Here is a 55,326-nt window from a genome sequence, read left to right as displayed (position 1 = left end):
TTAGAGGCGCGCAGCCTGACGGCTCAGCTGAACGCGGAGCAGCGGGAGTCATCGTCGCCGTCATGATGCTGGTTCTAGTAGGGGCGGGTGCCGTAGCCGTAGACGTGGGCCAGATCTACGCGGAACGTGCTCAGCTTCAGAACGGTGCTGACGCAGGAGCCCTCGCAGTAGCCCTCAGTTGCAAGCAGGGCGCCTGCAATTCCGCTTTGGCGGACGGCCTGGCGAACTCAAATTCGAACGATGCCGCGAGCACGGCCTCAGTTGACCTCAGCGTCGCCAGCCAGGTAACCGTCACGACCTCGACCAAGAACGGGTCATCGAGTTTTCTGACGAACCTGTTTGCGAATGCACTAAATGCAGGCCCGGTAACGGTCGGGGCCCAGGCAACTGCTGGCCCACTCATTCCTGGAAGCGGGTCCGGTTTTCCCCTCGCGCTGTCGGACAACTGCTACAACCTAGCCTCAGGAAGCCAAACAGCCGAGGTCCAGAAAATCTCATACAAGCCGGGCGGGACCTGCACAGGTCCGTCTGGAACAGAGATCCCCGGCGGGTGGGGCTGGCTGGACGAGAGCTCTCCATGCAACGCGACGACGAACGTCGGCACGAACGGTATGGACTCAGATCCCGGAAATAATCCTCCCAGCGGATGTTCGGCCATCCTTGACGCCTGGAAGGCAACTTTGCTGGCAGGTGGCGAAGTCAAAGTCCCATTTCCAGTCTTCGATACAGCAACGGGCACAGGCAATACGGGAACGTTCAACATCATCGGTTACGCCACATTCAAGATCTGGGGCTGGAAGTTCGGCAATAACCACCAATACGAATTCCGCAACACCAGCACCGATCCTGGCATGACGAGTGCTCTTGCCTGCGCTGGCGGCAACGATCGCTGCATCATCGGACAGTTCGTCAAGTTCACCGCCATTGGCTCCGGAACCGTTGTTCCCGGCGGCGTGGACCTCGGTACATCGGAAATCCGACTCATCAAGTAATTCCACTTAAGGGGAAGTAGAAATGAAAACTCGCCTACTGGGAGGCATCGCCGCACTCGTTGTGGCAGTAATCGGAACCATCATTCTCTTCAATTATGTGCAGGGCGCCGACAAACGGGCCCTGGCCAATACGGAGACTGTGGACGTCCTCGTCGTCAAACAAGACGTGGCTGCCGGCACACCCGCCGACAAACTCGGCGACTATGTCGTCACTAAGTCCGTACCGGTCGCCGCGGTGGCAGAAGACCGGGTCGCCGACCTGGCTTCTCTGGGGAACAAGGTCACATCGGTTGCGCTGATGCCGGGCGAGCAGCTCCTGAACAGCAGGCTCGTTGAGGCCAACGCCTATCTGGGGCCAGCACGCGTCAAAGTGCCGGCAGGTCTCCAGGAAATCACATTCCGCCTCGGCATTGACCGCGTCGTCGGAGGACGAGTCGAAGCTGGCGACACGGTTGGTGTCTTCATCTCCATGGGCGATGCAGCAGCAGAAGGCGCAGCTGGTGCCGGCGGCAACGCAACTCAACTGACATTCCACAAGGTCCTGGTTACAGCCGTTCAGTTCAGCTCCGGAGAGGCAGCGCAGACTCAACAGCAGAGTGAGCAGAGCTCCGCGCAAGGAGCCCTCAACGCTGACAACAAGAAGGCTGCAACCTCCAGCGACTCGTATTTGATCACATTCGCCCGGAATTCAGCCGACGCCGAGAAGATGGTTTACGCGGCGGAGTTCGGCAAGATCTACCTTTCCCGCGAACCCGCGGACGCCATTGAAAACGCCACAGGAGTCCTGGATAAGACGAGGTTGTTCCGATGAGCCGGTTTATCCTCATAACCCCAAATTCAGAGTACGAGCGGAAAGTGCGTGCGGCTGTCGCCCCCATGCGGGGAACACTGCACTACTTCCAGGCAGCGTACCTGCCCCCCGGACCAGATGAAGTGCTGAGCCAGCTCACCGGCGAACCACCCGAAGTCCTGATATTGGGACCGGACCTTCCCGTGGATGAAGCCCTCAAGTTTGCCAGCATTGTTGACCTGCAGTTTCCGGAGATCAGTATTCTGCTGGTCGCAGAAGAAACTTCGGACACCACTCTGCATGCCATGAGATCTGGCATCCGCGATCTGCTTCCCCCTACTGCCGAGCCGGAGTTGATCCGCTCTGTGGTTGAACGTGCAGGACTCTCCGCTGCAGGACGCAGGCGCGGACTTGCTCCCACGGCCGGCGAGGGGCCGTCTGCCGACGGCGGCCGCATTATTGCGGTTATGTCCCCTAAAGGGGGTGTGGGCAAGACAACAGTCGCGACAAACCTTGCGGTTGGCTTGGGACAGATTGCCCCAATGAGCGTCGTCGTTGTTGACCTCGACCTGCAGTTCGGTGACGTAGCCAGCGGGCTGATGCTGCAACCTGAGTTCACGATCACTGAAGCAGTGGTGGGCGCAGCCATCCAGGACGCCATGGTGCTCAAGACGTACCTCACGCTGCACCCGGCTAGCATCTATGCACTATGCGCTCCGCGGAACCCGATAGATATGGAGAGGATCACTGGTGACCATGTTTCGCACCTCCTCAGGCAGCTGCGGTCGGAGTTCCAGTACGTCGTAGTAGATACCGCGCCTGGGCTCGGTGAGCATGTGCTGGCCGTCCTCGAACAAGCCACAGATGCCGTGTGGGTCTGCGGCATGGACATTCCAAGCATCAGGGGCCTCCGTACCGGATTCCAGATCCTGACGGAGCTGGACCTGATGCCGGATAACCGACACGTCCTCCTGAACATGGCCGACAGGAAAACCGGCCTGACGCTTCAGGACGTTGAGGCTACCATCGGCGCTCCAGTCGACGTCGTCCTGCCTCGATCACGGACTCTTCCATTTTCAACCAATAAAGGGATTCCCCTGCTGCAGGATGGCAGCCGAGATCCGGCGAGTAAGGGCCTCCGCCAACTCGTCGACCGTTTCAAACCGGGTTGGGAAGCTCGGCCGCACAAGCGGCTTCACCGAAGGGCGGTAGTACAGTGAATCTCACTCGAAGGCTTGCGCAGCTCCACTCCGCAACCGAAGAATTTCCAACCGCGGTGGTGCCCTCGGCGGATTTTGCCACCCCAACCACACTGGGTGTTATCCACGAAGCTCATACTGCGGAGGCCACGGCTTCAGTGGCTGAGCCGAGGACGATGGCAGGCAACTCCAGCGAGGCTCTGAGCGGCCTCAAAGAACGGGCTAGTCAGGCCCTGTACGAGCGGCTCGGTTCACGCCTCACGGACTCGACACTGGATGATGCTGAACTCCATAAGTACGTCAAGGATGAGCTGAAAGCAGTTGTTGACGAGGAGCAGGTACCTCTGTCAACGGTGGAACGCCAGAGGCTGACGAAAGAAATCATCGACGACGTGCTTGGCCACGGCCCCTTGGAACGGTTCTTGGAAGACCCGACGGTGACGGAAATCATGGTGAACCGCGCGGACCAGATCTATGTGGAGCGCAACGGAAAGCTATTCATGACCGACGTAAAATTCGCCAACGAAGACGCCCTCCGCCGGGTTATTGAGCGCATCGTTTCCAGGATCGGACGCCGTATCGATGAATCATCACCGCTAGTCGATGCCCGTCTTGCCGATGGATCCCGCGTAAATGCAATCATTCCGCCGCTTGCGGTTAACGGGGCGTCTCTCACCATTCGGAAGTTCGGACGCGATGCGCTTACCGTCAAGGATCTCATCCAGTTCGGGAGCCTCTCTCCAGAGATGGCCGAGCTCCTTAACGCCTGCGTGCTCGCCAGGATGAACATCATAGTTTCGGGCGGCACCGGCACTGGCAAGACAACAATGCTGAACGTGTTGTCATCCTTCATCCCTGCCAGCGACCGCATCGTCACCATCGAAGACGCTGTGGAACTTCAGCTGCAGCAGGACCACGTTGTCCGTTTGGAGAGCCGGCCGGCCAACATCGAAGGTAAGGGCGAGATTTCGATTCGTGACCTCGTCCGGAACTCACTCCGCATGCGGCCGGACCGAATCGTCGTCGGCGAAGTTCGTGGTGGGGAGTCCTTGGACATGCTTCAGGCCATGAACACCGGCCATGACGGTTCCATTTCAACGGTGCACGCCAACTCTCCTCGGGACGCGGTGGCACGGTTGGAGACGCTAGTGCTGATGGCCGGCATGGACCTTCCCCTTCGGGCTATTCGGGAGCAGATCGCTTCTGCTGTCAACCTGATTGTCCATATCTCCCGGCTGAGGGACGGAACCCGCAGGGTTACTCACATCACCGAAGTCCAGGGGATGGAAGGCGACATAGTGACCCTCCAAGATGCCTTCGTATTCGACTACTCAGCTGGGATCGACGCGAACGGCCGTTTCCTGGGCAAGCCGGTCCCGACCGGAGTCCGCCCTCGGTTTACGGATAGGTTCATTGAACTGGGCATTCACGTCTCTCCGTCCGTATTCGGCGCCCATCCCTTAAGGGGGAAGTAAAATGGGTTCCCCCGATATGTCCACGGGCCTGTTCTTCGCAGGCGTCCTGCTTGTCTACGCAGCCGGAATTCTCCTATTTGCGGTGGTCTTCAAGACCAACCGCGTGATCCCAGTATCCAGGCGTCGTCCGGACGCCGTAGACACGACTTCCGGTTTGACCAGGCTGACCGAATCCGCCGTTGGCGTCATCAACAAGAGAATTCGGAACGGCGGCACTAGCCCGGTCAGCCGGGAGAAACTGGAACGTGCTGGCCTCAGCACGCAACCGGCGAATTTCTTGCTCATGATGGGTGCCGGCGCGGTAGTGGGAGCCGTGGTTGGATTCTTTCTTGGCGGCCCCTTCTTTGCAGTGCTCCTGTTTCTTGTGGCCCCTGCCGGGATGCTCATCTACCTGCGCCTGCTGACTTCGCGCCGACAAGCCAAATTTGATGAGCAACTTCCAGACACGCTGCAGATGCTTACCGGGAGTATGCGCGCCGGGCATAGCCTTCTACGAGCTATCGATGCCTCCGCCAAAGAGAGCGATGCTCCTATGTCTGAAGAGCTGAACCGGATTGTAAACGAGACCCGCATCGGCCGCGAGTTGGGTGAGTCAATGACGGACGTGTCCGCACGGATGGCGAGCGAGGATTTCAGTTGGATTACGCAAGCCATCGAGATTCACCGGGAAGTTGGCGGTGACCTCGCAGAAGTCCTGGACCACGTGGGTGATACGATCCGTGACCGGAATCAAATCAGACGCCAAGTCAAGGCTTTGAGCGCCGAGGGGCGGATGTCGGCTGTGGTTTTGATGGGTCTGCCGATCGTGCTTTTCTTCGCCCTCATCTTCATCAATCCGCAATACTCCAGAACATTCACAAGTACGGTTCCCGGATATTTGATGTTGGGAGTTGCCGCCGTGATGCTAACTGCTGGCGGCTTCTGGCTGAGCCGTCTTGTCAAGGCAAAGTACTAGGAGGGTCACTATGTCACCCATCGCTCTTGGCGCGACACTCGCTATCGTCATTCCCATCAGTTTCATGGTCTGGCTGGTCTTCAGTGCAGATTATGCCGCGATCCGCAATATCCAGGCAAACCTCGGCCACCGGACCAAATCCGCAGAGGGAACAGCATCGCTCTCCCAGCAATACACGGGAATCGTTCGGCGATTCACACCTGGCAGCTACGAGGCTTGGTTGGACAAGCAGCTTGCAGCTTCCGGCAGGCCGAAGAACTGGCCCCTGGAGCGTCTGCTGGTCATTAAGCCGCTCATTGCCTTAGGCGTGGGAGTCCTCGGCGCTATCAATTTTGTGGCCCGACCGACCCCGGTAAGTTTTGTCATCATGTTGGCGGCGGTTGCACTGGCCTACTTTGCCCCCGACCTGCTCATCCGAAGCCACGGGCAGAAGAGGTGCGCCGCCATCCAGCAGGAACTTCCGAACGCTCTGGACCAGATGCTCATTTCCGTTCAGGCCGGCCTTGGCTTCGAAGCTGCAATGGGCCGGACCGGGAAGAACGGCACCGGGCCACTGGCGGACGAATTCGTGCGCACCCTCCAGGACATCCAAGTGGGCAGGTCACGTAAGGACGCCTACCTGGCCATGGCTGACCGGGTAGCAGTCCCCGATCTCCGCAGCTTTATCCGTTCCATTGTCCAGGCAGACGCCTACGGCATAGCCATAGCCAAGGTCCTGAAGAGCCAGGCACTCGAAATGCGGACCAAGCGGCGCCAGCGGGCCGAGGAACATGCAATGAAGATTCCGGTCAAGATTCTGTTTCCGTTGATCTTCTTCATTTTTCCGACTCTCTTCATCATTCTGCTGGGGCCGGCCGTCATGAATATCGCCGCGGCTTTTTCCTAGGAGGAATCATGTCCAACATCACAAGGCGCATGTTGTGCCGGCTCTATCAGCTGCAACGCCGCCTGTCGGCAGAGGAGCGGGGCGCCACTGCCACGGAATACAGCATTCTCGCGGGCTTCATCGCCATCGTCTTAGTGGCAGGCGTCGGCCTCTTCGGGGCCGCTCTCAACGGCTATTTCAATGGCCTTGGAACCGGAGTTCAAACGGCCCTCGGCATACCGTAAACATCACCAGACTGCGTCCGCCTCTCAGACCGAGGCGGGCGAAACCCGGCTGCATCCGCATGCCGAACAGACAGGATCCCCTCGGGCCCAGAGCCGAGGGGATCCCTTTGATCGGACCCCCTCGGCACCCAGAACCGAGGGGGTCCTCTTGCGTGCCAAAGGAAGCCCAATAAGCAGAGAACACGCATGGAATCCGCAGGTTCACCGCAGGAAATAGGCAAGTTGGGAAGACTTGGCACAGGATGCGCCAAGGACCGGTCGAAACCCGGAAAGTGGTTGCTACATTTCTTGGCAGAGCTGGTGCAGGACCAGCCCACCCAAACTCGCTCAGGAGTCCCAATGCTTTCTCTCATCGCCAACGTTCAGTCCTTCGGATTTTCGCTGACAAACCGCCTTCGCGAAGAGAAGGGCGCAACCGCCGTCGAATACGGCATCATGGTCGCCCTCATCGCTGTCGTCATCATCGTCGCTGTCACCCTCCTCGGATCGACCCTGAGTGACACATTCAGCGGGATCCAGTGCAACGTTGCAGGCAAGGGCGCCTATATCCCAGCAACTACAGGAACCACGCCAGTAGCCGGCCACTGCACCATCCCGTAACCACTCGCCCCAACCCCGGATGTGTACCGGCACATCATCCAGCACAGTGGCGGCGGCAACCTAGCCGCCGTCACTTCGGCTGTAACTCCCCATTGGCCTGACGGAAAGGCACCCCATGTCCAGGGCATCCGAGCGCGGAGCCGCAGCGGTCGAATTCGCGATCCTGGCACCCGTCCTTGTCATGCTGCTCCTGGGCATCACGGAGTTTGGCCGGGCCTACAACGCCCAAGCTTCCCTCTCCAGCGCTGCCCGCGAAGGAGTCCGCGTTATGGCCATTTCCAACGACCAAGCAGCTGCCCGCACGGCGGCAAAAAACGCTGCCGTCTCGCTGAAGCCCGCCCTGACCGACGCTAACATCAGTTTCGGTACTGCCAGCTGCGCACCTAATGTCCAGATGACCATCACCATCAGCTACAACTTGTCCACCATGACGGGCGTAGCCGGCCCATTTCCCATGACGGGCAAAGGAGCCATGCTATGCGGCGGATGACATTTCGGTCTTTGAATAACGGCGACGAGCGGGGCGCCGTGAGCGTCCTGGTCGCCCTACTACTGGTTGCACTTCTCGGCTTCGGTGCCATTGCGGTGGACGTCGGTATGCTCTACGCCGAGCGGACTCAGCTCCGCAACGGAGCCGATGCGGCAGCCCTCGCACTGGCACAGAAGTGCGCAAAGAACGCCAACGATCCCGACTGTTCCACTACCTCCGCCCTCGCCCGCGGCTACGCCAACGCCAACGCCAACGACGGCCTCAGCAACATCAAATCCACCCTGCTCGACAAGCCGAACCGCACCGTAACAGTGACGGCCGGTGCCCAGGAATCGGGCAAGGCCGCCAACCAAGTCTCCCTGTTCTTCGCCCGCGCTTTAGAAATGGATACCGCCGAAGTCAACGCCCCGTCAACAGTTATGTGGGGCAGCCCGGTGGCCGGACGCACAGCCTTCCCCGTCGCGTATTCCGTATGCCAGGTCAAGGACTCCATCGGCGGAGCGCTCCAGCTGCTGCAGGATCACGGTAAGAACCAGAATGCGGACTGCATGTACGGCCCGTCGGGGGCTGCGGTGCAAGGCGGCTTCGGCTGGCTGGTCCAGGACTCCGGCGTCTGCGGCGGCACAATCGACCTTACGGTCAACGAGGGCGGTAGCGACCCCGGCAATGATCCACCCAACAACTGCTCCACCACCCTGCAGAAATGGGCGGATGAGATCACGGCCGGCCGGGATGTCACGGTTCTTCTGCCTGTCTACGACGCAGTCACAGGAACCGGCAACGGCGCCGTCTACCACCTCATCGCTTTTGCAGCTTTCAAGGTCAAGGGTTGGAAGTTCAGCGGCAACAGCAGCGCGCCCAACACATTCCAGAACAAATTCACGGGCGCCGACGCAGCGCTCTCCTGCGACGGAAACTGCCGAGGCATCATCGGCAGCTTCGTCAAATACACGTCCTTAGCGGACGGTTACACCCTCGGTCCCGTCGATGCCTACGGCGCAACCATCGTCCGTCTCGCCAAATAATCAGTCCCGAAAGCTCAGGAGCAGTCAGTGAAGTCACGCATGTTGGCAGGAGTGGTGGCAGTCCTCCTGGCCATCGTCGGGGCGGTCCTCGTCGTCACGTACGCCCAGGGCGCTGACCAGCGGGCAGTCAAGGACCTCGATCCGGTGGGAGTCCTCGTGGTCACGAAAGCCGTACCGGCAGGGTCTTCCGTAGACATACTGAAAGCCTCGGTCGCCCTGGAACAGGTGCCCGGAACCGCCGTCGCAAAGTCCGCACTGAACACTCTCGACGCGTCCGCCGGGAAGGTGGCCGCCGCCGACCTCGTACCCGGCGAACAGCTTCTGGCCGAGAAGCTCGTCGCCCCGGAGGACCTCCAGACCTCCGGCTCGGTCAAGGTTCCGGCTGGCCTGCAGGAAGTGTCCTTCCAGCTGGAGCCGAAGCGGGTCGTCGGCGGTCGCCTTGAGCCGGGCGACCACGTGGGCGTCTTCATCTCCATGAAAGCCGGCGGTCTTGAGTCGAAGGCGGACAAAGAGACCACCCAGCTATCCATCCACAAAGTCCTGGTCACCGCGGTCCAGCGCGCCCCCGAAGGAGCCGCCGCCACGCCGGCACCGTCGGCGAGCGCCGGAACAGAGCCCGACCCGCGGGACGTGAACCTCCCCACCGGGTCCCTGATGATCACTGTGGCGGTCAACGACATCAACGCGGGCAAGATTGTGTTCGCATCTGAATTCGGCGATGCCATCTGGCTGACTCGGGAACCGCTCGACGCCGAGGACAACGGTCCGCGCGTTATGATCCGGCCGGACGTCTACAAATGAGCCGGTTCGTCCTTATCACGCCCGATGCCGACTTCGACGGCCGCTTGCGCCAGGCCGTTGCCGGCGGCCTGCAAGGTGGCGTGCAGACCTTTTCCACCAGCCTGCTCCCCGCCGATCCCAACGAGCTGTTTGCCCACCTGAATCAGGAACAGCCCGAGGTGTTGATCCTGGGACCGGAAGTTCCCGTGGAGGAGGCGCTGCGGTTCGCCACCGTAATGCATGTCCGGTTTCCGGAGCTCAGCGTCATCCTTGCGAGCGAGCCGGATCCCAACTTCATCCTGCAGGCCATGCGGGCGGGCATCCGGGACATCCTCTCCCCCACCTCCGATGCTGCACAGATCAGGGTCCTCCTGGAGCGCGTCACGCAGTCCTCCGCCAGCCGGTACCGTGTGCAGGCGCCCCAGTTGACGGCCGAAACCAACAAAGGCCTCGTGATCGGTGTCTTCTCCCCCAAAGGCGGAGTCGGCAAGACCACCATTGCGACCAACATCGCCATCGGCTTGGGCAAAATCGCCCCGATGAGCGTGGTGATCGTTGACCTTGACCTCCAGTTCGGCGACGTCGCCTCCGCGCTGTACCTCGACCCCGAGCACACTGTCACGGACGCAGTCTCCCCCGCTGCCAGCCAGGATTCACTCGTCCTAAAGGCCTTCCTAACCGTCCATCCGGCCAGTATTTACGCTGTCTGTGCTCCGCCAACTCCCGTGGAAGCCGACGAGATAACCCCCGGCCAGGTCAGCAGGCTGCTCGAACAACTCGCCGAACAGTTCCAGTACGTCGTGGTGGATACAGCCCCGGGGCTACCCGAAATCGGCCTCGCTGCCATGGAACAGTGCACCGATGTGGTGTGGATCAGCGGAATGGACATTCCGAGCGTCCGGGGCCTGCGCTCGGGGCTGGACGTCCTGCGTCAGCTGGATATCCTCCCGGAGACCCGGCACGTGGTGCTGAACATGGCGGATTCCAAGCTCGGGCTGACAGTCCAGGACCTCGAATCGACCATCGGGGCGCCCGTGGACGTCAGCATTCCCCGGTCCAAGGCCGTGGCGCTCTCCACCAACCGAGGAATCCCCGTCCTCCAACAAACAGTGAAGGACCCCGCGACCAAAAGCCTGAACCAACTCGTCGACCGCTTTAATCCCGCATGGCGGGCCAAATCGCAACGCAAACTGCACCGGAGAGTCGTGGTCTAAATGAAACTTTCAGAGCGCATCAGTGCTGCCCAGGAAAAAACGCAGGCCCGCACGCACACCGTTCCCCCGCCGTCGCCAGCCCCCCGGGCCACCACCGCAACACTTGAGCTCGACCGCTCTGAGCTGCCCACCCGGCAGTCCGACCCATGGGCGGCACCGCGGCCGGAAAAGCGCACGACGACGGCGGCACCGGCTGCCGCCGTCGTCGTTCCCTCACCGGGGACTGACCACACGGACGAGGTGAAAACGAAAGTCCAGCAGCCCGTAGACGCCTTTGCCGCCCTAAAGGAGCGGGCAGCCACTGCGCTGTTCGAACGCATGGGTTCCCGTTTCAACGACTCTGCGGTCACGGAGCAGGAGCTCCGGACGTCCGCACGCGAGGAGCTCACACGCATCATCGACGGCGAGCAGGTCCCGCTCTCCGCGGATGAGCGCACCCGTCTGGTCCAGGACGTCGCCGACGACGTACTGGGCTATGGCCCGTTGCAGCGTCTCCTCGATGATCCCGCCGTCACGGAGATCATGGTCAACCGGATGGACCAGATTTACGTGGAGCGCAAGGGCCACCTCACCCTGGCCGACTCCCGCTTCAGCTCGGAGGAGCACCTGCGGAAAGTCATCGAACGCATCGTGTCCAAGGTTGGCCGCCGCATTGACGAGTCGTCGCCCTTGGTGGATGCCCGGCTGGAAGACGGATCCCGTGTCAACGCGGTGATCCCGCCGTTGGCCGTGGGCGGATCATCGCTGACCATCCGCAAGTTCTCCAAAGTTCCCCTCACTGTCCGTAACCTCATCGATTTCGGGACACTGACTCCGGAAATGGCGGAGCTCCTGAATGCGTGCGTGAAGGCCAAGCTCAACATCATCGTCTCCGGCGGAACGGGAACAGGGAAAACAACCCTGCTGAACGTTCTCTCGTCTTTCCTTCCGGCGGACGAACGGATCGTCACCATCGAGGATGCTGTGGAGCTCCAGATCCAGCAGGATCATGTGGTCCGGCTGGAAAGCCGTCCCCCCAATACCGAGGGCAAAGGCGAAGTGACCATCCGTGAACTCCTGCGGAACTCGCTGCGTATGCGCCCTGACCGCATTGTGGTGGGTGAGGTACGCGGCGGCGAGTCGCTGGACATGCTCCAGGCCATGAACACGGGACACGACGGATCCCTCTCGACGGTTCACTCCAACTCACCGCGTGACGCCGTCGCCCGTCTGGAAACACTGGTGCTTATGGCAGGGATGGACCTGCCACTGCGGGCCATTCGGGAACAGATAGCTTCAGCGGTCAACCTGATCGTCCAGATTTCGCGTCTGCGTGACGGCAGCCGCCGCATCACCCACGTGACCGAGGTACAAGGTATGGAGGGCGACATCGTCACGTTGCAGGACGCGTTCGTCTTCGACTATTCCGCAGGCGTCGATGCACACGGACGTTTCCTCGGTCGACCGGTCGCCACCGGGATCCGTCCGCGCTTCATCGACCGCTTCGAGGACCTCGGAATCCACGTCTCACCCGGGGTCTTCGCCACCCCCGCCGGTCCCGCCGGCGAAGGAAAGGCCTAGGGCCACCGCCATGCTCATGACCGTTGGAGCGGCGCTCCTCTTCATCGCACCGATCCTCTTGGGGGTGGCGCTGCTCATTCCCGGTACGCCGGAAATCGCTGTGGGACGGCGCCGCCCTTATGACGCCGACCCGCCTTCACGGCTGACCAGGCTGGCAGGCATCACAGTCGGGGCCCTTCACCGCTTCCTGGGGGCCAGAAACGTTCGCCTCTACAGCCGTGATTTGCTGGAGAACGCCGGTGTCCGGCTCAGCCAGGCTGAGTTCTTTGTCCTGGTCATTGCCGGTGGCATCGTCGGCGCACTGGTGGGCCTGGTGATCGGCGTGCCGGTCCTGTCCGTCCTCCTCGTCATACTGGCGCCAGTCGTGGGGCATCTGGTTCTGGGCTTCCTGGCCGGAAAGCGGCGGGCTAAGTTCGACCAGCAACTCGGCGACACCCTCCAATTGCTGGCCGGCGGCCTTCGGGCGGGCCACAGCATCCTCCGCGCCATCGACGCTGCAGCTTCCGAATCACAAAGCCCGACGTCCGAAGAGATGCGTCGGGTCATAACGGAGACCAGCCTGGGCCGCGACCTGCTGGCCTCGTTGACGGACACTTCCGAGCGTATGCGGAACGAGGATTTCGTCTGGATCGCCCAGGCCATCCAGATCAACCGCGAGGTCGGCGGGAATCTGGCCGAGGTCCTGGACCAGGTCAATGAGACGATCCGGGAGCGGTCCGAAATCAAGGGCCATATCAAGGCACTCGCGGCAGAGGGAAAGTTCTCCGCCTACATCCTCATTGCCATGCCCATCGGAATCGTCGTGATGCTCATGATGGTGAACCCGGGCTATATGGATTCGATGTTCACGCATCCGCTGGGTTGGGGCATGATGGCTGCGTCGGCCGTCCTCATGACCATCGGCAGCCTGTGGATGCGCAAGATTATCGATCTGAAGTTCTGAGATGCCCATGAATCCCGTAGTGCTTTCCTCGCTTCTCCTGGTATCCGTCCCCATTGGCTACCTGGCCTGGTCCGTCCTATCCGTGGACCGCAAAGCCCGGACTGCGGCGGTGGCCATACTGACTCGTGGCAGGAGGCCAGCCGAGGTCCCAGAATCGAAGCAAGTCGGCGTCCTCGACAGGATCGGGTACGGGCTGACTCCAGCAGCGTACGTCCGCAAACTCGACAGGCTGCTTTCACTTGCGGGCCGCCCGGCAGCGTGGCCGTTGGGCCGCATTTTGGCGGCAAAGCCTGCCTTGGGCCTGGTGGGAGCGTCGCTTGGGCTGCTCATCAGCGTGAGCGGCCCCAACCCGATGATAAAACTTGCCGGACTGTTCATTCTCTTTCTGGGTTATTTCATCCCGGACCTGCTCCTCTACAGCAAGGGCATGGAACGGCAGAAAGCCATGCAGTTGGAACTGGCGAACACCCTCGATCAAATGCTTATCTCTGTCGAAGCCGGCCTTGGCTTCGAAGGTGCCATGGCCCGCGCGGGCGAAAACGGCAAGGGGCCTCTGGCAGAGGAACTCGTCCGCACGCTACAGGATATGCAGGTGGGCCGGAGCCGCCGGGAGTCCTATCTTGCCCTGGCCGAGAGGACCAACATTCCGGAACTTCGAAGCTTTGTCCAAGCCATCGTCCAGGCCGACACCTACGGCATCGCCATCAGTCGCGTCCTTCGGATCCAGGCGAAAGTCATGCGGGTGAAACGCCGCCAACGCGCCGAAGAAAAGGCGATGAAGCTGCCAGTCTCGATTCTGTTCCCGCTCCTGTTCTTCATTTTTCCGGTCCTTTTCATCGCGATTCTTGGCCCGGCGGTGATCAACACAATTGACACCTTCGCCGGTCAATGACGCCATGCGTCACGCCGATCCGCCCGCCCAGCCCGCGAAACCGCAAGGTTTCCACAGGATTGGATGAAGTCATGCGAATTGACAGTTTCAGGAAGTAGCGTTGTCATATGTCCATCTCAGGTAGCTTAAGCGGCGATGAATGTGTGGGCTTTGTCCCCGCACCTTCACAGTCCACGGCTGCCCCGGGCCCGGCATCAAATCGGGATGACGCTGAACTTCCCCTCGTGGACCTCGCAGTTCTGCAGGACCTTGAAGAACAGCTGGCGCATCCGGCCGTTGCACAGAAATTCGCACGGGACTACGCGACGTTGTGGAGCCAGCGCCACCAGAAGCTGGCAGCAGCGCTGGATCGCCAGGATGCTGCTGCCGCCCTGGACGCGGTCATAAGTATGAAGATAGCTTCAGCCATGGTCGGAGGCCTGCGGCTGTCCCGGCTAGCGGAACAGCTGGAAGAGTTCATCCGAAAGGGAGACCTCGAAAAAGGACATGCCCTCATCGCCGCGGTGGAAATCCATGGGAGCGCGACCGTAAAGGAACTGCGGGACACCTACATCCTGGCGGATGAATAACTTGTGCATCGCGTTCTACCGCTGGTCGTGGATCTCCTGCCGTTCATGCTCCGCCGGCGTCAGCTTGTACCCCACGCCCCGCACAGTCTGCAGCCAGCGTGGGGATTGGGGATCTTCGTGCAGCTTCCGCCGGAGATTTCCGATATGGACCTCAACGGCCCTTTCATCGGCTTCGCTGACGTAGGTATCATCGCGATCTTCCTCGCCCCTGACTACGCGAACCAAGTCAGTCTTCGTGCACACAGCACCTCCCACCCGCAAAAGCTCCTGAAGGAGATCGAACTCACTTCGGGTAAGGGGTAGCGCGTCTCCATGGACAACAACTGACCTGGTCTTCCGATTCAGCGCCAAGCCATTATGCACGAGTACTGCTTCCTCAGCGGTCCTCGTGAGAGGCGACGCGGCCGGCACTGGTGCAGGCGTCCGCCCCTGTGGCGACTGCGGCCGAGGTCTGCGCAGCATTGCCGCTACCCGCGCCCTCAGCTCCAAAGGCCGAAACGGCTTGGTGATGTAATCGTCGGCTCCGGAGTGTAGCGCCGTTAGCAGGTCCGGTTCCTCTGTCCTGCCTGTCAGCATGACTACGTAGGCGTCGCTAAACTGCCGGATTTGCCGCAAAACCTCGTAACCATCGATGTCGGGCAGGCCCACGTCCAGGGTCACGACGTTTGCGCCATGGTCGCGGACCACCTCGACGCCATTCCGTCCGTCCGCGGCTGAGTAAACCTCAAACCCTGCCTGGCTCAGCACGGCCTCCAATAGATTCCGCACATCTGCGTCATCCTCAACAACCACTGCAACCCCAAGATCACCCATGGACTCCCCAGCCTGACGAATTCTCCGAATATGCCCATCACATATGCGAATTTCACCACCACAAATTCACGTTACAACGCAGGAGCTAAATCGTCATCACTTTTTGCCCTATGACCCCACGCATCACTTCGCTTACTATGACACCAAATGTAACTTCTGCTTCTGGAAAGTTGGAGATCGTGGGCAGCGTTGCTTGCATCCAAAAGCCGTTGCGGGCGAAACGAGCGATTTGGCCCAAATCTGAGGAGTGGCTTCAATGAGCGAACGGTTTCTGGCACGAAAGGCGGAGCGCTACTTCAGCGGTCTCCGGCCACGCGCACAGGTCATACTTTGCCAGTTACCCCTGACGGTCTTCATTGCTGGCCTGGTCATCGCAGCCCCCGCCGTTTGGGCGGGGGTGCTGACCAGCGGACTCTTCCTGGCCGCCCTTGTACTTCACGCCATCATTTTTGCAGCCTGCGTCCTTGTGCCCTGGGAGAAATTAGGACCCAATGCTCCTTTGTTGATACCTGTGCTGGACCTAGTTGCGATCTGGTTTACCCGTAACGGGGCCGCCGCAAATCTGCAAGGACTGGGAGTACTGGCGATATTTCCGGTCATCTGGCTTTCCGCATCCGCCATTTCCGCCAGAACAAGCCTCATCCTCAGCTTCTTCGGTCCGCTGCTCATCGGATTACCGACCCTGTTTTCAAAGATGCCGAACATTACGGCGGCCGACGTCACGACAACTGTGCTTTTGCCTTTGATGATGCTCGCCGTTTCGCTCGCCATACGTTTTGCCAGCATTCATATGAGACTTCAGCAACGCAGACTTGAAGCCAAAGACATTGAGCTACAGGCACTCCTGGCAGAAAGCAACGAGCGCGAGCGACTCTTGAACATCATCCTGGAAACGGTCGACGTCGGAATCGTTGCGGTCGGCGGCGACGGCAAACGCCTTCTTTCCAACCACCAGCAGTCCCTCTTTGAGGTGACCGCAAGTCCAGAGGGTCTGCCGGGACGCTCCCAAGAGTCGCTGCTAATGGTCTCCGGCCATGACCGAAAGACGCCGGTTCCACCGAACCGCCGCCCTGAAGCCCGCGCTGCCCACGGCGAAACCTTTGCCGACTACCTGGTTTGGTTAGGTGAAGGCACACAACAGCGGGCAGTATCCACCGCAGCCCGTCCCCTCAAGAACGACGACGGCGAGTTCGACGGCGCGGTAGTCGTCTTCAATGACGTCACCGGGCTGGTAGAAGCCATTTCGGCAAAAGATGATTTCCTTTCGAACGTCTCCCACGAGCTTCGAACGCCACTGAACTCAGTGATCGGGAACCTGGACCTTGTGCTCGACGGCGACCAAGGGCTTCCGCCGTTGGCTGTCCAGCGGCTCGAGGTGGCGCAACGCAACACCGAACGGCTCCTCACCCTTGTGTCTGATCTCTTGGTGTCGGCGTCCGAGGCTTTGCATGTGCACCCACGCAGAACGGATCTTGCCGGCGTGGTTGAGGCGTCCCTCGGTTCGGCCCGCGCCCATGCCGAAACAACGAAGGTCTCACTGCTGATGGACGTTCCCACGCCGTTATGGGCGCACGTTGACCCGCTCCGGATAGGCCAGGCACTGGACAACCTGGTTTCGAACGCCATCAAGTACTCCCCCGACGGCGGGACGGTGAAGGTTTCGGCGCGGGCCGAGGATGGCCTGATCCGCCTCCAGGTGGAGGATGCCGGAATGGGCATGACCGCGGCGGACACCGCCAAGGTCTTCACACGCTTCTACCGTAGCCCAGCCGCACTCGAGGCTGACATCCCCGGCGTGGGACTTGGGTTGTCCATCACCAAGTCGATCGTTGAGCGCCACGGCGGCGGCATTACCTGTGTAAGCCGACCAGGCGAAGGCAGCACATTTACGATGTCACTTCCGGCCGACGGCCCGCCGCCGGCCTTCTAGGAAGCACCGTCAACCGGCAGCGGAATTTACTTCCGCATCGCCCGCGTCAGCTCAGCCCGGGCCAGCAACTCGCCGTCCGAGGGATACGCAACTTCCTCCAGCACTAGCGGATGCGGCGCCGCCAGGACTGACTTGGCGTCGCGCTTCTGCTCAAGCAGCCTCTCATAGAGCCATCCCGGGGCCTCGTCCCCCGACCCGACAGACAAAGCGGACCCCACCAGGGCACGCACCATGTTGTGGCAGAACGCGTCGGCCTGGACCGTGGCGACGATGACGCCGTCGGTCCCCCGGGCGAACTCAAACCGCTGCAGCTCCCTGATGGTGGTTGATCCCTCCCGGGGCTTGCAGTAGGAACGGAAGTTCTGCAGGCCCAGGAGCTTCGATGCCCCCTCGTTCAACAGCGACACATCGAGCTCTTCCCTGTGCCACAGCGTGGAATACCTGCCCAGCGGATCCCACAGCATTGGGCCGTCCGCAATGCGATAGCTGTACCGGCGCCACAGCGCCGAGAAGCGCGCATCGAATCCCTCCGGGGCCACGGTGACACGGTGGACTTCGACGGCGCCGGTGAGGTCACCCAGCCCCCGGCTGAGCGCCCCGCGCAGACGCCGCAGGAGGGCGACGGCGGGGTCCAGTTCCACGCCGCGGTTCAGTCCTAGCCACTCCACGTCGGAGAGGTCCAGGTGGACCACCTGGCCGCGGGCGTGTACGCCGGCGTCGGTCCGGCCGGCGACGGTCACCCGCACCTTGCGCCTGACCAACAGCGCCAGCGCCTCTTCCAGTACTCCCTGGACTGTCCTGAGGCCGGGCTGCACGGCCCACCCGCTGAACGGGCCGCCGTCGTACGCCAAATCCAAACGGATACGCAAAAACCCGCCGCCCCCCAAAACGGGGGCAGCGGGTTTCTGGTGGTTCATAGACTTAAGTCTATGCGAAGAATTTAGCGAATTACTTCGCGTCCTTTTCTTCAGCAGCAGCTTCGGCAACGTCCTCAGAAGCAGCAGCCTCTTCGGTTGCAGCAGCTTCAGCTTCCGGAGCAGCTTCGGTCTCAGCGACCTCAGTCTCGGCGGGAGCTTCCTCGGCGGCCGGAGCAGCCTTGTCTGCATCGCGCTTAGCAGCAGCGGTAGCCTCAGCTACAACAGCCTGCTTGGCGGAAACCGGCTCGAGGACCAGTTCGATGACAGCCATGGGAGCGTTGTCGCCCTTGCGGTTGCCGATCTTGGTGATGCGGGTGTAGCCGCCATCGCGGTTCTCCACTGCCTGTGCAATGTCGGTGAACAGCTCGTGGACGACGCCCTTGTTGCTGATCAGGCCGAGTACACGACGGCGGGAAGCGAGGTCGCCGCGCTTGGCGAAAGTCACCAGACGCTCTGCGTACGGCTTCAGGCGCTTGGCCTTGGTCACCGTGGTGGTGATCCGCTTGTGCTCGAACAGTGCTGCAGCCAGGTTCGCGAGCATCAGGCGCTCGTGAGCCGGGCCGCCTCCGAGGCGCGGACCCTTAGTGGGGGTAGGCATAATTGTTTCTCCTGTTGTGTAGGCCGGCCAGGTCCATCACTGGACCCGGGGCCAAGATCTGCTTGTTAGAGCTCGTCGTCGCTGAACGCGGCGTCGTCCTCTTCGATGGCTGCGGCGCGTGCTGCCAGGTCGAAACCGGGAGGGGAGTCCTTGAGGGACAGACCCAGTTCAACCAGCTTGGCCTTGACCTCGTCGATGGACTTCGCACCGAAGTTACGGATGTCCATCAGGTCGGCCTCGGAGCGGGCAACGAGTTCACCCACGGTGTGGATGCCCTCACGCTTGAGGCAGTTGTAGGAACGGACGGTGAGATCCAGATCCTCGATCGGCAGGGCCATGTCGGCTGCCAGGGCAGCGTCCGTCGGCGACGGGCCAATCTCGATACCTTCAGCTGCGGTGTTCAGCTCGCGGGCCAGACCGAACAGCTCCACCAGGGTGGTGCCTGCCGAAGCAACGGCATCGCGCGGGGCGATTGCCTGCTTGGTCTCGACGTCGACAATGAGCTTGTCGAAGTCAGTGCGCTGCTCAACACGGGTAGCTTCCACGCGGAAAGTAACCTTCAGCACCGGCGAGTAGATCGAGTCGACCGGAATGCGGCCGATCTCGGAATCGCCGGACTTGTTCTGAGCTGCCGAAACGTAGCCGCGGCCGCGCTCGATGGTCAGTTCGAGTTCGAACTTGCCCTTCGAGTTCAGCGTGGCAATGTGCAGATCCGGGTTGTGGAATTCGACGCCGGCCGGCGGAGCGATGTCCGCGGCGGTGACGACTCCCGGGCCCTGCTTGCGCAGGTAAGCAACAACCGGCTCGTCGTGCTCGGAGGAAACCGACAGGTTCTTGATGTTCAGGATGATCTCGGTGACATCTTCCTTGACACCCGGAACCGTGGTGAACTCGTGCAGCACGCCATCGATCCGGATGCTGGTTACAGCAGCGCCCGGGATGGAGGAGAGCAGGGTACGGCGGAGGGAGTTTCCGAGAGTGTATCCAAAGCCCGGCTCCAGCGGTTCAATGATGAAACGGGAGCGGTTATCGGAGACGACCTCTTCAGAGAGGGTGGGGCGCTGTGCAATGAGCACTTAGGTTTCCTTTCGGCGAGCATCCGCTATATGACGCAACACAGGTGGTGGAAATTCGGTCTGAAGACTTAACGCGGCTGGGCCTGCCCGGACCCGTGAAGGTCCGGGCAAGCTCCTGCTGCTGGAAACGTCTTAGACGCGGCGGCGCTTCGGCGGACGGCAGCCGTTGTGCGCGCTGGGGGTTACGTCCTGGATGGACCCAACCTCGAGGCCAGCGGCCTGCAGTGAACGGATTGCGGTTTCGCGTCCTGATCCCGGTCCCTTGACGAATACGTCAACCTTGCGCAGACCGTGCTCCTGTGCACGCTTTGCGGCAGCTTCGGCAGCCATCTGGGCAGCGAACGGGGTGGACTTACGTGAGCCCTTGAAGCCAACCTCACCGGCGGAAGCCCAGGAGATGACAGCACCGTTCGGATCCGTGATGGAAACGATGGTGTTGTTAAAGGTGCTCTTGATGTGCGCCTGGCCCAGCGCGATATTCTTCTTGTCCTTCTTACGCGGCTTGCGAACCGCGCCACGAGTCTTCGGGGGCATTATTTCTCCTACAGAAAGTTTATTGGGGGAAAACGCGTTAATCCCTCAGGGATTAACGTGCCTTCTTCTTGCCGGCCACGGTACGCTTCGGGCCCTTGCGGGTACGTGCGTTCGTCTTGGTGCGCTGTCCGCGAACGGGCAGGCCCTTACGGTGGCGAATACCTTCGTAGCTGCCGATTTCAACCTTGCGGCGGATATCTGCTGCTACTTCGCGGCGAAGGTCACCCTCAACCTTGTAGTTGCCTTCAATGTAGTCACGCAGCTCAACCAGCTGGGTATCGGTGAGGTCCTTAACTCGGACGTCAGCGCTGATGCCAGTGGCAGCCAGGGTTTCGTGTGCACGGGTCTTGCCCACGCCGTAGATGTAAGTAAGCGCAATTTCCAACCGCTTTTCGCGGGGAATGTCTACGCCAGCGAGACGAGCCATATTGGCGGTACTCCTTGTATAAACCGGAGGTCGTAGGCAGTACACCCGCACTTTCAGTGCGGCCCCAGCCTCCGACCGGGGGTTAGCTGTCCGGGCTCATACGTCCCAATTCAGCTTGTGCTGCCTTTATTTACTTGCGTGGGTTAGCAACCCAGGATTTCCCGTGAAGGAAATTAGCCCTGGCGCTGCTTGTGGCGCGGGTTCTCGCAGATCACCATGACCCGGCCATTACGGCGGATCACTTTGCACTTTTCGCAGATCTGCTTGACGCTCGGCTTGACCTTCATGGCGTTCCTTTGCGTGTTGCAGTTGGTCAGCTGGACCGGCCTTCGGCTATTGCTCTGGCCGCCCAGTGTTTACTTGTAGCGGTAGACGATACGACCACGTGTTAGGTCGTACGGGCTCAGCTCCACCACTACCCGGTCCTCAGGGAGAATCCTGATGTAGTGCTGGCGCATTTTTCCAGAGATGTGCGCCAGAACGATGTGCTTGTTGGTGAGCTCAACGCGAAACATCGCGTTAGGCAGCGCCTCAGTCACAACGCCCTCGATCTCAATGACCCCGTCCTTCTTGGCCATACCCTCCGCTAACTGTTGTTGCCACAGCCTTCCGGTTGGCACCGGACATGACTGCGAACGTTTTTGATTGATTGGTTTCTGCCATCCGACCGCAAAAGGGCGCAAACAGGGCAGACAACCAACAGACAACATTACGCCATCTTGGCAGGAATGTTAAATCGGACCATGGTAGCGCACTACCGTGCCGTACGCAGCAAATTCCCCTGCCGGGGTTGTGATGCCCGCGGCCCGGGAGATGCCGTCCAGGACGGCTTCGGTCACGGCGTCGGCCGCCGCGCTCTGCAGCGCGATCAGGCTGAACTGCCGAGGGACCTCGGGACCCAGGTCCAGTTCGACGGCGCCCGTGGCCAGGCAGAACACGGTGTCGCCGTCCGCGAGAGTGTGGGACGGGTTGAGCGCCCGGGCCAGTCCGGCATGGGCAGCGGAGGCGGTCCGCTTGCAGTCCGCCTTGCTCAGGAGGGCATTCGTGGCGACGACGACGAGCGTGGTGTTGAGCGGCGGCAGCTGGGCATCAGGCTGCTGGCGCTTGTAGAAATCCGCCGCCCCGGTTTCGGCGTGCTCACCCAGCGGCCGGCCAACAGGCATCCCCACGGCATTGACCACGGCGATCGCGCCCACCACGATGCCATTCTCCAAGGTGATGGAGGCCGTCCCTACTCCGCCTTTGTACGTCCCCCGGCCGAGCACCGCTCCGGTGCCGGCCCCCACGTTGCCGCGTTCGACGTCGTGGCCTTCCGGTTGGGCGGCAGCGGCGGCAGTTGCCGCGTAGCCCATCTCCTCGTCCGGGCGGGCAGCAAAGTCGCCGCCCCGGCCGAGGTCGAAGATGGCCGCAGCGGGGACGATCGGCACGAGGCCGCCGGGCACCGGGAAGCCCCGGCCGTTTTCCTCGCACCAGCGCTGGGCACCGCGGGCCGCGACCAGGCCGAAGGCGCTGCCGCCGGTGAGCACCACGGCGTCCACCCGCTGCGAGAGCGTGGTGGGATCCAGGGCGTCCGTTTCGGATGTCGCCGGACCGCCGCCGCGGACGTCCACGGAGCCGACCGTTCCGGGTGGCGGCAGCACCACGGTCACCCCGGTGAGCCAGCCGGCGTAGTTCGGGACACCGCCGTCGGGCTCCCGGACAATTCCTGATCTCTGGACGTGGCCCACCTGGATCCCGGTGACATCGGTAATCGCTCCCATGGCTCCATTGTGCGCCCTGCGCAGGAAATGAGTGTCCGCTCCCACGCGTTCCGCGACCCGCGGAGGCAACTCCGGCCGCCAAAACAAACGTTATGTAATACTGCAAGCAACACAGCGTTAACGGGCAAGGAAGCCTTGACTAACAATCCTCTGACGAGGGCTTGTGCGGGATTCTGCCCACCAACCATGTGGTGAAGTGAAGCTAAATTCCCACGCCCACTGGCCAGTCATGCGCAGGCCCGGATCCGTTAGAGACCGAATGACACGACAACTGACTGACAGGCCGCCCGTCGTCGCGGAAGCCGGTCCGGCGCTGCGGCGCCGTGCCAAATGGTCCGGCAGGACGCGCCGGGACTTCTTCGTTTTCCTGGCCCTTGCCCTCCCCAACCTTGTGCTGATCGGGGTGTTCACGTACCTCCCGCTCGTCAACAACGTGTACTACTCCACCCTGGACTGGACGCTGGGATCGGCCTCGGCAACGGTGGTGGGGCTGGACAACTACGTCACCTTCTTCACCAGCCCAGACGCCGCCAAGGTGCTGGGCACCACAGCCATATTCACGCTGGTCACCGTGGGCGGCTCCATGGTGCTGGGCCTGCTGATCGCGCTTGCACTGAACTCGAAAGTCCGCGGCACCACCTTCGCGCGGTCCGCCGTCTTCGCCCCGTATGTCCTCAGCGGCGTGGGGGTCGGCCTGGTGTGGCTGTTCATCTTCGATCCCGGCTACGGCGTGCTCGCCTGGGTCCTCCGCGGGCTGGGCCAGCAGAGCCCGCAGTGGATCAACGATCCGCAGCTGTCGCTGGTCATGGTGATCATCGTGTACGTCTGGAAGAACCTGGGGTACTGCGCGGTGGTGTACCTGGCCGGGCTCCAGTCGCTCCCGCAGGACGTCATGGAGGCTGCTTCGCTGGACGGCGCCAACGGCTTCCGCCGCTTCCTGAGCATGTCCGTCCCGCTGCTCTCCCCCACCACGTTCTTCCTGCTGATCACCACCATGCTCAGCTCACTGCAGGCGTTCGACCTCATCAGGATCATGACGCCGCTGGGCAACGGCACCAGCACGCTGATCTACGAGGCCTACCTGCAGGCGTTCGGTGCGTACAACCGGGCCGGGTACTCGGCCGCTATCTCGGTGGTGCTCTTCGCCATCCTGCTGATCATCACGGTGCTGCAGCTGCGCTTCGTCGAACGGAAGGTGCACTACTCATGAGCACGCACCGGCCGCTGTCCCGCGCCAATATTGTCCAGACGATCGCCGGCGGTTACGTCCCGCTGATCCTGGCCACCCTGGTGGTGTTCCTGCCGCTCCTCTGGATGATCCTCAGCTCCTTCAAACTGCCCGGCGAGATCATCACCATGGACCTGAGGATCCTGCCGGAGAGCCTGAACCCGGAAAACTACAGCATCGCCATGACCACGGTGCCGTTCGCGCAGTTCTTCCTGAACAGCACCATCGTCACCGTGGTTGGCGCAACCGTCAAAGTGCTGCTGGCCATCCTCACCGCCTACGCCCTGGTGTTCGTCCGCTTCCCCTTCAAGAACGCCATCTTCGTGCTTATCCTCGTGGCGCTGATGGTCCCGCCGCAGGTGTCCATCCTGCCGAACTACATCCTCATCGCCGGGATGGGCGGAAAGAACACGCTGTGGGGCATCATCCTCCCCGGCCTGGGGACCGCGTTCGGCACCTTCCTGCTGCGCCAGCACTTCCTGACGCTGCCGGCGTCGATCCTCGAATCGGCGGAGATCGACGGCGCCGGCCACTGGCGCCGCCTGTGGCGGATCGTGGTGCCGGTTTCAGTGCCGTCCATCGCCACCGTGGCACTGGTCACCGTGGTGAGCGAATGGAACGACTACATCTGGCCCCTCATCATCACCGACCGGCCCGAGACCATGACCCTTCCCGTGGGCCTGACGCTGCTGCAGAACTCGGAGGGCAACGGTTCCGGCTGGGGCATCCTGATGGCCGGTGCCGTGCTGGTGATCGTTCCCATCCTGGTGGTGTTCGCGGCACTCCAGCGCTACATCGTGGCCGGCCTCACCCAGGGCAGCGTCACAGGTTAAGGCCCCGCGTCTCAGCAACCCCTGCGGGCAGTCTTACCGAACCACCCGTCATCCAACCCGTACAACGAGTCAGCATGAGCAGGCACCTTTGAGAGGATCCACAATGGTTATGAATCTTGACCGCAGGCATTTCCTGGGACTGGCCGGCGCGGGGGCAGGCGCCGCGGCACTGGCTGCATGCGGCGGTCCCTCCACCGGGGGAGCAACGCCCGCGAGCGAAGCCGCCGAGATCGACTTCAGCGGCGTCAAGCCTGCCGCCTCCATCGATTTCTGGACTAACCACCCGGGCAAGTCCCAGGACGTGGAAAAGTCCATCATCGCGAAATTCCACGCCAAGTTCCCGGACATCAAGGTGAACCTGGTGACCGCGGGCGCCAACTATGAGGAAATCGCGCAGAAGTTCCAGACCTCGCAGGCGGCCAAGGAAGCCCTGCCGGGCGTTGTGGTGCTCTCCGATGTCTGGTGGTTCCGCTACTTCTCCAACGGCAACATCATTCCGCTGGACGGCCTGGTCAAGCAGCTGGACATCAAGGTGGACGACTTCCAGAAGTCCCTCGTGGCGGACTACCAGTACGACGACAAGCAGTGGGCCCTCCCCTACGGCCGTTCCACGCCGCTTTTCTACTACAACAAGGACCACTTCAAGGCGGCCGGGCTCCCTGACCGGGCCCCGAAGACCTGGCAGGAGTTCGCCGAATGGGCGCCGAAGCTGAAGGCCAGTTCCGGGGCGCAGTACGCCTACATTTACCCGGCACTGGCCGGCTACGCAGGATGGACCCTCCAGAACAACCTCTGGGGCTGGGGCGGCAGCTGGTCCAATGAGTGGACCATCACCTGCGACTCTGCAGAATCCGTGGAGGCACTGCAATGGGCCCAGGATTCCATCTACAAGGACGGCTGGGCGGGGGTTTCCTCCAAGGAGGCGGCCGACGACTTCGCCGCCGGCATCACCTCCTCCACCATCTCGTCCACGGGCTCCCTGCTCGGCGTGCTGAAGTCGGCCAAGTTCAATGTAGGCGTGGGCTTCCTGCCGGGCGGCCCCAAGGTGGAAAGCGGAGTCTGCCCCACGGGCGGGGCCGGTCTGGGCATCCCCAGCGGCGTGAGCAAGGAAGTGCAGCTCGCTGCGGGCACGTTCCTGAAGTTCATGACCGAGCCGGAAAACACCGCGGAATTCTCGGCGGCCACGGGCTACATGCCCACCCGCACGTCCGCCGACATGACCTCGGTGCTGGCCAAGACGCCGCAGATCAAGACGGCAATGGACCAGCTCGCGGCCACCCGCGTCCAGGACAACGCCCGGGTGTTCCTGCCCGGCGCGGACCAGGAAATGGCCAAGGCCGCCGCGAAGATCCTCACCCAGCAGGGCGACGTGAAGGCCACCATGACCGCCCTGAAGTCCACGCTGGAGGGCATCTACGCGAAGGACGTCAAGCCCAAGCTCAAGAGCTGACGCCCGGTTCCGACGCGCTTCCGGTCCCGCGATACGCAAAATCCCTGGCGACACCGTAATTCCGGTGTCGCCAGGGATTTTCTGCGTCGCAAGGGATTTTCTGCGTCGCAGGGGTATTTGCGCGTCGCCGCGGGTTCGTGGCTACGGGAGCGAAACCTACGGGATCGGGACGGGGACCACGCCCAGCGGCGCAAGCCGCTCCGCACCGCCGTCGGGCGCTGAAAGAACCCAGATGCCCTTCTCGTGGACGGCTACCGAATGCTCCCACTGGCAGGAGCGCTTGCCGTCGGTGGTCACCACGGTCCAGTCGTCGTCGAGCACGGCGGTTTCGATGCCGCCGCGGACCAGCATCGGCTCGATGGCCAGGCACAGCCCGGGACGGATCTTGGGCCCGCGGTGGTTGGTGCGGTAGTTCAGCACGTCCGGCGCCATGTGCATCTCGGAGCCGATGCCGTGGCCAACGTAATCTTCCAGGATGCCCAGCGGCTTGCCCTGCACGGAGGCCACGTAGTCGTCCACGGCGCAGCCGATGTCCCCCACGAACTTTCCGGTGGCCAGCGCCGCGATCCCCCGCCACATGGCTTCCTCGGTGACTTCGGACAGCCGCACGTCCTCGGGATCGGGCGTCCCCACAATCACGGTGCGGGCCGAGTCGGAGTGCCAGCCGTCCACGATCGCGCCGCCGTCGATCGAGATGATGTCGCCGTCGTTCAGCACACGGTTGCCGGGGATGCCGTGAACCACTTCCTCGTTGACGGAGGTGCAGATGGTGGCCGGGAACCCGTGGTAGCCGAGGAAGTTGGACTTGGCGCCTGCCTCGTCCAGGACCGCAGCGAATACGGCGTCCAGCTGGGCCGTGGTGGTGCCGGGCGTGGCAGCCGCTACCGCAGCGTCCAGGGCGCGGCTCAGGACCAGGCCGGCCTCATGCATGGTGCGCATTTGGGCGTTGGTCTTGTATTCGATGCGGGGCTGTCCGAATGCCATGTATACCTCAGTGCTTCGTCTCGCGGGCGGGATGCGTTCATCCCAGGTCTCTGATCCATTCTCCCGCACCTGCGAAGCTGCTCGGGACAGGGTCCACGCCCAGCTCCTCCCGCAGCCGCCGGGTGCAGTAGGTGCGCTGGAAGCCGAGCTGGCTCACGGCATACCGCGTGAGCCGCGGCGGCCTGCGTGTCACGCCTGCCACCGCCTCGAGGGACGCCGCCAGCGTCATCGCCGCGCGCATCGGGATGAAGCCGAGTTCGACGTCGGCCCGGCCCGTAGCGTCCAGCACCTCCCGCAGGACCTGGCCGAGTGCCACCGGCCGGCGGTCGGCCACGTTCACCGGACCGGTCGCCTCCGAGGTGCAGGCGGCGAGCGCTGCCCTGGCCAGGTTGCCGATGGACGTCAGCTGGTGCCGGATGTCCGGACCTCCGACGCTCAGCAGCCGGCCGTGGTTCACGTTGCGGATGAGCCGCGGCAGGAGCGTCCGGTCACCGGGGCCGTAGACGCCGTGCGGCCTGAGGATCAGCGCGTTGCCGTGCCGCGCTGCAGCGGCCTCGGCCAGGGCTTTCGAGCTGGAGTAGGCGTTCAGGTACCGTCCCGCCACCGCGTCCTCCGGCCGGGCCACGCACGGCTGCCACCAGGGGTAGACGCTGGAACTGGAAATGTGGACCAGCCGCGCACCCGGGAAGGTCGCGGCAACGGCCTCTGTCCCCAGCACGTTCACGCGGTGGAACAGCGGCGGCGGTCCCCAGTCGCCGACGTGCGCGCCGGCATGCACGACGGCGTCAACTTCCGGCGGAGAGGGCAGTTGCCCTGCGCTGAGGTCCCACACGCTAAGGCCCGGGAGCTGGCGCCGGCCGTAACGGATCACCTCCCAGCCGCGTTCCTCGGCGGCCGCGGCAACAGCTCCGCCGACGAAACCGCTGGCACCGGTCACCGCGATCCTCATGGCGTCCCCTCCGGCGGCCGGTCTTGTGACCGCAGGTCTTCGAAACGAGCCCTCAGGGCAATGCGGTCAGGCTTGCGGTGCCGGCCGGACGCCGGCAGCCGGGGCATGATTTCTATCCGGTCGGGCAGGGCCGATTCGTCGATGAGTTTGGGCAGCTCGCCGCGCAGCGTCCGCAGGAGCGTCTCCTGGTTCCGTCCGTGCGGTTCGACGGCGAGCCACACCGCTTCGTCGCCGATGCCGTCCGGGACGCCGACCATCACCGCCTGGCCAACGCCGTCGATGCCGGCAATCACGGGCTCGTACAGGCCCGGGTAGATGTTGGTCTTGCCGCGGATGATCATGTCCTTCTTGCGCCCCAGCAGGACCAGCCTCGGCGCGCTCGGGGAGCCGGCCGCTGCGGCCGGGTCATCGACGGGCCCGGCCGGTCCGGCCGGTCCGTGGTCCAGCCGCACGAGGTCGCCGGTGGCGTGCTCGTCCATGGCGTCCTCGCCGAGGTAGCCCAGGCACATGTTCGGGCCGGAGACGATCAGCTCGTGGTCCTCCGCCACCCGCAAGTGCACACCAGGCAGGGGCTCGCCGAGGTAGTCTCCCTCCCCGGAGCCGTCCGGCGTCCGGAACTCCGCGGTTTTCCCGGAAGCGAACTCCAGTTTCTCGCGCCCGTCGGCGATCGCAATGGGCAGTACTTCGGTCATCCCGTAGATGCAATGGAAGCGCACTCCGGGCAGGAGCTGGGCGGCCCGTTCCAGGAAGGATGCCAGCACGGGCGCGGCACCCAGCATCACCGTTTTCAGGGTGTCCGGCCACACCAGCTGTCCGGTTTCCACGGCGTCAAGGATCGGCGCCAGCTGCGAGGGCACCAGGAACACGTGGGTTGCCGCCTTATGCCCGGGCGAGGACCCCAGCTCGGCCGCGAACCGCAGCGGATCGATCGCAGCGGACAGGCCGTACGCCGGCATGGTCCAGTGGGCACCGGCGATCAGCGCAGGCAGGCCCATCATCAGCTGCTCCGAATGGATGCGGTCACCGGCGGCGAACGTGCAGCGCGTGCTCAGCTGGCCAAAGCCGGCCGCCAGGGTCCCGCGGCTGTGCACCACTCCCTTGGGGTTCCCGGTGGTGCCGGACGTGAAGATGATGACTGCTTCCTGCCCTGGCGCGGCCTCCATCGCCGGCGGCCCGTCGGGACGGCGGCCGTCACCGCCGTCCCTGCCCCCGGCGTGAGCACCGCCGTCGTCCCCGCCGCCGGCGTGAGCACCGCCGTCGTACCTGCCTGCGCGAGGCGCCGTACGGCGGGACAGCGAACGGATGTTGGTGGATTTCAGCGGGACGCCCGGAAGCCACGGGCCGGAGTGGTAGTGCCGGACGTTCATGGCCCCGTAGTCAGGGAGCAGCAGGCCGCGCCGCCGGGCAAGTGGCCGCAGCGGGCCGCGCGCGCTGAGGGCATAGAGCAGCGACTCGGAGGCTGCCCAGCGCGGGGATGCCAGCGCGGTCCTGTTCCGGAAGAGCTCGGGCCCAACCCCCGGATCGATGAACACAATGGCCCCGCCTGCCCGGACGGCGGCCAGCGCGAGCGTGAATGCCGCCGGTCCCGGCCGGACCGAAAACAGCAGGCGCTCCCCCGGGCCGAATCCGTCACGCCGGAGGCCTGCGGCCGTGGATTCGATCCCGTCAGCAAGGTTCCGGTAGCTGATGGTCTTGCCGGGCCTTCCGCTGCGCTTGCCCGGTGCCGTGATGGCCGGATGGTCCGGGTACTCCGCTGCGGCGTCGTACACCGCGGCAATGAGGTCATCCGGCAGGTCAGTCGGCACGGGTCAGCTCCAGGGACTTGTAGTGCGGAATGAGCACGTTGCGGCTGACGGTCCGGGAGCGGATGGACCACGGGTTCCGGCGGTACTCGTCCAGCAGCGCGGCCAGCGCGCAGTTGATCTCGGCCATCGCCAGCGGCATGCCGATGCAGAAGTGGGCGCCCGCCCCGAACCACAGCTGGCGGGCCGCGGGCGGGACGGGTGTCCCCGGGTCGAAGCCGCCCAGGCTCTTGACCGCGTGCACGGTCGACAGCAGGATGCGGTCGCCCGGCCTGATCCGGACGCCGCCCAGCCGCCGGGCCGCCGTCGCCTCGCGGAGCATCATGGGCGACGGCGCCGTGTACCGCAGGCCCTCGTTGACGGCGTCCGGGAGGCCGCGGCGGTCAGCTGCCAGTCCGGGCAGCCGGCCGCCGTCGAACAGCATGGCGGCGAGCCGCGGAACGTAGGACACCAGGGTCTCGGTCCCCGCGATCACAAAGGCACTGACGATCCCCACCGCTTCGTCCTCGCTGAGGCCCAGGACGCGGAGGCGGCCGGGAAAGGTGGAGGGGTCGTCGCTGCGGTAGGCGTTGCGCACGGGTCCGGCAAGAATTTCGACGGCGGCCTTCGCCGTCGCGACCTGCGGCGCCGTTAGCCGTGGCCGGCCCAGGCGAACCAGCGAGGTGATGGAGGTGCCGAGGGTGAAGAGTTCGGTGTCCGGCAGGCGGCCGGGAGTATCGTCCGGGACACCCAGCAGCCTGCTGATTACTCCCCCGGACAGTTCCTTGACCAGCCCGACGAACTCCACGGAGCCACCGTTCTCCAGCCCTGCAGCCAGCCGTTCGCGCAATCGTTCGCCCGCGGGGGCGACGATGGCTTCAACGGCCCGCGGGGTGAACAGTCCGTTGAGGCGGCGCCGCAGCTCCAGGTGCTCTGCCCCGTGCATGTTCAGCAGGACGCGCGGTCCCACCACGGGAGTCCACAGCGCGCCGGAAGCCCGGGTCCCGGACTTCGAGTAGCCGGCGTCCATCAGGACATCGCGGACCAGTGAGGCCTCGCTGACCAGCACGCCGAGGCCCGGAAGCCGGACAACGGGCCGGAGCTTCCCCAGCCCGCGGATCAGCGGGTAGGCCACCGGGTGGGCGCCGGTGTGCAGCCGCCGCTCCCAGCCGGCCAGGCCACCCGTGGCGGCGGTCGGCGCCGTATAAGCGCTCACCGGATGTCCACGTGGTCGGGGCGGAACCGGTGGTCCGCATACCAGGCGAGGGTGTTGGGCAGGCCCCAGGCCTGTACCCGGCGGCAGGACCCAAAGACCACCACGTTGCGTCGGAGGGCATATGCGCGCGTGAGTTTGCGGACGCTGTTGGATAGCGCCCGGTCCTCGTGCAGGTCCTCGATGCTGGTGCGGGGAAATCCGCCTGACCGCAGATACAGCTCCGCGGTGATGGCCATGTTGCAGCCGGGCAGCATCTGGTAAGGGCCAAGGTAGCCCTCCCCCTTGTTGCCCGGGCGGATGCGGCCAAAGAACGAGGCGACTTCCACGGCCAGCAGCATCAGCCAGCGGCTTGCCCGGCCCAGGCCCTCGTCCAGCCGGGGGTTCAGCTGCCCGGCAATCATTTCCAGGCCGTCGTCGAACGCTTCCACGATGCGCAGTGTCCAGTCGGGAGCCGGCAGGCAGTCCGCGTCCGTGCGGGCCAGCCAGCGGGCGCCGTTCAGGGCCCCGAAACGCATCCCCGTATCGGCAGCGGCTCCGGTCCCCTTTTGCGGCTCGTGGATCAGCCGGACATCCATAGCCGGGTGAATCCGTGCAAAGTCCGCGACGATTGCCGTGGTTGTATCCGTGGAGCCGTTGTCCACCACCACGAGCGTGAAGTCCTTGTGCACCTGCGCGGCCAGCGCCTGCAGTGATTGGCGGATGAGCTTCTCCTCGTTGAGCGCTGGCATCGCGACACAGAGCGCCCGCACCGGCGGCACGCTGCCGGGCACGCGGCCGGGGGCCGGTTCGCCGCCGGGGGCCGGTTCGCCGCCCGGGACCGGTGCCGTCACAGCCGCACCACGGCGATGCCCAGGCTCACGCCGCCGGCCAGCCCCACCAGCGCCACCAGGTCGCCGGGGCCGCACCGGCCCAGGTCCTGCGCCACCTTCAGCTGCAGCGGCAGGCTGACCGAGGCCATGTTGCCGAAATCCTCCACGGTCCTGACGAGCTTGTCCTGCGGCACCCCGGCGCCGCGGGCAAAGATGTCCCGGTACGGGGCACTCACCTGGTGGACGCAGACAACGGCGAAGTCCGACCAGGTCAGCCCAAGCCGCTCCAGGGTCTCGTCCAGGATGCCCCGGCCCAGATCAAGGAATGCGTCCTTGAGCTTTTCGCCGTCCATGTTGAAGTACGTTGCTTCGGGGTCCCGTGGAGCTACGGAACCGCCGGTCGCGAGCGTTCCCACCGCCCAGTGGCTGCTCTTCGCGGTGAACCCCATTCCCAGCACCCGGGACCCGGCGTCGTCGTCGGGGTCTGCCGGTTCCAGCAGCAGCGCGCACCCGGCGTCACTCATGGTGTAGCCGGGGAAGGCTGCGGAGAAGGTCTCCTGGTCCGGAACGGCCCACCGCACCGCCCGGGAGGGCGATTCCCCGCTCACGAGGAGGACGCGCCGGTAACGTCCGGTTCCGATCAGGGCGTCGGCCACCTCGAGGCCGTTCAGGATGCTGTTGCAGGCGTTCTTGATGTCCATTACCGGGCAGCCCATGCCGAGTTTTGCGGCGACCATGTGGCCGGTGGCCGGTTCCACCATGTCCTGGCTCGCCGAGGCAAAGAGGAGGAGGTCGACGTCGGCGGGCTGGAGTCCGCGGTCCGCCAGCAGTTTGGCGGCGGCGACGGCCGCAAGATCGGACGCCTGCTCGGTCACGGACATCACAGACCGTGTCCGGATGCCCGTCAGCCTGCCGATCAGGCCCTTCGGGACCCGAAATCCGGGGCTGGAGGCGGCGAGCTGCCACTCCAATTGTTCGGTGCCCAGCCGCCCGGGCGGCACATAGACTTCAAGGCCAGCGATCCTCGCCGCCCCCGGAAGGGTCTTGTTCATGCAATATCTCCCCACAGACAATGCGTCCGGTGATTCCCGGTCCGGTCCTGACCACCTGACGGCCGCCGACACCCGCGGCGCCGCCCTCAGAACAGGGCCCCGCCCCAAAATAAGGCAGGGCGCGTCCCGTACACGATGGTACGGGACGCGCCCTGCCTGGCACTGAAGGCCAGCCGGGTTCCGGCATCTGCCTTGATGCCCCGGCTAATCCTGGATCAGGCTGCCTGTGCTGCCTTGATGGCTTCCATCACGCGGTCAGTGACCTCGTCGATAGCGCCGATGCCGTCAACCTGGGTCAGGATGCCGCGTTCGGCATACTTGGCCACAACGGCTTCGGTCTGCTCGTGGTACAGGTCCAGCCGATGGCGGATGACGGCTTCATTGTCGTCGCTCCGGCCCGTTTCCTTGGCCCGGCCGAGCAGCCGGTGCACCAGTTCCTCGTCATCGGCGGTCAGCTGCAGGACAACGTCCAGCTTCTGCTCACCCTTGGCGAGGATCTCATCGAGGTAGTCCACCTGTGCGGTGGTGCGCGGGTATCCGTCCAGGAGGAAGCCGCTTTCGACGTCGTCCTCGCTCAGGCGGTCGCGCACCATCTTGTTGGTAACGCTGTCCGGCACGAAATCGCCGGCATCCATGTACTTCTTGGCCTCGACGCCCAGCGGCGTCTCACCCTTGACGTTGGCGCGGAAGATGTCGCCGGTGGAGATCGCAACGACGCCGAGGCGCTCGGAGATCCGATCCGCCTGCGTTCCCTTGCCTGAACCCGGAGGTCCGATAATCAGCATTCTCGTCATCGCAAAAGCCCTTCGTAGTGACGTTGTTGTAGCTGCGCGTCAATCTGCTTGACCGTTTCCAGGCCGACACCCACCATGATCAGGATCGACGTTCCACCGAACGGGAAGTTCTGGTTGGCATTGATCAGGACCAGGGCGACCAGCGGGATCAATGCCACGAAGCCCAGGTAGAGGGCGCCGGGCAGGGTGATCCTGGAAAGGACGTACTGCAGATAGTCCGCCGTCGGCTTACCGGCCCGGATACCCGGGATGAAGCCGCCGTACTTCTTCATGTTGTCGGAAACCTCTTCAGGATTGAAAGTGATTGCGACATAGAAGTAGGTGAAGAAAACAATCATGGCGAAATAGAGCGCCATGTAGATGGGGTGGTCACCGCGGGTGAGGTTGTTGTTGATCCACTCAACCCACGGCTGGATCGGCTCGCCCTGCTTCGGCTGGTTGAACTGGGAGATCAGGCCCGGCAGGTACAGCATCGAGGACGCAAAGATGACGGGCACGACGCCGGCCATGTTCACCTTTATGGGAATGTACGTGCTGGTCCCGCCCACGGTCCGCCGGCCGATCATGCGCTTGGCGTACTGCACCGGAATGCGGCGCTGGGATTGTTCCACGAACACCACGAGGGCCACGGTGAGCAGGCCGATCGCCAACACCATGAAGAAAGTGCCCGGGCCCTGCGAGGTCCAGATGGCGCCCAGCGACGTCGGGAAGCTGGCGGCGATCGAGGTGAAGATGAGCAGCGACATGCCGTTGCCCACGCCCTTCTCAGTGACGAGCTCGCCCATCCACATGATCAGGCCGGTGCCGGCCGTCAGCGTGATGATGATGAGGATGGTGGTGATGACGCTCGCATCCGGAATGATGTCCAGCTGGCAATTGGGCAGCAGCTGGCCGGATCGTGCCAGCGACACCAGCGTCGTGGCGTTCAACAAGCCCAGGGCGATGGTCAGGTAACGCGTGTACTGCGTCAGCTTGGACTGCCCCGATGCGCCCTCTTCATACAGCTCCTGGAACCGGGGAATGACTACCCGGAGCAGCTGCACAATGATGCTGGCCGTGATGTACGGCATGATGCCCAAGGCGAAGATGGACACCTGCAGCAATGCACCGCCGCTGAACAGATTGACGAGCTGGTAGATCCCGCCCGAGGTCTGACCGTTCTGCAAGCATTGCTGGACATTCTGGTAGTTCACACCAGGCGAGGGGATGAAGGCACCCAAGCGGAAGATTGTGATGATTCCCAGCGTGAACAACAACTTGCGTCGCAGATCAGGCGTGCGAAAGGCCCGGCCAAATGCGCTAAGCAAGCGTCCTCCTGATGTGTTTATAAAGTCGTGTGAGATAGGTCAATAAAACCCAACAACCGAGTCTAACGGGTTGATGCGTCCTGCGAACAATCGGCGAGGTTTCAAATGAGAAAAAACTCCCGGTACGCAGGGCCTGGGCCCCGCGTACCGGGAGTTCTCACAACGGGCAGTTGCCCCGCCGTCCCCTATTAGAGGGCGGTGGTGCTTCCGCCTGCTGCTGCGATCTTTTCTGCGGCGCTGGCCGAGAATGCGTGGACCGTGACGTCAACCTTGACGGTGATGTCGCCGGTGCCCAGCACCTTGACGGGCTGGTTCTTGCGAACGGCACCCTTTTCGACCAGGTTCTCCACGGTGACTGCGCCACCTTCCGGGAACAGCTCGTTGAGCTTGTCCAGGTTTACAACCTGGTACTCAACCCGGAACGGGTTCTTGAAGCCGCGCAGCTTAGGCAGGCGCATGTGCAGCGGCAGCTGGCCGCCGGCAAAGCCAGCCTTGATCTGGTAACGGGCCTTCGTACCCTTGGTACCGCGACCAGCGGTCTTACCCTTGGAACCTTCACCACGACCAACACGGGTCTTGGCGGTCTTGGCACCCGGGGCGGGACGCAGGTGGTGAACCTTCAGTGCGTTCTGCTTCTCAGCAGCGGCGCCCTGTGCCTTTTCGGCGGTGTTCTTCTCTGCCATTTACTTCGCCTCCTCTACCTTTACCAGGTGCGGAACCGTGTTGAGCATTCCAACGGTCACGGCATCGGCGGTGCGGACAACGGTGTGTCCGATCCGCTTCAGGCCGAGGGACCGAAGGGTGTCGCGCTGGTTCTGCTTGCCGCCAATGGCGGACTTGATCTGAGTGATCTCCAACTGAGCGTCGGAGGGAATCAGGTTCTTAGCCATGACTCAGACACCTGCCTTCTGGTTCAGGAGAGCCTTCACCATTGCCGGCGGAGCGACCTCGTCGAGCGGGAGGCCGCGGCGTGCTGCCACTGCTGCCGGCTCTTCGAGGCGCTTCAGGGCATCAACGGTCGCGTGAACGATGTTGATGGCGTTGGAGGAACCGAGCGACTTGGAGAGGATGTCGTGGATGCCCACGCACTCCAGTACTGCACGGACCGGACCGCCGGCGATAACACCGGTACCGGCGGAAGCCGGACGCAGCATGACGACGCCTGCGGCGGCTTCACCCTGAACGCGGTGCGGGATGGTGCTGCCGATGCGGGGAACGCGGAAGAAGGACTTCTTGGCTTCTTCAACGCCCTTCGCGATTGCGGCAGGAACTTCCTTAGCCTTGCCGTAGCCAACGCCGACCATACCGTTGCCGTCGCCGACAACGACGAGGGCGGTGAAGCTGAAGCGACGACCACCCTTGACGACCTTGGAAACGCGGTTGATGGTTACAACGCGCTCTACGAACTGGCTCTTTTCGGCTTCGCGGCCGCCGTCGCGGCCACCACGGCCACCACGGTCGCCACGGCCCTGGCCGCGGTCGCCACGCTCGCCACGACGAGCGCCACCACGGCGGTCGTCGGCAGCAGCGGGAGCAGCGGCCTCAGTGGCCGGAGCAGCTACGGCTTCAGTCGCCTTCTGATCTGCAGACACAGTGTCCTTTTCCTTGTTTGCTTCCGTCACAGTGACAGCCCACCTTCACGTGCGCCGTCAGCGACGGCGGCGATCCGGCCGTGGTACTTGTTACCACCGCGGTCGAAGACAACTGCTTCGACACCGGCAGCCTTGGCACGCTCGGCGACGAGTTCGCCAACGCGCTTGGCCTTGGCGGTCTTGTCACCATCGAATGCACGAAGGTCGGCTTCCAGTGTGGAGGCGCTTGCCACGGTCAGGCCCTTGGTGTCATCGACAACCTGGACGAATACGTGACGTGCGGAGCGGTTGACGACCAGACGCGGGCGTACAGCCGTACCGGAGATGCGCTTGCGGATACGAAGCTGGCGGCGGCTGCGCTGGGCAGACTTGCTCTTGTTCGTACGCTTCTTGTTAATTGCGATCGCCATGGTTACTTACCAGCCTTTCCGACCTTGCGGCGGATGACTTCGCCTGCGTAACGGATGCCCTTGCCCTTGTAGGGGTCCGGCTTCCGCAGCTTGCGAATGTTGGCAGCAACCTCGCCGACCTGCTGCTTGGAGATACCTGAAACAGAGAGCTTGGTCGGGGTCTCAACTGCAAAGGTGATGCCGTTCGGTGCCGAGACGTTGACCGGGTGGCTGTAGCCCAGAGCGAACTCCAGGTCAGAACCCTTGGCCTGGACGCGGTAACCAGTACCGACAATCTCAAGCTTCTTCTCGTAGCCTGCGGTGACACCCTGGATCATGTTGGCGATCAGGGTGCGGGTCAGGCCGTGCAGCGAACGTGAGGCGCGCTCGTCGTTCGGGCGGGCGACAGTCAGGGTGCCTTCTTCCAGGGAAACCTCGATCGGGCTGGCCACAGTGTGGCTCAGCTCGCCTTTGGAACCCTTGACGCTGACGACAGAGCCGTCAACCTTGACCTCAACGCCGGCAGGAACGGTGATGGGGAGACGTCCAATACGTGACATTATTCTCTTCCTTTCCCGTTACCAGACGTAAGCGAGGACTTCGCCGCCCACGCCCTTCTTGCCGGCCTGCTTGTCAGTCAAGAGGCCGGAAGAGGTGGACAGGATTGCGACACCCAGGCCACCGAGCACGTGCGGCAGGTTGGTGGACTTTGCGTAAACGCGCAGTCCCGGCTTGGAAATACGACGAACGCCAGCGATTGAACGCTCGCGGTTCGGACCGAACTTGAGCTCGAGGGTCAGCTTCTTGCCAACCTCAGCGTCTTCTTCTTTCCAGGAGGCGATGTAACCTTCAGCCTTCAGGATGTCGGCAACGCGTGCCTTGAGCTTGCTGTACGGCATAGTCACGGAGTCGTGGTATGCCGAGTTTGCGTTGCGCAGACGCGTAAGCATGTCTGCGACGGGATCTGTCATGGTCATGTTGGGCTCTTGCCCTTCCTCATAACGGTTTCCGCCCTGCCATCCCCTCGGGGAATCGGCAAGGCCGGACCTTCTATGTAGCTAGATTAAGCTTCGGTCTTGAACGGGAAACCAAGCGCCTTGAGCAGCGCGCGGCCTTCGTCGTCGGTCTTGGCGGTGGTCACGACGGTGATGTCCATACCGCGAACGCGGTCGATGGAATCCTGGTCGATCTCGTGGAACATAACCTGCTCGGTCAGACCGAAGGTGTAGTTGCCGTTGCCATCGAACTGCTTGCCACTGAGGCCCCGGAAGTCACGGATACGCGGCAGTGCCAGCGTGACCAGACGGTCCAGGAATTCCCACATGCGGTCCCCACGCAGAGTTGCGTGTGCACCGATGGGCATGCCTTCGCGCAGCTTGAACTGTGCGATCGACTTGCGGGCCTTGGTTACCTGCGGCTTCTGACCGGTGATCAGGGTCAGATCGCGGACAGCGCCGTCGATCAGCTTGGAGTCCTTGGCGGCATCTCCAACACCCATGTTCACAACGACCTTGACCAGACGGGGAACCTGGTTGACGTTTTCGTACTTGAATTCCTCGATGAGCGTGCTCTTGATGGAATCCGCGTACTTGGTCTTCAGACGAGGAACGATCTTGCTTGCCGGAGTCTCGAGAGTCTCAGTCATTAGATGTCCTTCCCGGAGCTCTTGGCCACGCGTACGCGCACTTCACGCTTCACGCCATCGCGCTCAACGGTTTCGGTGCGGAAACCGACGCGGGTGGGCTTCTTGGTGGAGGGGTCAACCAGGGCCACGTTGGAGATGTGGATGGAAGCCTCGACGACCTCGATGCCACCGGTCTTGGAGCCGCGCTGCGACTGACCGACCTTGGTGTGCTTGGTTACGCGGTTAATGCCTTCGACCAACACGCGGTTGGTCTCCGGGAATACACGCAGAACCTTGCCCTGCTTGCCTTTGTCGCCGCCGCGCTCAGCCTTGGCGCCAGTGATGACCTGAACGAGGTCACCCTTTTTGATCTTAGCCATGGACTAGAGCACCTCCGGAGCCAGAGAAACGATCTTCATGAACTTCTTGTCACGAAGTTCACGACCAACCGGTCCGAAGATACGGGTACCGCGGGGGTCACCGTCGTTCTTCAGGATCACAGCTGCGTTCTCGTCAAACTTGATGTAGGAACCATCCGCACGGCGGCGTTCCTTCTTGGTACGGACGATGACAGCCTTGACGACATCGCCCTTCTTTACGTTGCCGCCCGGAATTGCGTCCTTGACGGTAGCGACGATAACGTCGCCAATGCCTGCGTAGCGACGGCCAGATCCACCGAGAACGCGAATGGTAAGGATTTCCTTAGCACCCGTGTTGTCGGCGACCTTGAGTCGCGACTCCTGCTGAATCACTATTTACTCCTTGCGTCGCGCTGGTTCTCAGACCGAAAATCTTCCTACGGAATGAGCCTTGCGGAACGGTTGATCGGGGTGTCTCTTGACCTGCCTGGATTTTGCCAGACCAGGCCTAAACTCCCGTGCCAAAAACATTTGCTTCCCAGGCGATTCCGACGGATCGGAGCTCAAGGGGGCACTATGCCGTGGCACGATTGTTTACGAGGTTGATGACGGCGCACGAAGGGCGCCATACAAACTCAAAATCTTAGCACGTTCCGGCCCCCGGACACTAACCGGCGACGGACCGGGACTGGCCCGGGCGCAGGACACGAAAAGGCCCGCTCCCCTTGCGGGGAACGGGCCTTTCTGGTCAGTAATGACCTAGGCCGGACAGGTCCGGCTCAGGGTTACTTGGCCTTTTCGAGGATCTCCACCAGGCGCCACCGCTTGGTAGCGGACAGCGGGCGGGTCTCGGCGAGGAGAACGAGGTCGCCGATGCCGGCGGTGTTCTCTTCGTCGTGGGCCTTGATCTTCGTGTTGCGGCGGATGACCTTGCCGTAAAGGGCGTGCTTCACGCGGTCTTCGACCTGGACAACGATGGTCTTTTCCATCTTGTCCGAGACGACGTAGCCGCGCTTCGTCTTACGGTAACCGCGCTCGTCAGCCTTGGCTGCGTCGGAAACAGTTTCCGTCACGTTCTCGTCCTTTTCACTCACTTGGCATCCTCCTCGGCCTCAACCGTTTCAGCCTTGTCGGCCTTCTTGGTTGCAGCCTTCTTGGACTTCTTCTCTTCCTTGGCTTCCACAACCGGTGCCGCTACCTCGACACGAATGCCGAGCTCGCGCTCACGGAGAACGGTGTAGATGCGTGCGATGTCCTTCTTTACCGCGCGCAGACGACCGTGGTTCTCCAGCTGACCGGTGGCGGACTGGAAACGCAGGTTGAACAGCTCTTCCTTGGCCTTACGGAGTTCTTCAACGAGACGCTCGTTGTCGAAACCGTCCAGCTGTGCGGATGCAAGTTCCTTGGATCCTACTGCCATTTCTACTCACCACCTTCGCGACGCACAATGCGTGCCTTCAACGGCAGCTTGTGGATTGCCAGGCGCAGGGCCTCGCGAGCTACCTCTTCACTGACACCGGAGAGTTCGAAGAGAACCCGGCCCGGCTTGACGTTTGAGACCCACCATTCCGGAGAACCCTTACCGGAACCCATGCGGGTTTCGGCAGGCTTCTTCGTCAGCGGACGGTCCGGGTAAATGTTGATCCAGACCTTACCGCCACGCTTGATGTGGCGGGTCATCGCGATACGGGCAGATTCGATCTGACGGTTCGTGACGTATGCCGGGCTCAGAGCCTGGATGCCCCACTCACCGAAGGAGACCCTGGTGCCGCCCGTAGCAGCGCCGGAACGACCCGGGTGGTGCTGCTTACGGTGCTTGACTCGACGTGGGATAAGCATTTAAGCCTGTCCTCCTTCTACTGCAGCAGGTGCAGCCTCAACTGCCGGAGCTTCGGCGGCCGGAGCTGCCTCCGCTGCCGGACGGTCGGTACGACGGCGGCGGTCACCACGGTCAGCGCCACCCGGGCGGCCCGGGCGATCGCTGGCACCACGGCCGCGGGACGGAGCAGCAGCTGCCTGCTGAGCCAGTTCCTTGGAGGTGACGTCACCCTTGTAGATCCAGACCTTCACGCCGATGCGGCCGAAGGTGGTCTTGGCTTCGTAGAAGCCGTAGTCGATGTTCGCACGGAGGGTGTGCAGGGGCACACGGCCTTCGCGGTAGAACTCCGAGCGGGACATTTCAGCGCCACCCAGTCGACCGGAGCAGGCGATACGGATGCCCTTGGCACCTGCACGCTGTGCGGACTGCATTGCCTTCTTCATCGCACGGCGGAATGCCACGCGGGAAGTCAGCTGCTCTGCAACGCCCTGGGCAACAAGCTGTGCTTCCATCTCGGGGTTCTTGACCTCGAGGATGTTCAGCTGAACCTGCTTGCCGGTGAGCTTTTCGAGCTCGCCGCGGATGCGGTCTGCTTCTGCACCGCGGCGGCCGATGACGATGCCCGGACGTGCCGTGTGGATATCCACACGGACACGGTCGCGGGTGCGCTCGATTTCAACCTTGGCGATACCGGCGCGCTCCATGCCCGTGGACATGAGCTGGCGGATACGGATGTCTTCGCGAACGAAGTCCTTGTACCGCTGGCCGGCCTTGGTGCTGTCAGCAAACCAGTGCGATACGTGATCGGTGGTGATGCCGAGTCGGAACCCGTGCGGGTTAACTTTCTGTCCCACTTAGCGAGCCTCCTCTTTCTCCGGGGTAGCGACTACCACGGTGATGTGGCTCGTGCGCTTCTTGATCTGAAATGCACGACCCTGGGCACGCGGCTGGAACCGCTTCATGGTCGGGCCTTCATCAACAAACGCTTCGCTGATGATGAGGTCACCTTCGTCAAACGCCACTCCGTCGCGGTCCGCGAGGACCCGGGCGTTGGAGATTGCTGACTGAACTACCTTGAATACCGGCTCCGAAGCTGCCTGGGGGGCAAACTTCAGAATTGCCAGAGCCTCGTTCGCTTGCTTACCACGAACAAGGTTGACGACGCGCCGGGCCTTCATAGGCGTTACGCGGATGTGACGCGCAATTGCCTTGGCTTCCATTGCTTTCCTTCTCTCGTCTTTGACGTAAGTGCAGGCGCCTAGCGGCGCTTGCCCTTACGGTCGTCCTTGACATGGCCGCGGAATGTCCGCGTCGGAGCGAATTCGCCGAGCTTGTGCCCGACCATCGACTCGGTGACAAACACCGGGATGTGCTTGCGTCCGTCGTGCACGGCGATCGTGTGCCCGAGCATGTCGGGGATGATCATCGAACGGCGGGACCAGGTCTTGATAACGTTCTTGGTGCCCTTTTCGTTTTCCCTGTCCACCTTCACAAAGAGGTGCTGGTCAACGAAAGGACCTTTTTTCAGGCTGCGTGGCATGTGTCCAGGCTCCTATCGCTTGTTCTTGCCAGTACGACGACGACGCACAATAAGCTTGTCGCTCTCTTTGTTCGGGCGGCGGGTGCGGCCCTCACGCTTACCGTTCGGGTTGACGGGGTGACGTCCACCGGACGTCTTACCCTCGCCACCACCGTGCGGGTGGTCAACCGGGTTCATGGCGACACCACGGACGGTCGGGCGAACGCCCTTCCACCGCATACGGCCGGCCTTGCCCCAGTTGATGTTCGACTGCTCTGCGTTGCCGACCTCGCCGATCGTGGCGCGGCAGCGCACGTCAACGTTGCGGATTTCGCCGGAAGGCAGCCGCAGCTGGGCGAAGCGGCCTTCCTTTGCAACGAGCTGGATCGATGCGCCGGCGGAACGGCCCATCTTGGCGCCGCCACCCGGACGCAGTTCAACTGCGTGGATAACGGTACCCACCGGGATGTTGCGCAGGGGCAGGTTGTTGCCAGGCTTGATATCAGCGTTGGCACCGGCCTCTACGAAGTCACCCTGGGACAGCTTGTTCGGGGCGATGATGTAACGCTTGGTGCCATCAACGTAGTGCAGGAGGGCGATGCGAGCCGTGCGGTTCGGATCGTACTCGATTTCGGCAACGCGGGCGTCAACGCCGTCTTTGTCGTGGCGACGGAAGTCGATCAGACGGTACTGGCGCTTGTGGCCACCACCCTTGTGACGGGTCGTGATCTTACCGGTGTTGTTACGGCCACCCTTTTTCGGGAGGGGACGTACCAACGACTTTTCCGGCGTCGACCGCGTGATTTCAGTGAAGTCCGCTACGCTCGAGCCACGACGGCCCGGTGTAGTCGGCTTGTATTTACGGATTCCCATAATTTATTTCCTCGTTAAAGTGGTCTCCGCTACGAGAGCGGACCGCCGAAGATGTCGATAGTGCCTTCTTTGAGGCTCACAATTGCACGCTTGGTGTTCTTGCGGGTACCCCATCCGAATTTGGTGCGCTTGCGCTTACCGGCACGGTTGATGGTGTTGATCGAGTCGACCTTGACGGAGAAAATCTTCTCCACAGCCAGCTTGATCTCGGTCTTGTTCGAGCGGGGGTCCACCAGGAAGGTGTACTTTCCCTCATCGATCAAGCCGTAGCTCTTTTCCGATACGACGGGTGCAAGCACAACGTCGCGCGGGTCCTTGATGGTGGCTGCACTCACTTGGCATCCTCCTCGTTCTTTGCCTTGGCGGCAACGAATGCCTCATAGGCAGCCTTGGTGAAGACAACGTCGTCAGAGACGAGCACGTCGTAGGTGTTCAGCTGGTCTGCGTACAGAACGTGAACATCTGCGAGGTTGCGCACGGACAGTGCGGCAACATCGTTGGCGCGCTCGATGACAACGAGCAGGTTCTTGCGCTCGGACACGCCGCGCAGCGTTGCCAGTGCATCCTTGGCGGACGGCTTGGTGCCGGCTACCAGTTCAGCAACAACGTGGATGCGGCCGTTACGGGCACGGTCAGACAATGCGCCGCGCAGTGCAGCAGCAATCATCTTCTTGGGGGTCCGCTGGCTGTAGTCACGCGGGGTCGGGCCGTGGACAACGCCACCACCGGTCATGTGAGGAGCACGGATTGAACCCTGACGGGCGCGGCCGGTGCCCTTCTGCTTGAACGGCTTGCGGCCTGCACCGGAAACTTCAGCGCGGGTCTTGGTCTTGTGGGTACCCTGGCGAGCAGCAGCGAGCTGGGCAACGACGACCTGGTGCAGCAGCGGCACGTTGGTCTGTACGTCGAAGATCTCTGCAGGCAGGTCAACCTTGACAGTGCTAGTCATTGAACTAGGCTCCCTTCACGGCGGTGCGTACGAGGACGACCTGGCCGCGGGCACCGGGAACGGCGCCCTTGATGAGGAGCAGCGACTTCTCGACGTCAACTGCGTGAACCGTGAGGTTCAGCGTGGTGTGACGAACGGCGCCCATGCGGCCGGCCATTTTCATGCCCTTGAAGACGCGGCTCGGGGTGGATGCGCCACCGATTGAACCGGGCTTACGGTGGTTCTTGTGTGCACCGTGGGAAGCTCCAACGCCGTGGAAGCCGTGACGCTTCATAACACCGGCGAAGCCCTTACCCTTGGTGGTGCCAACGACGTCGATCTTCTGGCCGGCTTCGAAGACCTCAACAGAGAGCTCCTGGCCCAGCTCGTACTCGGCAGCATCTGCGGTACGGAGTTCGACGACGTGACGGCGAGGCGTGACGCCTGCCTTTTCAAAGTGACCAGCCAGCGGCTTGGTGACCTTGCGGGGATCGATCTGGCCGTAGCCGATCTGAACGGCGACGTAGCCATCAACTTCTGCATTGCGCAGCTGGGTGATGACGTTTGAGTCAGCCTGGACAACAGTGACGGGGATGAGCTTGTTGTTCTCGTCCCAGACCTGGGTCATGCCGAGCTTCGTGCCCAGCAGGCCCTTTACGTTACGGGTTGCGGTCATAGTCTCTCAGCACCTCCCTACAGCTTGATTTCGATGTTCACGTCAGCCGGCAGGTCGAGACGCATAAGCGAGTCAACAGCCTTCGGCGTGGGGTCGATGATGTCGATCAGACGCTTGTGCGTGCGCATTTCAAAGTGCTCGCGGCTGTCCTTGTACTTGTGCGGAGAGCGGATAACGCAGTACACGTTCTTCTCCGTCGGCAGCGGCACGGGGCCAACTACCGTTGCGCCTGCGCGCGTGACCGTCTCAACGATCTTCCGTGCTGAAACGTCAATGACCTCGTGGTCGTATGACTTCAGCCGGATGCGGATTTTTTGTCCCGCCATGTCGCCTGACTCTCTTTCAGTCTGTGCTTCCCCTGTTTGGGGCTGCCCTGTTTACTTACGCGTTGTGCGGCTGCCGAAGCATTTGAAGTCGTAACTACCACCCGCCGCACAAGCTGAATCCGGAAGAATCCGGGTTCCTCAACCTGCCGGCGTAACCGACCCCCGCGGTCGGGCGTGTCGCGCTCAGCACGCGTACTCGTCCGCAGTTCCATGGGGAGTGGGTTATGTTTGGTCTCCTACTTGGACCCTGACACCCGGCATTATCCGGATCGGGACGCGAAGGAGCGCTTGAACAACTCATCTAGTATGCCGGATTTTGCGGGCAGAAGCGAATCAGGCTATGCGGAGCCTTGCCCCCGCTCATTGCCTTCAGCAACAGTCGAATGGATGATAGGGACATGACTGTGCAGAACTCTGCGGCGTTGCAGAGCCTGGCCGGGCGGATGGATCCGGACTTCACCCTGGGTGTGGCCGCCGCTGCGTTCCAGATCGAAGGATCCCTCAAAGCTGACGGGCGCGGGCCCTCCGGCTGGGATGCCTTTGCCGAGAAGCCGGGAAGCATCCTGGACGGCCACTCCCCTGCCGTTGCCTGCGACCACTACAACCGCTCCGGCGAAGATGTGGCCCTGATGCGCGAGCTGGGCGTTGACTCCTACCGGTTCTCCATTTCCTGGCCCCGGATCCAGCCTGACGGCCGCGGCGCTTTCAACAGCCAGGGCCTCGACTTCTATGACCGGCTGATCGACCAGCTGCTCGACGCCGGCATCTCGCCGATGGCCACGCTCTACCACTGGGACACTCCCCTGCCCCTCGAACACAGCGGCGGCTGGATGAACCGGTCCACGGCGGAGCGTTTTGCAGAGTACAGCTCAGCCGCAGGGGAACGGTTCGGCGACCGGGTTGCCCAGTGGGTCACCCTGAATGAACCGGTTTCGGTGACCCTCAACGGATATGCGCTGGGCGTGCATGCCCCGGGCCACGATCTCCTGTTCAACGCCCTGCCGTCTATTCACCATCAGCTGCTGGGGCACGGCCTCGCGGTCCAGGCCCTGCGGGCCGCAGGCGTCAGCGGCGGGGTAGGCGTCACCAACCTCCACTCCCCTGTCCGGCCGGCAACAGGCAAGCCTGGCGACAGGATGGTGGCGAGGATTTTCGACACCCTGATGAACCGTGTCTACGCGGACCCCGTGTTGCTGGGCCGCTACCCGAAGCTGCCCCTTGTGGTCCGGCCGTGGTTCCGCTCCATGGGCAAGATCTCCGACGCCGACCTCCGGACCATCCACCAGCCGTTGGACTTCTACGGACTCAATTACTACTACCCCGTGAAAGTGGCCATGGGCCGCGGGACGGTCAGCGTACCGGCGAATAATTCTGCGGCACTGGCCCGGCTGCCCTTCCACGAAGTGGGCTACCCGGAGTACGAGACCACCGGGTTCGGCTGGCCGGTTGCCCCGGAGCACCTCGGCATCCTGCTCCGCGAAATGAAGGACCGGTACGGCGATGCCTTGCCGCCCCTTTACATCACCGAGAGCGGGGCGAGCTTCCCGGAGCCGGAGCACGTGTCCGGTCCGATTGCCGACACAAAGAGAATCGAATACCTGGCCAACCATTTGAGTCACGCGATTGCCGCCACGTCCCCGGGCGGTATCGCCGAGGACGTGAAGCTGCTGGGCTACTACGTGTGGACGCTGCTGGACAACTTCGAGTGGGCGGCCGGATACTCCCAGCGCTTCGGGCTGATCCACGTGGACTTTGACACACTGGAGCGCACACCCAAGGAATCCTTCTACTGGTTCCAGGCGCTCAGCAGGGCGCGGAGGGCCTGAGCGCCTGCCTACTGGTTCTTGTTGGCCCGGTTGATGCGCTTGGCGCGGTCGATCTCCTGGCGGAAGTGCTTCTTCGCCCAAAAAACGCCGGCGACTACCGCAGCGGCAACCAGGAGGAAAATAATCCATTCCATGATGCTGTCCTTTCGTTGTCAGCCACCTTACCAAGGCTTCACTGCAAACGATCCCGCCCGTCAGGGGTCGGCTGGGCCTCGGACTGCGGCCCTCCGTCAGCCGGCGCCTCCGCTTGGCGCGGGCCAGCTTCCACAGGGCAAATGCGATGAGCCCGACGGCGATCAGCGCCAGCAGCGCGAAGGTATAGGACCGAAGGGCCCACGTCAGGCACAGTGCGACACCGGCCGCACCCCACCAGACGAACATCCGTTCTCCGATAAGCAGTCCGGACAGCAGCAGTGCCGCGTGCAGGCCCAGGACCCACAGCTGCTGGCCGCCGGATCCGCCAAACAGAATACCCAGCCCGCTCAGGCCAAGCAGTGCGGCGCCCGCCCCCAGGAGGACGCGGCCCGCTGCCCGATATCCGTCAGCGAAGCGCAGCCCGGCCAGGGCTGCGGCCAACAGGACGTACCACTGCACCGCCCAGAACGGCGCCTGCAGGTGGCCATCGGTGATGAGGACGGCACGCTGCACCGCCATGGTCACCAGGAACGCGCCAATCTCGAGAGTCAGCCTCCGCGCCCGGACCGGAACTTCCTTCACGGCCACGGACACGGTTGCAGCCACGAACAGGGCCGCTGTCAGGGCCGTGGCATCGCGCACCATGCCCGCCGCCGCTGCCGCTGCCAGCCCGAGCGCCGCTGCGGAAACCAGGGTCCTCCGCCGCACTCCGCCCTGATCACTGAGCGCGAAGCTGGCGCCGTAGAGAACCAATGCCGCCGGCCCGCATCCGGCCAGCCAGGGCAGATAGGCGCCCCACGGCCCCTCGGTACCGCGAAATCCGGAGGCAGCAATCAACGTTGCCCCCGACAGGACAAGTGCTGCGGCCGGCGGATACAGCAACGGTGTTCGTTCCACGTGCGATGCCGTAAACCCGGTGGCGGCCAGAACCAGGAGGGTAGCGCCTGTAATCCACTCCGCAGCCTGGCCGACGACAAGTCCGGCGGTGAGGGCGGGAGCAGCTGCCCCGGCGAGCCAGAACCAGCGGTCCACGCCGGCTTTGCGTGAACCGTCGCCGTGCCGTTGCCGTGCAATGCCTGCGATGTTGAAAGCGAGTGACGCGGCCAGGAGGGCCAGGGGGACACCGTCCCAACTGAGAAGCGGCGCGGCGAGGACGGTTCCGGCCCCGAACTGCAGTGCCGGTCCCGATGCGATGACGGCGAACACTCCCCCGTACACGCAAAGGTAGAGCGCCCCACGTGCCGCAAACAGCCGATGGGCGGCCAGGGCACCAAGCACCAGCAGCAGCAACTCAACGAGGACAACTGCCCGCCCACCTTCGGCAGCGTGGATGGCGGAGGCGCCAGCGCCCTGGAGCACGTACAGCGCGGGCAGGACTGCCTGCGCCCCGAGGGTTACCCATACCGCGGCGTCCTGGAATGGCACTTGCTCCAGCCGGTGCCGCATGAACCAGCGGACAACGTGCTGCAATACCAGCACGCCGGCGAAGGTGAGTGACACCACGGTGCCGGACGCCGTGATGTCGAAGCTGAAGACCATCGCCAGCGCCGCTGTCAGCAGGCGGGCCGCGGCAAAGTAAGCACCCTTCGCCTGCCGCGGTTCCACCGCCACAACCATGGCAGCGCTGAAGGCCGCGAAGATGCCAAGTAGAAGTTCGACGTCGGACAGGCGGTCACCGCTGCAGACAAGCAAGACCGCCAACATGGACGGCGCAAAGGCTGCTGCTGCCGCCAGGTCACGGAACACGTATCCCGAGGCAGTTGCACTAAGGGCCATCACCGTGATGGTGAGGGTTCGTTGCCAGTCCCAAGTTCCCCCGGCCGCGGCTGTGTGGGGCAGAATCACGGCCGCCGCCAGGGTAGCGGTCTGCAGCATCAAAACAAGGGCGACGTCGGCCACCACCGTGTCCGGAGCCCGGTCGCGCACAGCGGCGGTCAGCGGGAACACGAGCTGAATCCCCAAAGCAACAATCAGGACTGTGGCGAGCGAAATTTCCTGACCCCCGACTACCACCGGCCCTGTGGACTCCTGGAGCTGCCCATAAGCAAGAACCAACAGGAGGGTTGCCGCAGCCCGGCCCATCCACCAGTAGGCCCACCGCCGGATGACGGCCGTTGAGCGCAGGGCCGAGGCGCCAAGATACAGGACGACGATCAGCAGGACGCCGTTGCCCAGTCCAAGCGAAACACTCGTGTAGGAGGCCAGGACGACAGCCGCCGAGACTGCCAGGGGCAACGCCTCCGCTGCCGTCGGTTGCCAGGAAACGCCCAAACCAAGACGCGGGAACAGGACCGTGCCCGTCGCCAGCGACGCCACGAGTTGAACCACGAGGGCGGTGGCCAAAAGCAGGTTCCCGGCTGTGGTGTCGGTGACGGACAGGGCCACGATGGCAGCTATCCCGGCAGCGGTAAACCCGACCAGTGTGGGCATCGGGGCAAGCACCGCGGCGCCGGCACGCTCCGCCGCGGCCGACGCCAGCTGCTGCAGCACGAGGGCCAGCGACAGGGCGAAGATGGCAGCAGCCAGCACTTCAGGGTTCCCCTCCATCACAGCGGAGGTCAGGACTGGAACGGCCAAGGTGCCCGCTATCCGCGCAGAAAGGATGAACTGCGGGCGCATCGGCGAACGGGTACCCGCCGACCGCACGGCCCAAAAAAGCGTGCCGGCGGCCAGGATGTTGAAGTTCAGCCACGGCCCCAGCTGCGCGCCTGCGATGACACCCGTGGCCAGCGCTGCCGGCGGCGCCCACTCGGCGGCTCCTCCGGCTTTGACGGCGATGACCATGCCGGTGGCTACGCTGCCAAGCACCGCCCACAACAAGAGGCCATCCTGGCTGCCGGGGACCGGCGGCAGCATGACTAAGACCATCAGCAGTTGCGCTCCAAAGGTGCAGAACGAGTCAGCCCGCCAGTGCCGTTCTCCTCCCCGGCCCGGACACCACCGCTGCAGTGCGGCCGCACACGCGGCCGTCACCACCGATTGCAGGGCCAGAAGGAATCCGGCCGTTACGAGGCTCCAAGTGACAGTGCCGGTCAGGTGCCAGGCCCAGGCCGAAGCCGCAATCGTCATCGCCAATCGCGCACCATAAATCTTTGGCAGACGGTGCCCGGCGGACGGCACGGCGGCCGCAAGTGCGAAGTATGCTCCGCAGAGTGCCATGATCAGGGCGAACTCGCCTCGATCCAAGCGCAGCGGCAGAATCGTTGCCGCTACGGCCACTGCCGGGACAACGAACGGGTCGAGAAGCATGACGGGACGTAGGAACACGGGCGGGAGCCAGCGCGGCTTCATCAGCGTTACCAATGTCATCGCCGCAGCGAAGCCGATCATGGCCCCGAAGTACCAAATGAGCGAAGCACCCAGTGCGGCAACTCCCGACCACGCCGTCGAAACCACAAACGTGAGGGACAGATACACCAGCACGCGGCTTTCGAGCCGAAGAGCGGCAGCGACGTAGGCCAGCGTTCCAACAACGGAGGTCAGGAGCCACGCGAGGGGACCGTCCTGGACGGCAAAGTTGTACATCGCCAGGCCCGCGACGGGCACCAGCGCAAGCCCGGTTCCTGCAAAGGCTACCGCGGCAGGACGCAGTCTCGGAGCCTTTGCGTGCAGTGCAAATCCTGCGCCGTAGAAAAGCACCGTGATGAGGCAAACGCCGGCAAAACGCAGCACAGCCGGCAGGCTTGTGCCGACAAAAAGCGCCCCCGCTGCCACCAGCAACAGACTGGCAACATAGAGCGTGACGTTGATGTTCTGCCGTTCGCGTTTCTCCTTGCGGGCCAGCCGTTCGGCCGGAGACTCTTCGAACGGAGCCCCGCCCAAAGACGGCGGGGCCGCGAATGGCCCATCAAAGGATGGCGCGTCCACCGGAGCCCCAACATTCGGAGCGACCAACGTCGGCAGGTGCGTGAACGGCTGCTGCCCGGGTGCGGCCGGCAACAGGCCCGGCACCGGCACCTCTGCCGGCGTGTCTGCTGCCTCTGCAGGCGGGAAGACAGGCAAATCGGCGGCATAGCCAGCTGCCGCCGTCGTCATGGACGCCTCGGCAGCAACCTGCCGAGGTAACCCGGAAGCCATGTTGGCGTCATTCCACCCCTGCACGTGGCCTGCCATGAAGCCGTTCCGGTAGGCGTCGCCCCCGGCGGCCTTCAACTGGCGGACGGAATGCCGGGAGACGATCAGGAGGACGGCGGCAATGATGAGCAGAAGCGTCATGAGGGCGGACCACATCTCGGTTCCTTTCGGTGAATCGCCGCAACGACCTTCGATGCAGTTTATCCAGCGACTGGACTAACTCTAGCAAAAAACAGCCCCGCTGCGTATAAACGCAACGGGGCTGTTGATAAGTATCAGACGACCGTCAGACGGCGTGCTGATCCCTGATCAGCAAGTATTACTTGATGATCTTGGTGACGCGTCCCGAACCAACGGTGCGGCCGCCTTCGCGGATTGCGAAGCCGAGGCCGTCTTCCATGGCGATGGGCTGGATGAGCGCAACGGTCATCTCAGTGTTGTCGCCAGGCATAACCATTTCCGTGCCTTCCGGCAGGGTGATAACGCCGGTTACGTCCGTGGTGCGGAAGTAGAACTGCGGGCGGTAGTTGGAGTAGAACGGGTTGTGACGCCCGCCTTCGTCCTTGGAGAGGATGTAGACGTTAGCCTCGAAGTCGGTGTGCGGGGTAATGGAGCCCGGCTTGACGACAACCTGGCCACGCTCTACGTCATCACGCTTCAGACCGCGGAGCAGGAGGCCACAGTTCTCGCCGGCCCATGCTTCGTCGAGCTGCTTGTGGAACATCTCGATACCGGTAACCGTGGTCTTCTGGACCGGGCGGATGCCGACGATCTCGACCTCAGAGTTGATCGCGAGGGTTCCACGCTCGGCGCGGCCCGTTACAACGGTGCCACGGCCGGTGATCGTGAAGACGTCTTCGATCGGCATCAGGAACGGCTTGTCACGGTCACGTACGGGGTCCGGAACGGACTCGTCGACTGCAGCCATCAGGTCCTCAACGGACTTGACCCACTCCGGGTCGCCTTCCAGAGCCTTGAGGCCGGAAACGCGAACAACCGGTGCTTCGTCGCCATCGAAGCCCTGCGAGCTCAGGAGCTCACGAACTTCCATTTCGACGAGGTCGAGGAGTTCCTCGTCATCGACCATGTCAGCCTTGTTCAGTGCCACCAGCAGGTAGGGAACACCAACCTGGCGGGCAAGCAGAACGTGCTCGCGGGTCTGAGCCATCGGGCCGTCAGTGGCGGCAACCACGAGGATTGCACCGTCCATCTGGGCAGCGCCGGTGATCATGTTCTTGATGTAGTCAGCGTGACCCGGAGCGTCTACGTGTGCGTAGTGGCGCTTCTCGGTCTGGTACTCAACGTGGGAGATGTTGATGGTAATGCCGCGCTGACGCTCTTCGGGAGCAGAGTCAATCGACGCGAAGTCACGCTTCTCGTTGAGAGTCGGGTACTTGTCGTACAGCACCTTGGAAATGGCGGCCGTCAACGTCGTCTTACCGTGGTCAACGTGACCAATGGTACCGATGTTAACGTGCGGCTTAGTCCGCTCGAACTTTGCCTTTGCCACAGGTTCCTCCTAGAACGTTTTCAAATGACTTACCCTTCAGTCGCGCTTGTCGCGGCCGAAACTTCAGTAAGTCTACTTGGGGGGCTTGGATTGGTGAAATTGCAGATTCAGGAACTAATACTAGTCCCTCGAGCCTGTTCGTGCAGATGGCCGAGACCCGGCTTGACCGGACTGCATCTGGCCTGGACCGGCCACCTGCACCGGGCTAGTTTCCGGAACCGGAAACGCACCCGAGTTTGTCGCTTTGAAAGTCCGTTGGACTACTCGCCGCGGTTCTTCTGGATGATCTCGTCGGCAAATGCCTTCGGGACCTCGGCGTAGCTGTGGAACGTCATGGAGTACACAGCGCGGCCCTGGGTCTTTGAACGCAGGTCGCCGATGTAGCCGAACATGCCGGACAGCGGGACGTGTGCGCGGATAACCTTGACGCCCTGAGCATCCTCCATCGACTGCATCTGGCCACGACGGGAGTTGAGGTCACCGATAACTTCACCCATGTATTCCTCAGGGGTGCGGACCTCGACATCCATCAGCGGTTCGAGCAGGATGGGGTTCGCCTTGCGTGCAGCTTCCTTGAAAGCCATACGGCCGGCGATCTTGAACGCCATTTCCGAGGAGTCAACATCGTGGTACGCGCCGTCAATCAGCGTGGCCTTGATGCCGACAACCGGGTAGCCGGCCAGGACGCCGTCGTTCAGTGCATCCTGGATACCTGCATCAACAGACGGAATGTATTCGCGCGGGATACGGCCACCAGTGACCTTGTTCTCGAACTCGTACAGCTCGCCATCGGAAGTATCCAACGGCGCGATCGCGATCTGGATCTTTGCGAACTGACCCGAACCACCGGTCTGCTTCTTGTGCGTGTAGTCGTGACGCTCTACAGCACGCTTGATGGTTTCGCGGTAAGCAACCTGCGGCTTGCCAACGTTTGCCTCGACCTTGAACTCACGGCGCATGCGGTCCACCAGGATGTCCAGGTGGAGCTCGCCCATGCCGGCGATGATGGTCTGGCCGGTGTCTTCGTTGAGGGAGACCTGGAAGGTCGGGTCCTCAGCGGAGAGCTTCTGGATGGCCGTGGAGAGCTTCTCCTGGTCACCCTTGGTGTTCGGTTCGATGGCAACCGAGATCACGGGCTCCGGGAAGCTCATGGACTCGAGGACGATCTGGTTGCTGGAGTCGCACAGGGTGTCGCCCGTGGTGGTGTCCTTCAGCCCGATCGCTGCGTAGATGTGGCCGGCGGTAGCGCCCTCAACGGGCATTTCCTTGTTGGCGTGCATCTGGAACAGCTTACCGATGCGCTCCTTCTTGCCCTTGGTGGAGTTGACCACCTGGGAACCTGCCTCGACGTGACCGGAGTACACGCGGATGAAGGTGAGCTGACCGAAGAACGGGTGGGCAGCAATCTTGAAGGCCAAAGCCGAGAACGGCTCCTCGGACGACGGCGCGCGCGTCAGTTCCTTCTCTTCGTCGCGAGGATCGTGACCGATCATCGGGGGGACGTCGAGCGGGTTCGGCAGGTAGTCGACGACGGCATCGAGCATCGGCTGTACGCCACGGTTCTTGAAGGCAGAACCACAGAACACCGGGTACAGCTCGGAGTTGATCGTCATCTTGCGGATGCCGGCCTTGAGCTCATCGACGGTGATTTCTTCACCTTCGAGGTACTTCTCCATGAGCTCTTCGGAAGCCTCGGCAACGGTCTCGACGAGCGTTGCGCGGTACTCTTCGGCCTTGGCCTGGAGATCGGCGGGGATCTCCTGGACCTCGTACTTGGCACCCATGGTGACGTCACCCTTGGAGTCACCGGGCCACACCAGGGCGCGCATCTCAAGGAGATCCACGACGCCGATGAAGTCGTTCTCGGCACCGATCGGCAGCTGCATGACCAGCGGCTTGGCGCCGAGGCGGCCAACAATGGTGTCAACGGTGAAGTAGAAGTCAGCGCCGAGCTTGTCCATCTTGTTGACGAAGCAGATACGCGGAACGTTGTACTTGTCAGCCTGGCGCCAGACAGTCTCGGACTGCGGCTCCACGCCTTCCTTGCCATCGAACACGGCGACGGCGCCGTCGAGGACGCGCAGGGAGCGCTCAACCTCAACGGTGAAGTCAACGTGGCCGGGGGTGTCGATGATGTTGATCTGGTTGTTGTCCCAGAAGCAGGTCACGGCGGCAGACGTGATGGTGATGCCGCGTTCCTTTTCCTGTTCCATCCAGTCGGTCGTCGAAGCGCCGTCGTGCGTTTCGCCGATCTTGTGGTTCACACCTGTGTAAAACAGGATGCGCTCGGTGGTGGTGGTCTTGCCGGCATCAATGTGGGCCATGATGCCGATATTGCGGACCTTACTAAGGTCGGTAAGCACGTCCTGTGCCACGGTGTCTCCCTTTCGGATGGACTACACGTTCGCCGCCGGCTCGTCAGAGCCGGCGGCGTCCGGGAAGTATTACCAGCGGTAGTGTGCGAAGGCCTTGTTGGACTCGGCCATCTTGTGGGTGTCTTCGCGACGCTTGACAGCGGCACCGAGGCCGTTGGATGCATCCAGGATTTCGTTCTGGAGACGCTCGGTCATCGTCTTCTCGCGGCGGGCCTTGGAGTAGCCGACCAGCCAGCGGAGGGCGAGGGC

At 62.9% G+C, this 55,326-nt stretch carries 64 protein-coding genes (2 of these 64 running past the window's edge); 23 read left to right on the top strand and 41 right to left on the bottom strand.

Annotated features, from left to right (window positions below; all coding sequences use genetic code 11):
- From AB0N24_RS00875 to AB0N24_RS00800, 16 genes are all read left to right on the top strand, one after another.
- A protein-coding gene (locus AB0N24_RS00875; protein WP_364119152.1) for a TadE/TadG family type IV pilus assembly protein crosses the window boundary here: on the top strand, positions 1-992 show its 3' portion. Its footprint begins 13 nt before the window's first position; 992 of the gene's 1,005 nt are visible here — the last part of the coding sequence; its start codon lies off the left edge, out of view; its stop codon occupies positions 990-992.
- A 22-nt stretch (positions 993-1,014) separates the two neighbouring features.
- Positions 1,015-1,803 (top strand): RcpC/CpaB family pilus assembly protein, encoded by a 789-nt coding sequence (locus AB0N24_RS00870; protein WP_364119150.1) that lies wholly within the window; start codon positions 1,015-1,017, stop codon positions 1,801-1,803.
- On the top strand, positions 1,800-3,002 hold the full coding sequence (locus AB0N24_RS00865; protein ID WP_364119147.1) for an AAA family ATPase: 1,203 nt from the start codon (positions 1,800-1,802) through the stop codon (positions 3,000-3,002). The genes AB0N24_RS00870 and AB0N24_RS00865 overlap by 4 nt, the downstream gene beginning before the upstream one ends.
- A 137-nt stretch (positions 3,003-3,139) precedes the next feature.
- Positions 3,140-4,456 (top strand): CpaF family protein, encoded by a 1,317-nt coding sequence (locus tag AB0N24_RS00860; RefSeq protein WP_364119144.1) that lies wholly within the window; start codon positions 3,140-3,142, stop codon positions 4,454-4,456.
- Position 4,457: 1 nt separating this feature from the next.
- Positions 4,458-5,411, top strand: a complete 954-nt coding sequence (locus AB0N24_RS00855; protein WP_364119141.1) for a type II secretion system F family protein — start codon at positions 4,458-4,460, stop codon at positions 5,409-5,411.
- A gap of 10 nt (positions 5,412-5,421) precedes the next feature.
- On the top strand, positions 5,422-6,297 hold the full coding sequence (locus AB0N24_RS00850; RefSeq protein WP_364119138.1) for a type II secretion system F family protein: 876 nt from the start codon (positions 5,422-5,424) through the stop codon (positions 6,295-6,297).
- 8 nt (positions 6,298-6,305) lie between these two features.
- Positions 6,306-6,521, top strand: a complete 216-nt coding sequence (locus tag AB0N24_RS00845; RefSeq protein WP_364119135.1) for a Flp family type IVb pilin — start codon at positions 6,306-6,308, stop codon at positions 6,519-6,521.
- A 339-nt stretch (positions 6,522-6,860) separates the two neighbouring features.
- Complete coding sequence (locus AB0N24_RS00840) at positions 6,861-7,121, top strand: Flp family type IVb pilin (protein ID WP_364119132.1); 261 nt, start codon at positions 6,861-6,863, stop codon at positions 7,119-7,121.
- 115 nt (positions 7,122-7,236) lie between these two features.
- Entirely contained in the window at positions 7,237-7,611 is a 375-nt protein-coding gene (locus AB0N24_RS00835; RefSeq protein ID WP_364119129.1) for a TadE/TadG family type IV pilus assembly protein, read from the top strand.
- An 11-nt stretch (positions 7,612-7,622) separates the two neighbouring features.
- Entirely contained in the window at positions 7,623-8,636 is a 1,014-nt protein-coding gene (locus AB0N24_RS00830) for a pilus assembly protein TadG-related protein (protein ID WP_364119126.1), read from the top strand.
- 27 nt (positions 8,637-8,663) lie between these two features.
- Positions 8,664-9,437 carry an RcpC/CpaB family pilus assembly protein gene (locus AB0N24_RS00825; RefSeq protein WP_364119123.1) on the top strand — a complete coding sequence of 258 codons (774 nt, stop codon included), beginning with the start codon at positions 8,664-8,666 and terminating at the stop codon, positions 9,435-9,437.
- The gene (locus AB0N24_RS00820) at positions 9,434-10,630 is read left to right on the top strand and encodes an AAA family ATPase (RefSeq protein ID WP_364119120.1); all 1,197 of its coding nucleotides are present in this window, start codon (positions 9,434-9,436) and stop codon (positions 10,628-10,630) included. Before AB0N24_RS00825 ends, AB0N24_RS00820 begins: the two co-directional genes overlap by 4 nt.
- Positions 10,631-12,190 (top strand): CpaF family protein, encoded by a 1,560-nt coding sequence (locus AB0N24_RS00815; RefSeq protein WP_364119117.1) that lies wholly within the window; start codon positions 10,631-10,633, stop codon positions 12,188-12,190. It begins immediately after the preceding gene.
- Between the two features lie 10 nt (positions 12,191-12,200).
- On the top strand, positions 12,201-13,133 hold the full coding sequence (locus AB0N24_RS00810; RefSeq protein WP_364119114.1) for a type II secretion system F family protein: 933 nt from the start codon (positions 12,201-12,203) through the stop codon (positions 13,131-13,133).
- A gap of 7 nt (positions 13,134-13,140) precedes the next feature.
- Complete coding sequence (locus AB0N24_RS00805; RefSeq protein ID WP_364119711.1) at positions 13,141-14,025, top strand: type II secretion system F family protein; 885 nt, start codon at positions 13,141-13,143, stop codon at positions 14,023-14,025.
- 224 nt (positions 14,026-14,249) lie between these two features.
- Positions 14,250-14,594 (top strand): Hpt domain-containing protein, encoded by a 345-nt coding sequence (locus AB0N24_RS00800; RefSeq protein ID WP_364119111.1) that lies wholly within the window; start codon positions 14,250-14,252, stop codon positions 14,592-14,594.
- A gap of 15 nt (positions 14,595-14,609) precedes the next feature.
- Here the strand turns inward: AB0N24_RS00800 and AB0N24_RS00795 are convergent, their stop codons facing one another.
- The gene (locus AB0N24_RS00795) at positions 14,610-15,407 is read right to left on the bottom strand and encodes a response regulator transcription factor (protein WP_364119108.1); all 798 of its coding nucleotides are present in this window, start codon (positions 15,405-15,407) and stop codon (positions 14,610-14,612) included.
- Between the two features lie 466 nt (positions 15,408-15,873).
- Between AB0N24_RS00795 and AB0N24_RS00790 the strand changes: the two genes are divergently transcribed.
- Complete coding sequence (locus AB0N24_RS00790) at positions 15,874-17,337, top strand: PAS domain-containing sensor histidine kinase (RefSeq protein WP_364119105.1); 1,464 nt, start codon at positions 15,874-15,876, stop codon at positions 17,335-17,337.
- Between the two features lie 26 nt (positions 17,338-17,363).
- Here the strand turns inward: AB0N24_RS00790 and AB0N24_RS00785 are convergent, their stop codons facing one another.
- The 8 genes from AB0N24_RS00785 to AB0N24_RS00750 all read right to left on the bottom strand — a co-directional run bounded on the left by AB0N24_RS00785 (position 17,364) and on the right by AB0N24_RS00750 (position 22,649).
- Positions 17,364-18,254, bottom strand: coding sequence for a tRNA pseudouridine synthase A (locus AB0N24_RS00785; RefSeq protein ID WP_364119102.1), 891 nt, complete (start codon positions 18,252-18,254; stop codon positions 17,364-17,366).
- A gap of 31 nt (positions 18,255-18,285) precedes the next feature.
- Entirely contained in the window at positions 18,286-18,852 is a 567-nt protein-coding gene (gene rplQ, locus AB0N24_RS00780) for a 50S ribosomal protein L17 (RefSeq protein WP_364119100.1), read from the bottom strand.
- Between the two features lie 65 nt (positions 18,853-18,917).
- Positions 18,918-19,928 carry a DNA-directed RNA polymerase subunit alpha gene (locus AB0N24_RS00775; RefSeq protein WP_104172048.1) on the bottom strand — a complete coding sequence of 337 codons (1,011 nt, stop codon included), beginning with the start codon at positions 19,926-19,928 and terminating at the stop codon, positions 18,918-18,920.
- Between the two features lie 132 nt (positions 19,929-20,060).
- Positions 20,061-20,462: a 30S ribosomal protein S11 gene (rpsK, locus tag AB0N24_RS00770; RefSeq protein WP_028265083.1), complete on the bottom strand. Its 402-nt coding sequence runs from the start codon at positions 20,460-20,462 to the stop codon at positions 20,061-20,063.
- Positions 20,463-20,514: 52 nt separating this feature from the next.
- Positions 20,515-20,889, bottom strand: a complete 375-nt coding sequence (gene rpsM / locus AB0N24_RS00765; RefSeq protein WP_066293239.1) for a 30S ribosomal protein S13 — start codon at positions 20,887-20,889, stop codon at positions 20,515-20,517.
- Positions 20,890-21,062: 173 nt separating this feature from the next.
- Positions 21,063-21,176, bottom strand: coding sequence for a 50S ribosomal protein L36 (gene rpmJ, locus AB0N24_RS00760; protein WP_009358722.1), 114 nt, complete (start codon positions 21,174-21,176; stop codon positions 21,063-21,065).
- A 69-nt stretch (positions 21,177-21,245) separates the two neighbouring features.
- Positions 21,246-21,467, bottom strand: a complete 222-nt coding sequence (infA, locus tag AB0N24_RS00755; protein ID WP_009358723.1) for a translation initiation factor IF-1 — start codon at positions 21,465-21,467, stop codon at positions 21,246-21,248.
- A 153-nt stretch (positions 21,468-21,620) separates the two neighbouring features.
- A complete protein-coding gene (locus tag AB0N24_RS00750) occupies positions 21,621-22,649 on the bottom strand; it encodes a P1 family peptidase (protein WP_364119095.1) in 1,029 nt (342 codons plus the stop codon).
- Between the two features lie 259 nt (positions 22,650-22,908).
- Between AB0N24_RS00750 and AB0N24_RS00745 the strand changes: the two genes are divergently transcribed.
- The 3 genes from AB0N24_RS00745 (at position 22,909) to AB0N24_RS00735 (ending at position 26,160) form a co-directional block, all read left to right on the top strand.
- Positions 22,909-23,859: a sugar ABC transporter permease gene (locus tag AB0N24_RS00745; RefSeq protein ID WP_364119093.1), complete on the top strand. Its 951-nt coding sequence runs from the start codon at positions 22,909-22,911 to the stop codon at positions 23,857-23,859.
- Positions 23,856-24,710 (top strand): carbohydrate ABC transporter permease, encoded by an 855-nt coding sequence (locus tag AB0N24_RS00740; protein WP_364119090.1) that lies wholly within the window; start codon positions 23,856-23,858, stop codon positions 24,708-24,710. Before AB0N24_RS00745 ends, AB0N24_RS00740 begins: the two co-directional genes overlap by 4 nt.
- A 103-nt stretch (positions 24,711-24,813) precedes the next feature.
- The gene (locus AB0N24_RS00735; RefSeq protein WP_364119087.1) at positions 24,814-26,160 is read left to right on the top strand and encodes an ABC transporter substrate-binding protein; all 1,347 of its coding nucleotides are present in this window, start codon (positions 24,814-24,816) and stop codon (positions 26,158-26,160) included.
- A 156-nt stretch (positions 26,161-26,316) separates the two neighbouring features.
- Here the strand turns inward: AB0N24_RS00735 and map are convergent, their stop codons facing one another.
- From map to rpsJ, 28 genes are all read right to left on the bottom strand, one after another.
- Positions 26,317-27,144 carry a type I methionyl aminopeptidase gene (gene map / locus AB0N24_RS00730; RefSeq protein ID WP_364119085.1) on the bottom strand — a complete coding sequence of 276 codons (828 nt, stop codon included), beginning with the start codon at positions 27,142-27,144 and terminating at the stop codon, positions 26,317-26,319.
- 37 nt (positions 27,145-27,181) lie between these two features.
- Positions 27,182-28,093: an NAD(P)-dependent oxidoreductase gene (locus AB0N24_RS00725; RefSeq protein WP_364119082.1), complete on the bottom strand. Its 912-nt coding sequence runs from the start codon at positions 28,091-28,093 to the stop codon at positions 27,182-27,184.
- On the bottom strand, positions 28,090-29,898 hold the full coding sequence (locus AB0N24_RS00720) for a class I adenylate-forming enzyme family protein (protein WP_364119079.1): 1,809 nt from the start codon (positions 29,896-29,898) through the stop codon (positions 28,090-28,092). Before AB0N24_RS00720 ends, AB0N24_RS00725 begins: the two co-directional genes overlap by 4 nt.
- The gene (locus AB0N24_RS00715; protein ID WP_364119076.1) at positions 29,888-31,090 is read right to left on the bottom strand and encodes a cytochrome P450; all 1,203 of its coding nucleotides are present in this window, start codon (positions 31,088-31,090) and stop codon (positions 29,888-29,890) included. The genes AB0N24_RS00720 and AB0N24_RS00715 overlap by 11 nt, the downstream gene beginning before the upstream one ends.
- Entirely contained in the window at positions 31,087-31,920 is an 834-nt protein-coding gene (locus AB0N24_RS00710) for a glycosyltransferase (protein ID WP_364119073.1), read from the bottom strand. Before AB0N24_RS00710 ends, AB0N24_RS00715 begins: the two co-directional genes overlap by 4 nt.
- Entirely contained in the window at positions 31,917-32,951 is a 1,035-nt protein-coding gene (locus AB0N24_RS00705; RefSeq protein WP_364119070.1) for a 3-oxoacyl-[acyl-carrier-protein] synthase III C-terminal domain-containing protein, read from the bottom strand. Before AB0N24_RS00705 ends, AB0N24_RS00710 begins: the two co-directional genes overlap by 4 nt.
- Positions 32,952-33,166: 215 nt before the next feature.
- Positions 33,167-33,736: an adenylate kinase gene (locus AB0N24_RS00700; protein WP_364119067.1), complete on the bottom strand. Its 570-nt coding sequence runs from the start codon at positions 33,734-33,736 to the stop codon at positions 33,167-33,169.
- Positions 33,737-33,741: 5 nt separating this feature from the next.
- Positions 33,742-35,052, bottom strand: a complete 1,311-nt coding sequence (gene secY, locus AB0N24_RS00695) for a preprotein translocase subunit SecY (RefSeq protein ID WP_364119065.1) — start codon at positions 35,050-35,052, stop codon at positions 33,742-33,744.
- Between the two features lie 188 nt (positions 35,053-35,240).
- A complete protein-coding gene (gene rplO, locus AB0N24_RS00690) occupies positions 35,241-35,735 on the bottom strand; it encodes a 50S ribosomal protein L15 (protein WP_011692793.1) in 495 nt (164 codons plus the stop codon).
- Positions 35,736-35,942 carry a 50S ribosomal protein L30 gene (gene rpmD / locus AB0N24_RS00685; protein ID WP_056626615.1) on the bottom strand — a complete coding sequence of 69 codons (207 nt, stop codon included), beginning with the start codon at positions 35,940-35,942 and terminating at the stop codon, positions 35,736-35,738.
- A 3-nt stretch (positions 35,943-35,945) separates the two neighbouring features.
- Positions 35,946-36,674 carry a 30S ribosomal protein S5 gene (rpsE, locus tag AB0N24_RS00680; protein ID WP_364119061.1) on the bottom strand — a complete coding sequence of 243 codons (729 nt, stop codon included), beginning with the start codon at positions 36,672-36,674 and terminating at the stop codon, positions 35,946-35,948.
- Positions 36,671-37,054 carry a 50S ribosomal protein L18 gene (gene rplR, locus AB0N24_RS00675; RefSeq protein ID WP_364119058.1) on the bottom strand — a complete coding sequence of 128 codons (384 nt, stop codon included), beginning with the start codon at positions 37,052-37,054 and terminating at the stop codon, positions 36,671-36,673. The genes rpsE and rplR overlap by 4 nt, the downstream gene beginning before the upstream one ends.
- A gap of 2 nt (positions 37,055-37,056) precedes the next feature.
- The gene (gene rplF / locus AB0N24_RS00670; protein WP_090575311.1) at positions 37,057-37,593 is read right to left on the bottom strand and encodes a 50S ribosomal protein L6; all 537 of its coding nucleotides are present in this window, start codon (positions 37,591-37,593) and stop codon (positions 37,057-37,059) included.
- A gap of 18 nt (positions 37,594-37,611) precedes the next feature.
- Complete coding sequence (rpsH, locus tag AB0N24_RS00665; RefSeq protein ID WP_018773673.1) at positions 37,612-38,010, bottom strand: 30S ribosomal protein S8; 399 nt, start codon at positions 38,008-38,010, stop codon at positions 37,612-37,614.
- 86 nt (positions 38,011-38,096) lie between these two features.
- A complete protein-coding gene (rplE, locus tag AB0N24_RS00660; protein ID WP_011692799.1) occupies positions 38,097-38,678 on the bottom strand; it encodes a 50S ribosomal protein L5 in 582 nt (193 codons plus the stop codon).
- Positions 38,678-39,037 carry a 50S ribosomal protein L24 gene (rplX, locus tag AB0N24_RS00655; RefSeq protein ID WP_104172036.1) on the bottom strand — a complete coding sequence of 120 codons (360 nt, stop codon included), beginning with the start codon at positions 39,035-39,037 and terminating at the stop codon, positions 38,678-38,680. Before rplX ends, rplE begins: the two co-directional genes overlap by 1 nt.
- A gap of 3 nt (positions 39,038-39,040) precedes the next feature.
- Positions 39,041-39,409 (bottom strand): 50S ribosomal protein L14, encoded by a 369-nt coding sequence (gene rplN / locus AB0N24_RS00650; protein WP_003803789.1) that lies wholly within the window; start codon positions 39,407-39,409, stop codon positions 39,041-39,043.
- A gap of 392 nt (positions 39,410-39,801) precedes the next feature.
- On the bottom strand, positions 39,802-40,110 hold the full coding sequence (rpsQ, locus tag AB0N24_RS00645) for a 30S ribosomal protein S17 (RefSeq protein ID WP_104172035.1): 309 nt from the start codon (positions 40,108-40,110) through the stop codon (positions 39,802-39,804).
- Positions 40,107-40,436 carry a 50S ribosomal protein L29 gene (gene rpmC / locus AB0N24_RS00640; protein WP_104172034.1) on the bottom strand — a complete coding sequence of 110 codons (330 nt, stop codon included), beginning with the start codon at positions 40,434-40,436 and terminating at the stop codon, positions 40,107-40,109. Before rpmC ends, rpsQ begins: the two co-directional genes overlap by 4 nt.
- Before the next feature lie 2 nt (positions 40,437-40,438).
- Positions 40,439-40,855, bottom strand: coding sequence for a 50S ribosomal protein L16 (gene rplP, locus AB0N24_RS00635; RefSeq protein ID WP_104172033.1), 417 nt, complete (start codon positions 40,853-40,855; stop codon positions 40,439-40,441).
- Entirely contained in the window at positions 40,856-41,689 is an 834-nt protein-coding gene (rpsC, locus tag AB0N24_RS00630) for a 30S ribosomal protein S3 (protein ID WP_104172032.1), read from the bottom strand.
- Positions 41,690-42,055 (bottom strand): 50S ribosomal protein L22, encoded by a 366-nt coding sequence (rplV, locus tag AB0N24_RS00625; RefSeq protein ID WP_003803798.1) that lies wholly within the window; start codon positions 42,053-42,055, stop codon positions 41,690-41,692.
- A gap of 38 nt (positions 42,056-42,093) precedes the next feature.
- On the bottom strand, positions 42,094-42,375 hold the full coding sequence (rpsS, locus tag AB0N24_RS00620) for a 30S ribosomal protein S19 (RefSeq protein WP_011692805.1): 282 nt from the start codon (positions 42,373-42,375) through the stop codon (positions 42,094-42,096).
- Between the two features lie 12 nt (positions 42,376-42,387).
- The gene (gene rplB / locus AB0N24_RS00615; protein ID WP_104172031.1) at positions 42,388-43,227 is read right to left on the bottom strand and encodes a 50S ribosomal protein L2; all 840 of its coding nucleotides are present in this window, start codon (positions 43,225-43,227) and stop codon (positions 42,388-42,390) included.
- Between the two features lie 29 nt (positions 43,228-43,256).
- A complete protein-coding gene (gene rplW / locus AB0N24_RS00610; protein WP_024366132.1) occupies positions 43,257-43,562 on the bottom strand; it encodes a 50S ribosomal protein L23 in 306 nt (101 codons plus the stop codon).
- Positions 43,559-44,176, bottom strand: coding sequence for a 50S ribosomal protein L4 (rplD, locus tag AB0N24_RS00605; RefSeq protein ID WP_104172030.1), 618 nt, complete (start codon positions 44,174-44,176; stop codon positions 43,559-43,561). Before rplD ends, rplW begins: the two co-directional genes overlap by 4 nt.
- Positions 44,177-44,180: 4 nt before the next feature.
- A complete protein-coding gene (gene rplC, locus AB0N24_RS00600; protein ID WP_102973689.1) occupies positions 44,181-44,831 on the bottom strand; it encodes a 50S ribosomal protein L3 in 651 nt (216 codons plus the stop codon).
- 17 nt (positions 44,832-44,848) lie between these two features.
- On the bottom strand, positions 44,849-45,157 hold the full coding sequence (gene rpsJ / locus AB0N24_RS00595; protein WP_003803825.1) for a 30S ribosomal protein S10: 309 nt from the start codon (positions 45,155-45,157) through the stop codon (positions 44,849-44,851).
- 398 nt (positions 45,158-45,555) lie between these two features.
- On the opposite strand from rpsJ, the gene AB0N24_RS00590 reads away from it, so the two are divergent.
- Positions 45,556-46,983 (top strand): GH1 family beta-glucosidase, encoded by a 1,428-nt coding sequence (locus AB0N24_RS00590; protein ID WP_364119046.1) that lies wholly within the window; start codon positions 45,556-45,558, stop codon positions 46,981-46,983.
- 8 nt (positions 46,984-46,991) lie between these two features.
- Here the strand turns inward: AB0N24_RS00590 and AB0N24_RS00585 are convergent, their stop codons facing one another.
- Positions 46,992-47,117 carry a hypothetical protein gene (locus AB0N24_RS00585; RefSeq protein ID WP_258073772.1) on the bottom strand — a complete coding sequence of 42 codons (126 nt, stop codon included), beginning with the start codon at positions 47,115-47,117 and terminating at the stop codon, positions 46,992-46,994.
- A 494-nt stretch (positions 47,118-47,611) separates the two neighbouring features.
- Here AB0N24_RS00585 and AB0N24_RS00580 point away from each other — a divergent pair, with 494 nt between their 5' ends.
- Together AB0N24_RS00580 and AB0N24_RS00575 are read left to right on the top strand one after the other, a co-directional pair.
- A complete protein-coding gene (locus tag AB0N24_RS00580; RefSeq protein ID WP_364119043.1) occupies positions 47,612-47,836 on the top strand; it encodes a hypothetical protein in 225 nt (74 codons plus the stop codon).
- 536 nt (positions 47,837-48,372) lie between these two features.
- Positions 48,373-48,615: a hypothetical protein gene (locus AB0N24_RS00575; RefSeq protein ID WP_364119041.1), complete on the top strand. Its 243-nt coding sequence runs from the start codon at positions 48,373-48,375 to the stop codon at positions 48,613-48,615.
- Positions 48,616-51,511: 2,896 nt separating this feature from the next.
- Here the strand turns inward: AB0N24_RS00575 and tuf are convergent.
- The 3 genes from tuf to rpsG form a co-directional block, all read right to left on the bottom strand.
- Complete coding sequence (tuf, locus tag AB0N24_RS00570; protein WP_307045584.1) at positions 51,512-52,702, bottom strand: elongation factor Tu; 1,191 nt, start codon at positions 52,700-52,702, stop codon at positions 51,512-51,514.
- A 260-nt stretch (positions 52,703-52,962) separates the two neighbouring features.
- Positions 52,963-55,077: an elongation factor G gene (gene fusA, locus AB0N24_RS00565; RefSeq protein ID WP_214953779.1), complete on the bottom strand. Its 2,115-nt coding sequence runs from the start codon at positions 55,075-55,077 to the stop codon at positions 52,963-52,965.
- A gap of 69 nt (positions 55,078-55,146) precedes the next feature.
- A protein-coding gene (gene rpsG, locus AB0N24_RS00560) for a 30S ribosomal protein S7 (RefSeq protein WP_011692813.1) crosses the window boundary here: on the bottom strand, positions 55,147-55,326 show its end. The gene runs 291 nt beyond the window's last position; 180 of the gene's 471 nt are visible here — the last part of the coding sequence; its start codon lies off the right edge, out of view; its stop codon occupies positions 55,147-55,149.

It is taken from the genome of Arthrobacter sp. NPDC093128 (assembly GCF_040683875.1).
GTDB lineage: Bacteria > Actinomycetota > Actinomycetes > Actinomycetales > Micrococcaceae > Arthrobacter.
This window is presented reverse-complemented; position numbering and strand designations above follow the sequence as displayed.

Coding starts and splice junctions, on each gene's coding strand:
- AB0N24_RS00735 (WP_364119087.1), top strand. CDS start 24,814: ATGGTTATGAATCTTGACCGCAGGCATTTCCTGGGACTGGCCGGCGCG.
- AB0N24_RS00740 (WP_364119090.1), top strand. CDS start 23,856: ATGAGCACGCACCGGCCGCTGTCCCGCGCCAATATTGTCCAGACGATC.
- AB0N24_RS00585 (WP_258073772.1), bottom strand. CDS start 47,117: ATGGAATGGATTATTTTCCTCCTGGTTGCCGCTGCGGTAGTCGCCGGC.
- AB0N24_RS00850 (WP_364119138.1), top strand. CDS start 5,422: ATGTCACCCATCGCTCTTGGCGCGACACTCGCTATCGTCATTCCCATC.
- rpmD (WP_056626615.1), bottom strand. CDS start 35,942: ATGGCTAAGAACCTGATTCCCTCCGACGCTCAGTTGGAGATCACTCAG.
- AB0N24_RS00845 (WP_364119135.1), top strand. CDS start 6,306: ATGTCCAACATCACAAGGCGCATGTTGTGCCGGCTCTATCAGCTGCAA.
- rpsJ (WP_003803825.1), bottom strand. CDS start 45,157: ATGGCGGGACAAAAAATCCGCATCCGGCTGAAGTCATACGACCACGAG.
- rplD (WP_104172030.1), bottom strand. CDS start 44,176: ATGACTAGCACTGTCAAGGTTGACCTGCCTGCAGAGATCTTCGACGTA.
- rpsH (WP_018773673.1), bottom strand. CDS start 38,010: ATGACCATGACAGATCCCGTCGCAGACATGCTTACGCGTCTGCGCAAC.
- AB0N24_RS00725 (WP_364119082.1), bottom strand. CDS start 28,093: ATGAGGATCGCGGTGACCGGTGCCAGCGGTTTCGTCGGCGGAGCTGTT.
- AB0N24_RS00750 (WP_364119095.1), bottom strand. CDS start 22,649: ATGGGAGCGATTACCGATGTCACCGGGATCCAGGTGGGCCACGTCCAG.
- rplX (WP_104172036.1), bottom strand. CDS start 39,037: ATGGCTAAGATCAAAAAGGGTGACCTCGTTCAGGTCATCACTGGCGCC.
- AB0N24_RS00820 (WP_364119120.1), top strand. CDS start 9,434: ATGAGCCGGTTCGTCCTTATCACGCCCGATGCCGACTTCGACGGCCGC.
- AB0N24_RS00580 (WP_364119043.1), top strand. CDS start 47,612: ATGAGGACGGCACGCTGCACCGCCATGGTCACCAGGAACGCGCCAATC.
- AB0N24_RS00810 (WP_364119114.1), top strand. CDS start 12,201: ATGCTCATGACCGTTGGAGCGGCGCTCCTCTTCATCGCACCGATCCTC.
- rpsK (WP_028265083.1), bottom strand. CDS start 20,462: ATGCCCCCGAAGACTCGTGGCGCGGTTCGCAAGCCGCGTAAGAAGGAC.
- rpsS (WP_011692805.1), bottom strand. CDS start 42,375: ATGCCACGCAGCCTGAAAAAAGGTCCTTTCGTTGACCAGCACCTCTTT.
- infA (WP_009358723.1), bottom strand. CDS start 21,467: ATGGCCAAGAAGGACGGGGTCATTGAGATCGAGGGCGTTGTGACTGAG.
- AB0N24_RS00705 (WP_364119070.1), bottom strand. CDS start 32,951: ATGAACAAGACCCTTCCGGGGGCGGCGAGGATCGCTGGCCTTGAAGTC.
- rplE (WP_011692799.1), bottom strand. CDS start 38,678: ATGACTGAGACTCTCGAGACTCCGGCAAGCAAGATCGTTCCTCGTCTG.
- AB0N24_RS00590 (WP_364119046.1), top strand. CDS start 45,556: ATGACTGTGCAGAACTCTGCGGCGTTGCAGAGCCTGGCCGGGCGGATG.
- rplV (WP_003803798.1), bottom strand. CDS start 42,055: ATGGAAGCCAAGGCAATTGCGCGTCACATCCGCGTAACGCCTATGAAG.
- AB0N24_RS00815 (WP_364119117.1), top strand. CDS start 10,631: ATGAAACTTTCAGAGCGCATCAGTGCTGCCCAGGAAAAAACGCAGGCC.
- AB0N24_RS00575 (WP_364119041.1), top strand. CDS start 48,373: ATGGGCGGCCAGGGCACCAAGCACCAGCAGCAGCAACTCAACGAGGAC.
- rpsM (WP_066293239.1), bottom strand. CDS start 20,889: ATGGCTCGTCTCGCTGGCGTAGACATTCCCCGCGAAAAGCGGTTGGAA.
- AB0N24_RS00865 (WP_364119147.1), top strand. CDS start 1,800: ATGAGCCGGTTTATCCTCATAACCCCAAATTCAGAGTACGAGCGGAAA.
- AB0N24_RS00870 (WP_364119150.1), top strand. CDS start 1,015: ATGAAAACTCGCCTACTGGGAGGCATCGCCGCACTCGTTGTGGCAGTA.
- AB0N24_RS00840 (WP_364119132.1), top strand. CDS start 6,861: ATGCTTTCTCTCATCGCCAACGTTCAGTCCTTCGGATTTTCGCTGACA.
- rpmJ (WP_009358722.1), bottom strand. CDS start 21,176: ATGAAGGTCAAGCCGAGCGTCAAGCAGATCTGCGAAAAGTGCAAAGTG.
- AB0N24_RS00745 (WP_364119093.1), top strand. CDS start 22,909: ATGACACGACAACTGACTGACAGGCCGCCCGTCGTCGCGGAAGCCGGT.
- AB0N24_RS00805 (WP_364119711.1), top strand. CDS start 13,141: ATGAATCCCGTAGTGCTTTCCTCGCTTCTCCTGGTATCCGTCCCCATT.
- rplC (WP_102973689.1), bottom strand. CDS start 44,831: ATGACCGCAACCCGTAACGTAAAGGGCCTGCTGGGCACGAAGCTCGGC.
- AB0N24_RS00855 (WP_364119141.1), top strand. CDS start 4,458: ATGGGTTCCCCCGATATGTCCACGGGCCTGTTCTTCGCAGGCGTCCTG.
- rplR (WP_364119058.1), bottom strand. CDS start 37,054: ATGGCGATCGCAATTAACAAGAAGCGTACGAACAAGAGCAAGTCTGCC.
- AB0N24_RS00795 (WP_364119108.1), bottom strand. CDS start 15,407: ATGGGTGATCTTGGGGTTGCAGTGGTTGTTGAGGATGACGCAGATGTG.
- rplF (WP_090575311.1), bottom strand. CDS start 37,593: ATGTCACGTATTGGACGTCTCCCCATCACCGTTCCTGCCGGCGTTGAG.
- AB0N24_RS00835 (WP_364119129.1), top strand. CDS start 7,237: ATGTCCAGGGCATCCGAGCGCGGAGCCGCAGCGGTCGAATTCGCGATC.
- rpmC (WP_104172034.1), bottom strand. CDS start 40,436: ATGGCAGTAGGATCCAAGGAACTTGCATCCGCACAGCTGGACGGTTTC.
- rplO (WP_011692793.1), bottom strand. CDS start 35,735: ATGGCAGAGAAGAACACCGCCGAAAAGGCACAGGGCGCCGCTGCTGAG.
- rplQ (WP_364119100.1), bottom strand. CDS start 18,852: ATGCCTACCCCCACTAAGGGTCCGCGCCTCGGAGGCGGCCCGGCTCAC.
- AB0N24_RS00785 (WP_364119102.1), bottom strand. CDS start 18,254: ATGAACCACCAGAAACCCGCTGCCCCCGTTTTGGGGGGCGGCGGGTTT.
- map (WP_364119085.1), bottom strand. CDS start 27,144: ATGGCATTCGGACAGCCCCGCATCGAATACAAGACCAACGCCCAAATG.
- rplB (WP_104172031.1), bottom strand. CDS start 43,227: ATGGGAATCCGTAAATACAAGCCGACTACACCGGGCCGTCGTGGCTCG.
- AB0N24_RS00700 (WP_364119067.1), bottom strand. CDS start 33,736: ATGCTGATTATCGGACCTCCGGGTTCAGGCAAGGGAACGCAGGCGGAT.
- rplP (WP_104172033.1), bottom strand. CDS start 40,855: ATGCTTATCCCACGTCGAGTCAAGCACCGTAAGCAGCACCACCCGGGT.